The sequence below is a fragment of the Kutzneria buriramensis genome, from assembly GCF_003387475.1.
In the GTDB taxonomy this organism is placed as follows: Bacteria; Actinomycetota; Actinomycetes; order Mycobacteriales; family Pseudonocardiaceae; genus Kutzneria; species Kutzneria buriramensis.
The window spans coordinates 1-54954 of sequence record NZ_QUNO01000005.1 but is presented as its reverse complement, the minus strand read 5'-3'; the positions used below and the strand labels follow the sequence as shown (position 1 = coordinate 54954).

Here is a 54954-nt window from a genome sequence, read left to right as displayed (position 1 = left end):
TCGTCCGCAGCGCGACGGCGGCCTGGCGGCGGGCGAGGTGCGCGCCGAGGCAGAAGTGGATGCCATGGCCGAAGGACAGGTGCGGGTTGGGCGACCGGCGGATGTCGAACGTGTTCGGCTCCGAGAAGACCGCCGGATCACGGTTGGCGGCGGCCATCGAGACGACGACCCGCTCGCCGGCGGCGAACGGCTGGCCGCCGAGCGTGCCGGCGCGGGTGGTGAAGCGGTCGGTGCCGCCGGCGGACGGCCGGAGCCGGAGCACCTCCTCGATCGTGCCGGATATGTGTCCGGCGTCGGTGCGCAGCTCGGCCAGCGCGGCGGGGTGTCCGGCCAGGCACAGCACGGTGTTCACGAGCAGCGTCTTGGTCGTCTCGTGGCCGTTGATCAGCAGCAACGCCGCGAAGTCGACGACCTCGTCGGGGCTCAGGCCGCTCTCCCGCAGACCGGCGATGATGCCGTCGGCGGCCGGCACCGTAAGGAGGTAGTCACGCAGTTCGGCGACGGCGGTGACGAAGTCCGGCCGGGCCTCGGGTTGTCCGAAGAAGGACGTGATCACGTCGGTCCAGCGCACGAAGTCCGCCCGGCGTGCGTCGGAGACACCCAGCAGCGCCGCCAGTGTCGCGATCGGCAGCGGGTGGGCGAACTCGGCGACAAAGTCGGATGCGGGTGTCAGCCGGTCGAGGAGGTCCAGGGCGCAGGCCTCGATGGACGGGGTGAGGTCGTCCACGGTTCGTGGCGTGAAGGCCCGGCCGACCATGCGCCGCAACTCGTGGTGCCGAGGCGGGTCCATCGCGGACATGCTGTGCAGCACGGGGTTGTCACGGTGCGGCACTTCGCTTGCGCTGTAACGGATCTCGTCGGACGAGAACACGTCGTGCGTGGTGAGAACCTCGTCGACGAGGGCGTGGCTGGTGATGAACACGCTCGAAGTCTGGCGGCGGTCACGCCGTGCGGGATTGGAGAAAACGGCCATGCAGCGCCGTCGGCGAACAGCCGGTGGCGGTCCGGAACTCGGCGATCAGGTGCGGCTGGTCGTAGAAGCCGCACTCCTGCGCGATGTCCGCCCAGGACGGTCGGGCAGCGCCTGCGGCTAGACGCAACGCAGTGTGCAGTCTGGTCACTCGCGCGTACGCCTTGGGGCGTAACCCGACGGCGACCGAGAACCGTCGTCGCAGCTGCCGTTCCGACAGGCCGACCGCCGCGGCGAGATCGCCGATCGGTGTACCGGGATCGGCGTGCAACATGCGAATAGCCGAGTCCACGGCGAAGTCGTTGTCACGCACCGAAAACTGGTTCAAGTAGGCCAATGCCGACGAGAGCCGCGAACGGGGTGGGCCGGGGGCGACGTGGCCGAAGGGTATGCCGTCCAACGGAACTTCGTCGGCGCCCAAGCCGAGCGACAGACAGGCGCTGGGTCGTAGCCGCAGGCCGACCAGGCCTCCGGGCGGCAGCGGGCCGGCGCGCACGATCACCTCGGGACCCGCGAGCCGCATCGAGCCGTCGGCGAACACCAGCAGGTCGACGGCCGGGTAGGGTAGCGGCAGAGGTGCTGAATCGATCCAGCTGCCCTTGACCAACGTGGAGGCCGGCACGGCCTCAGCCTAAGATCGCCACTGCTGCCGGGCGAGCCAGTTTCGCCTCGTCCCGGCTCGGGTCGCGGTCGTTAATCGGCGGTGAGGGCGGCGGGCGTCAGGCTCGGATCGCCGCCGCCTGCCGGGCGAACCGGTCTTGCCTTGTCCCGGCTGCCGCCTCTGATCAAGGGGAGGCCGGGACAGTGTCAGGTTGGGGTCGCTACTGCCTGATCAACGGCGGGCCCGGCCTGGCCTCGGCCTAGGATCGCGACTGCCTGTCGGGCGAGCCAGTTTTCCGCGTCGTCCCAGCTCCAGCCGCAGTCCTTGACCAGCGCGCGCCAGGCGTGGAAACCGAAGCAGAACCAGAGGGCATCGGCGGTCCGCTCGACCTCGTCGACGAAACCCTTGTCCCGCAGGTCTTCGGCGATCTGCCGCAACGCGTCGCGGTACTTGCCGGTGGCCAGGTCCCACAGTTGCGCGGCGTTCTCGTGCACCGGCATCGCGGCGAAGAGGATGTCGACCGCCTGTCGCTGGAGCTCGTTGCCCAGCCGGGTCGCCCGGGCCAGCACGCCCAGCGCCGTCGGCAGGTCGGCGGTGAGCCGCACCGCGATCACGGCCGCCTCGCCGCCGGACTCCTCGATCGCCTCGCTCAGCACCTCGCGGAGGATGTCGGACTTGCTGCCGGCGCTGGAGTACACGGTCTGCTGAGCGACGCCGGCCGCCCGCGCGATGTCGGCAACGGTCACGCGGGCGTAACCGTTGGTGGAGAACAACTCCGCCGCCGCGCGCAGGATGTCCCGACGGGTGTCGGCGGCGTCCTGCGCGCGGCGGGGGGAGTGGTAACGACGGGGAGTCGTCACCGCAGCGCCGACCTCAGTTCGGCGGCGACCTCGGCGGGCGTGGGCATGGCGGCGATCTCCTTCGCGACGGAGGCGGCTGCCTCGCGGTAGCGGAATTCGGCGAGCACTGTACGCACCGCCCCCGCGACCGCCTGCGGCGTGGCCTGGTCCGGCAGCAGCGAGATGCCCGCACCGGCCGCGGCGACCTGCCCGGCGTTGAGGAAGTTGTCCGCACCGACCGGCGTCAGGACCAGCGGGATGGCGGAGGCCAGCGTGCCGAGTGTGGTGCCGGCGCCGCCGTGCGTGAGGACGACGTCGACGTCCGCGAGCAGGGTGTTCAGCGCCGTGAACGGCACGAAGGTCACTCTGTCCTGGTCGACGTCGTACTGCTCGGCGGTGCTGGCCAGGCCCAGTGTCACCACGATGTCGACGTCCACTGTGGACAGCTCGCGGAGCAGCGGGGTCATCTTCTCGGGCGCGTTGAAGAAGGTGCCGAAGGTGACCAGCACGCGCGGCCGCGTCGAGGTCTTCGGCGGCGCAGCGGCGTCGCCGTTGTCGCGGTGCGGCTCGGGGCGCAGCGCGTGCCAGGCAGGCGGGCGCTGCCAGCCGTCGACCTGGAGGGCCGGCGGGCAGGTGTCCAGGTACCAGCGGTCGGTCGGCGTCGGCAGGTTCCTGGCCTCGTACTGGGACCGAGCGTCGTTGTCGACGACGTCGATCAGGAACGGCGGGACCGCCGGGCCGAACGTCAGCGTCGCCTGCGGCACGCCGCGGTCGGCCGCCACCAGCGGGCCGAGGTAGTCGAGCCGCTCGCGGATCACCAGGTCGGGCTTGAACGCGCGGCCGCCCACGAGTGCCTCCTCGGCGGCCATGTCGATCCGGACGCCGGCGAAGAAGGAGGCGGCCGCGGTGGGCGTGGGGTGGACGAACGGGTTCTCACCGGTGCGGCGGAACGTCTCCTCGCCGAGCACGTCCGGCATCGGGCCGGCCGGCAGCAGCGGGATGTCCTCCGCCAGCAGTACCGGCAGCATGCCCGCGCCGGTCAGAAAGGCCACCTCGTCGCCCTGCGCGCGCAGGGCTCGGGCCAGCGGCAGCAGCGGAAGCAGGTGGCCGTGCTGGGGAATGCTCGACAGGATCACTCGCATATTGGCTAGAGTAGGCGTCTGATGAATATACGGGGCGTCTGGTGATGTTTCGCCCGGCGGATCCTGCCTGAACGACCAACCCCGGCGAGTCGCGCTCTCGGGCACAGCGAATGTGGGTTTGGGGCAGATCCCGGGTTTCCACGTCGGTCCTAGCATGGGGAGCATGAGGCGGACGTCGTTTGCGAAGTGGCCGTGTTCGGTGGCCAGGACCATGGACCTGTTGGGGGACTGGTGGACGCCGCTGGTGCTGCGCGAGGCGTTCTACGGGATCCGCAGGTTCGACGAGTTCCAGCACGAGTTGGGCATCGCGCGGAACACGTTGGTGGATCGCCTGAAGCGGCTGGTTGAGGAGGGGCTGCTGGAGAAGGTGCCGTACCAGGCGGAGCCGGTTCGGTACGACTACGTGCTCACGGAGAAGGGCCGCGACTTCTGGCAGGTGTTGGCGGCGATGATGACGTGGGGGGACCGCTGGCTGGCGGACGAGGCGGGGCCGCCGATCACGCTGCGTCACGATTCGTGTGGGCATGACACGCATGCCGAGGTGGTGTGCGCGCACTGCAAGGAGCCGCTGCGGGCGGAGGACGTGCGGCATCGGATGGGGCCGGGGTATCCGCCGAAGCTGGCGTCCAGGCCCGATGTCATGCGGCGATTCGCGGGACAAGAGCGGCATTGACATGCTGAGTCTCTCTACGAGACTATCGTGGCATGGAGTGGACCGGAGCCAGGTACGCCGACAAGCCGACGGTGCGGGTGCGGACCTGGATCGAGGGCCCTCCGGAGCGGGTGTGGGACGTGGTCGCGGACGTGACCCTGATGCCGGAGATGAGCCCCGAGCTCCAGAAGGTCACGTGGTGTGACGGCCAGCGCGGGCTCGGGGCGAGGTTCGTGGGGGCCAGCAAGCACGAGGCGTTGGGGGAGTGGGCCACCACCTCGCAGATCGTGGAGTTCGAGCCGCCGAGAGTGTTCGGGTGGGCGGTGCAGGACCCCGACAATCCGACGTCGCTCTGGCGGTTCACGTTGAACGCCAGGGACGGCGGCACGGAACTGACGCAGTGGATGCAGCTGGGGCCGGCGCGGTCGGGCCTGTCGCACGCGATCGACCGCATGCCGGACAAGGAACAGAAGATCGTCTTCGTGCGGCTGCGGGAATTCGAGAACGCCATGGCCGGCACGCTCGCGCAGATCAAGCAGCGGGTGGAGAACGGCTGATGCGCACGGCGACGACGATCGAGGCGTCCGGCGACTGGGCGTCCACCCTGGATTTCGTGCTGGCGGCGGAAAAGCTCGGCCTCGACACGTGCTGGGTGGCCGAGGCGTGGGGCTCGGACGCGCCGTCGGTGCTGGGATTCCTGGCCGCCCGCACGGAAAGCATCCGGCTCGGCTCGGGCATCATCCAGCTCGGCACGCGCAGCCCGGTGGCCATCGCGCAGGCGGCGCTGACCCTGGCCCAGTTGTCCGACAACAGGTTCGCGCTGGGACTGGGCGCGTCCGGGCCGCAGGTGATCGAGGGCCTGCACGGCGTGCCGTTCGACCGACCGCTCAGCCGGATGCGGGAAACCGTGCGGATCGTGCGGGAGGCGTTCGCCGGCGAGAAGATCTCCTTTGCCGGCAAGCACTTCACCATCCCGCGGCCCGGCGACGGCATCCGCCCGATGCGGCTGTCCATGCCGCCGAACCCGGACATCCCGATCTACCTGGCCACGCTCTCGCCGAAGATGCTGGAGCTGACCGGCGAGATCGCCGACGGCTGGCTCGGCACCAGCTTCGTGCCGGAGGGTGCACAGGCGTATTTCACGCACCTGGACGCCGGCTTGGCCAAGGCCGGCCGCACCCGCCAGGACCTCGACGTCTGCCAGGGCGCGGAGGTCTCCTTCGCCCCGGACGAAGACGCGCTGCGCCAGATGGTCGCCGGCCGCAAGAAGGAACTGGCGTTCAGCCTGGGCGGCATGGGATCGGCCAGCACGAACTTCTACAACGACGCCTACAGCCGGCAGGGCTGGGCGGAGGTCGCCGCCGAGGTGCGGGAACGCTGGCAGGCCGGCGACCGCGACGGCGCCACCGCGCTCGTCACCGACGACATGGTGCTGGCCACCACGCTGATCGGCACCGAGCCGATGGTGCGGGAGCGCCTGCGGGTGTGGCGGGACGCGGGCGTCGACATGGTGCGGATGTACCCGGCCGGCGACACGCTGGACGTCAAGCTGGACAACCTCGGCCGGGCTCTGGACATCGTGCGGGAGCTCGGCTGATCCCACGACGTGGTACGGCCTTGGCGGCAGCCGACAGCGGTGTGACCATCTCCGCATGTCCGGCCCCGCCACCGTGCTGCGCGCCGTGCTGCGGCACGGCCCGGTGGCGCGCAGCACGATCGCCCGGCTGACCGGCCTCAGCCCGGCCGGCGTGACCCGGCACTGCGGCAGCCTGGCCGACCGCGGCCTGGTCGCTGAGACCGACGGGCCGGTGTCCCGCAACGGAATGGGCCGCCCGCACGTGCCCGTGGACATCGACACCGCAAGGCACACCGTCTGCGGCGTGCACATCGCGCACGCCCAGTGCACGCTGGCGGTCCTGGACCTGCGTGGCAATGTCCTTGCCCAGCAGCAGATCCCGCACGGCGGTACGCGCCCGGAGGAGGTGCTCGGCACGGTCGTCGAGGCCCTGCCGCGATTCCTGGGGGACCGGAGGCCGTTGGCGATGGGCGTGGCGGCCGGTGGCTGGGTGGACACCGACAACGGCGTGATCGTCGAGCACGCGTCGCTGGGCTGGAAGAACGTTCCTGTCAAGGAAATCCTGAGCACGACCGGGATTCCGGTGCACGCCGACAGCCACGCCCGGGCGCTGGTCCAGGCGGAGCAGCTGTTCGGCCAGGTGCGGGCGAGCGAGTCCGTGCTGCATCTGTTCGTGGGCAATGTGGTGGACGCGGCGATCGTCACCGGCGGGTCCACGCACCGTGGCCCCCGGTCGGCCGCCGGCGATGTCGCCCACCTGCCGCTCGGCGACCCGGACGTCCGGTGCGGGCGCGGGCACCAGGGCTGCTTCGAGGCGACGGTGTCCGACGACGCCTGGGCCCGCCGCACCGCCGGCGTCTCCATGCGAGAACTCCTTGGCGCCAAGCCGGATCCGTTCATCGAGCGGGCGAGGATGGTCGGCCGGGCCGCCGCGCTGCTGTACGACGTGGTCAACCCCGAGGTCCTCGTCGTCACGGAGGCGGGCGTGATCCACTTCCCGGAGTGCCTCCAGGCCCTGAGAGACGAGATCGCGGCACGGTCCCACCTGTGCGCGGCGCCGGAGCACACCGTGCTGTCGAGCAGCTTCGGCGGCGACGAGGTGCTCGCGGTGGCCGGCGGCGCGGTCGCGCTGGGCGTGCTCTACGCGGATCCGCTGTCCCACGCAGTGGGCTGACTTATTTTCAGCCGACGCAATGTTGACCCTCCGGCGAGCCGGTCAACATTATTGGGCCATGTTGCATCTCAACGCATTTCTGATGGGCGTGGGACACCACGAAGCGGCCTGGCGGCATCCGAGAACCGACCCCGAGTTGGTAAACGATGTGCGACATTTCCAGAACCTCGCGAGAATCGCCGAGCGGGGTGCGTTCGACTCGGTGTTCCTGGCCGACGGCGTGCAGATCTGGGGCGACGTCCGGCACACCGCGGCCGGCAAGTTCGAGCCGGTCACGCTGCTCACCGCGATGGCGGCGGTGACCACCCGCGTCGGCCTGATCGCCACGGCGTCGACCAGCTACACCGAGCCGTACAACCTGGCCCGCCTGTTCTCCTCGCTGGACCACATCAGCGGCGGCCGCGCCGGCTGGAACATCGTCACCTCTGCCGGCGACCGCGCCGCGCAGAACTTCAACCGCGACGCCGTCGCCGACCACGCCGAGCGCTACGAGCGCGCGGACGAGTTCCTGGACGTGGTCACCGCGCTGTGGGACAGCTGGGACGACGACGCGCTGGTCGTGGACGTCGAGTCCGGCGTGTTCGCCGACCCGGACAAGGTGCACGAGATCAACCACCGCGGCCGGTTCTACCAGGTCAGAGGACCGCTCAACGCGCTGCGCAGCCCGCAGGGCCGCCCGCTGCTGGTGCAGGCCGGCTCCTCCGAGGACGGCAAGGCGTTCGCCGCCCGGCACGCCGAGGCGGTGTTCACCGCGCAGCAGACCCTCGAGGAGGGGCAGGCGTTCTACGCCGACCTCAAGTCGCGGCTGGCCCAGCACGACCGGCTGCCCGACGAGTTGAAGGTGCTGCCGGGCATCGTGCCGGTGCTGGGTTCCACCGAGGCCGAGGCGCGGCGGCTGTCCGACGAGCTGGACGAGCTGATCGTGCCGGTCCGGGCCGTGCGCCAGCTGTCCGAGCTGATCGGGCTCGACCTGGGCGACCATCCGCTGGACGAGCCGCTGCCGCCGTTCCCGCCGGTGTCCCGGATCAAGGGCGCCAAGAGCCGGTTCGAGCTGGTCCGCGACCTCGCCGTGCGGGACAGGTTGACACTGCGTCAACTCGTCGCGCGGCTCGGCGGCGGCCGCGGGCACCAGGTGGTCGCCGGCACGCCGGAACAGATCGCCGACCACATTCAGCACTGGTACGAGCACGGTGCCGCCGACGGATTCAACGTGATGCCGCCGCTGCTGCCGTCCGGGCTGGAGGAATTCGTCGACCACGTCATTCCGGAACTGCGTCGGCGCGGTTTGTTCCGCACCGGTTACGATGCGGACACATTGCGCGGGCACTACGGCCTCGGCCGCCCGGCGAGCCGTTTCGAGCGGATTCCGTCATGAAGCGGAGAACGTTTCTCGCTGCGGCCGGCGCCACCGTGCTCACCGCCTGCGGCACGGCCAGCGGCAGCGCCACCAAGACGCTGCGGTACCAGGGCAGCGCCGGCGCCGTCACCCTGCCCGAACTGGCCGCCGACCTGGGCTTTCTCGGCGACGTCAAGCTGGACTGGGTGGGCAACACGATCAGCGGCCCGCAGGACATCCAGTCCGCCGCCACCGGCCAGACCGACTTCGGCGGCGCGTTCAACGGCGCGGTGGTCAAGCTGGCCGCCGCCGGCGCGCCGATCAAGGCCGTGATCGGCTACTACGGCTCCGACCAGTACGCCTACAACGGCTTCTACGTGCTGGAGGACAGCCCGATCCGGACGCCCGCCGACCTCGCCGGCAAGAAGGTCGGCATGAACACGCTCGGCGCGCACCTCGAGGCGATGCTCGACATCTACCTCCAGCGCAACAACGTCGACCCGAAGAAGGCCGAGCCGCTGGTGGTGCCGCCGATCAACACCGAGCAGTCGCTGCGGCAGAAGCAGATCGACGTCGCCACGCTCGGCGGCATCCTGCGGGACAAGGCGTTGCAGTCCGGCGGCATCCGCAAGCTGTTCACCGACTACGAGCTGCTCGGACCGTTCACCGCCGGCACCTACGTGTTCACGGAGAAGTTCCTGAAGCAGAACCCGGACACCGTGCGGGCCTTCGTCACCGGCGTCGGCAAGGCCATCGAGTGGAGCCGCGCCACGCCGTCGGCGCAGGTCGTGGACCGGATGACCAGGATCGTGCAGAAGCGGGGCCGCAACGAGGACGGGTCCGCCCTGAAGTTCTGGAAGTCCTGGGGCGTGGCGGAGAAGGGCGGCCGGGTGTCCGAGCGCCAGCTGTCGATGTGGGTGGACTGGCTGGCCGGCCGTGGCGAGCTGGGCAGTCGCAAGCTGGACATCTCCTCCTTGTACACCAATGAGTTCAACGGGGTGCCGGCGTGATCGGCCTGCGCGCCGTGACCAAGGACTTCGGCGACTTCACCGCCCTGGCCGGCGTCGACCTGGACGTGGCGGCCGGCGAGTTCGTGGTGATCGTCGGCCCCAGCGGTTGCGGCAAGTCCACGCTCCTGGACCTCCTCGCCGGCCTGACCGCGCCCACCAGCGGCCAACTTCTGCTGCACGGCAAGCCGATCAACGGCCCCGGGTTGGATCGCGGCATCGTCTTCCAGCAGTACGCCCTGCTGCCGTGGCGAACCGCCCTGGGCAACGTCGAGTTCGGCCTGGAGGCAACCGGCGTTCCGCGTCGCGAACGCACCGAGCGGGCGCGGGAGTTCCTGGACCTGGTCGGGCTCACCGGGTTCGAGCAGCGGCACCCGCACGAGCTGTCCGGCGGCATGCGGCAGCGGGTGGCGATCGCCCGCAGCCTTGCCTACGACCCCGAAGTGCTGCTGATGGACGAGCCGTTCGCCGCCCTGGACGCCCAGACCCGCGAGTCGTTGCAGGACGAGCTGCTCCGGATCTGGGAGCGCACCGGCAAGACCATCGTCTTCATCACCCACGGCATCGACGAGGCCGTCTACCTGGGGCAGAAGGTCGCGGTGCTGACCTCGCGGCCGGGACGGGTCAAACGGACGGTGCAGATCGATCTCGGCAACCGGGCTGAGGTGCGGGATCTGCGCTCCAGCGAGAAGTTCGCGCATTACCGGCACGAGATCTGGGAGTTGCTGCACGACGAGGTCGCCCGCGCGCAACGGCTGGAGGTGGCACGGTGAGCACCATCGAGATCGCACTTCCGCAGGTACGCAAGGCGACCGTGGGCATCAGCCTGCGCAAGATCGTGTACCGGTCGGCCGCCATCGTCGGCCTGCTGGCGGTCTGGGAGCTGGCGCCCCGGCTGGGTCTGGTCGATTCCACCTTCCTGCCGCCGTTCTCCGACGTGATGGTGGCCTGGTGGCAGCTGCTCGCCGACGGCCAGCTGCTGGACAACACCCTGGCCAGCCTCGGCCGTTCGCTGACCGGATTCGGGCTGGCGGTGGTCACGGCCGTCCCGCTCGGGCTGTTGATCGGCTGGTACAAACCGGTCGCCGAGCTGCTCGGCCCGCTGCTGGAGGTGTTCCGCAACACCGCGGCGCTCGCGCTGCTGCCGGTTTTCGTGCTCCTGCTGGGCATCGGCGAGACGTCCAAGATCTCCATCGTGCTGTACGCCTGCGTGTGGCCGATCCTGCTGAACACGATCAGCGCCGTGCGCACGGTCGACCCGACTCTGCTGAAACTGGCCCGCTCCCTGGACCTGCCGCCGATCCGGCTGTTCCAGAAGGTGATCCTGCCGGCGGCCGCGCCGACGGTGTTCACCGGCATCCGGCTGGCCGGCGCGGTGTCCATCCTGGTGCTGGTGGCGGCCGAGATGGTCGGCGCCAAGGCCGGCCTGGGCTACCTGGTCAACGCCGCGCAGTTCAACTTCGCGATCCCGCAGATGTACGCGGGCATCGTGACCATCTCCGTCATCGGGGTGGTGTTCAACCAGCTTCTGGTGGCCCTGGAACGACGGTTCACGTCCTGGCGAAGGGATCAGCTGTCATGACAACAACAACGGGATTCGAGGTGCGCCGGGTCGGCGGCCGGATCGGGGCCGAGATCGTCGGTGTCGACCTCGCCGCCGGCGTCGAGCCGGCGATCGTCACCGAGATCAACGCCGCCCTGGTCGAGCACAAGGTGCTGTTCTTCCGGGAGCAGAACCTCGACGACGACGGCCAGACCCGGTTCGCGTCGCTGTTCGGCGAGCTCACCGGCGCGCACCCGACGGTGCCGTCCGTCGACGGCCAGCCCAACGTGCTCGCCGTGAACGGCGACGAGGGCACCCGGGCCAACCGCTGGCACACCGACGTCACGTTCGTTCGCACGCCGCCGAAGGCCAGCACGCTGCGGGCGCTCGTGGTGCCGCCGTATGGCGGAAACACGTTGGTGGCCAACGCTGTCGCGGCGTACAACGACCTGCCGGCGCCGCTGAGGGCGTTCGCCGACACGCTGTGGGCGGTGCACACCAACGACTACGACTACGCGGACCCGCCGGCCAACGACGTGGCGGCGGAGCGTCGCAGGGTGTTCACGTCCCGCAAGTACCGCACCGCGCACCCGGTGGTGCGGGTGCATCCGGAATCGGGCGAGCGGGGCCTGTTCATCGGCGGTTTCGCGCAGCGGATCGTCGGCCTCGGCGCCACCGAGTCGCACGACATCCTGCGCCTGCTCCAGTCGTACGTGACGCGGCCGGAGAACGTGGCCCGCTGGCGCTGGTCGCCCGGCGACCTGATCTTCTTCGACAACCGCAGCACCCAGCACTACGCGCCGGACGACTACGGCGACCTGCCCCGACTGCTGCACCGTGTCACCCTGGCGGGCGATGTTCCGGTCGGCGTCGACGGGCGGACCAGCTACGTCATCGAAGGTGACGAGGCGGAGCACTACACGCGGACGTAGCATGCCGGTATGTCCGAGATGAGCACGTGGGAGTCGATGCGGACGCGGATCCACGCCCAGCTGGAGCGGCAGACCGGCGCGGGCGTGGCGGAGTGGAACGAGCGCATCGCCGCCGCGGGCCTCGCGGACGAGCCGGCGCTGCGGAGCTGGCTGAGCGAGCACGAGGTGACCGGTTACCCGCAGATGCTCCTCGTGTACGAGGCGTTCGGATATCCCGACTTCCTGCTCGCCACCGCCGACGAACTGGTCGACGGCCAGTACGAGGATCGGCCGCAGCTGCGGCCGATCCTCGACGCGGTGCTGGCGGCGGTCAGCGGTTTCGCCGGTGTTTCGATCCAGGCCCGCAAGACGTACGTGTCGCTGGTGTCGCCGCGGCGGACCTTCGGCGTCGTCAAGGCGACCACGCGCAGCCGAGTCGACCTCGGCCTGCGGCTGCCGGGCTTGTCGCCGCAAGGTTGCCTGGTTGACGCCGGAAGTCTCGGCAACGACAACATCAATCTGCGCATCCCGTTGTCCGCCATGGACAATCTTGACGGGGAAGCGTTGTCCTGGCTGCGCCGTGCGTACGAGGAGAACAGCTGACCGCAGCCGTTCGGCACTCGGCTTCTGCGTCGTTCGGCGGCGTCGGCTCCACTGGGGATGCTCCATGCGTGTGGAGTTGGTCGACGGGCGCGGGAAATTCGGGATCATGACTGGGCCTTGCCGTCACCGCCGATGGAGGCCCTGCCCATGTCCGGTACCATCTCGCGCCGCCAGGTCCTGCGCGGCTCGGGTCTCGCCGTCGCCACCACCCTGCTGAGCCGTTTCCCCGCCGGGGCAAGCAGTCTGCCCGTGCTCGGCGAGTACGACGTCGTGATCGTCGGCGCCGGCGCGTCCGGCATGACCGCCGCCCTGACCGCCGCCAAGCGCGGCCTGAGCTGCGTCGTCGTGGAGAAGGCGCCGACGTTCGGCGGCTCCGCCGCGCGGTCCGGCGCCGGCATCTGGATCCCCAACAACCCGGTGGTGCTGGCCGCCGGCGTACCCGACACGTACGCCAAGGGCGCGCAGTACCTCGCCGCCGTCGTCGGTGACGGCTCGTCGCCGGCGCGGCAGAAGGCGTTCCTGGACAACGGTCCGCAGATGATCGCGTTCGTGATGGCCAACAGCCCGCTGCGGTTCCGGTTCATGGACGGCTACAGCGACTACTACCCGGAGCTGCCCGGCGGCATGCCCAACGGGCGGTCGATCGAGCCGGACATGCTCGACGGCAACCTGCTCGGCAGCGAGTTGGCGCACCTCAACCCCGCGTATCTGCCGGTGCCGTCGGGACTTGTGGTCTTCAGCTCCGAGTACAAGTGGCTGAACCTGGCCGCTGTCAACGCAAAGGGCACCGCCGTGTCCGCCGGCTGCGTGGCTCGCTACCTGGCGGCGACGTCGGCCGGACAGAAGCCGTTGACGATGGGGCAGTCGCTCGCGGCAGGCCTGCGGGCCGGCCTGCTGGGCGCGAATGTGCCGGTGTGGCTGAACACCCCGCTGACCGACCTGAACGTCGAGGGCGATCGCGTCACCGGAGTTGTGGTTAGTAGCAACGGAGTTCTGAGCCTGGTGCGGGCTCGTCGCGGCGTGATCATCGGCTCCGGCGGCTTCGAGCACAACGCCGCCATGCGCGCGCAGTACCAGCGGCAGCCGATCGGTACATCGTGGACGGTCGGCGCGAAGGAGAACACCGGCGACGGCATCCAGGCCGGGCTGCGCGCCGGCGCGGCGCTGAACCTGATGGAGGATTCCTGGTGGGGGCCGGCGATTCCGCTGCCGGACGAGCCGTACTTCTGCCTGGCGGAGCGGACCCTGCCCGGCAGCCTCATCGTGAACCAGGCCGGGTCGCGCTTCGTCAACGAGGCCGCGCCGTACAGCGACGTGGTGCACGTGATGTACGACAAGAACCCGGCCGCGCCGGACATCCCGGCGTGGATGATCACCGACCAGAACTACCGCAACCGGTACCTGTTCCGGGACGTGCTGCCGGCGCTGCCGCTGCCGGACCCGTGGTACCAGTCCGGGGCGGTGGTCAGCGCGTGGAGCATCGAGGACCTCGCCGCCAAGACCGGCCTGCCGCCGGCCACGCTGCGGGCGACCGTGAACCGGTTCAACGGCTTCGCCTTCAGCGGGACCGACGCCGACTTCGCCCGCGGCAAGAGCGCCTACGACCACTACTACACCGATCCAGCGGTGTTCCCGAACTCGTGTCTGGCCCCGCTGTGGGAGGCGCCGTTCTACGCGTACAAGATCGTGCCCGGTGACCTGGGCACCAAGGGCGGCATGGTCACCGACGAGCGGGCCCGGGTGCTGCGGGCGGACGGTTCGGTGATCGCGGGCCTGTGGGCCGCCGGCAACGCCAGCGCCGCCGTCATGGGCCACAGCTACGCCGGCGCCGGCTCCACCATCGGTCCCGCCATGACGTTCGGCTACGTAGCCGCCAACGACATCGCGGCTACGGCGTAACCCCCGCGAGTCGCGCTCTCGGGCGCCTCGGCGAGTTCCGCCCTCGGGCATTTTCCAGCGTGGTTGCGTTGGTGGGTGGGCCCGAGGACGGAACTCTCCAGCCCGAGCGCGCGACCCGCGAGGGTCAGGGGATGTGGAGGCCGGCTTGGCGTAGGGATTCCTCTACGCGGAGGCGTTCTATCTCCTTGTCCATGCCCTCGGGGAGGTCGTCGAGGCGGTGGGGGATGGCCAGGGCGCGGCAGGCCTGGCGGAGGAGGTCGTCGTACGCCTGGCGGGCGGCCAGCCGACGCAGGGCTGGGGTGCCGGGTTCGAAGTCGACGAGCGTGCGGTGCACGCGGCGCAGGTTCCGGGCGACCACCTGGATCGGCGGGCCACTGGCGCTCGGCCGCGGCCGGCGCGCCTGGCGCAGCCAGTCGGCGATCTGCGGCCCCTGGAGCAACAGCCAGCAAGCCGCCGCCGGCACCATCGTCAACGCGAGGTACAGCAGCAGGTTGGCAGCAACCGCCACGCCGGCCACGTCGGCAGCATAGCCCCGGCCGGTAGGGTCGTTCCCGTGAATAACGACCGGGTGATCGACGCGCTGCGGGACTTCGCGGCGGACCGGCCGCCGGCGATGCGGCCGATGGACCTCTTCCGGGACGTCGCCGCGACCGTGCCGGCGTACCGGAAGTTCCTCGCCGAGCGCGGGATCGATCCGGCGGAGGTGACCGACTTCGGCGGCCTCCCGCTGCTGGACAAGAACTCCTACCACCGCCGCTACCCGCTGCCGGAGCTGTGCCGCGACGGCCGGCTGGACGGCTGCGACATGATCGCCGTGTCGTCGGGGTCGAGCGGCGAGCCGACGATCTGGCCCCGCTCGGTCACCGACGAGCTGCACATCGCCCGCCGGTTCGAACAGATCTTCCGCGACGGTTTCGACGCACGGGACAAGACCACCCTGGCGGTGGTCTGCTTCCCGCTCGGCACCTGGGTGGGCGGCCTGTTCACGCTGGCGTGCGTGCGGCACCTGGCGGCCAAGGGCTACCGCATCACCTCGGTCGCCCCCGGCAACAACAAGGCGGAGATCCTGCGCGTGATCCCGGAGCTGGCGCCGCACTTCGACCAGACAGTGCTGCTGGGCTATCCGCCGTTCGTGAAGGACGTGATCGACAGCGGCGAACACTGGGATCGGCACGACGTCAAGCTGGTGCTGGCCGGGGAGGTGTTCAGCGAGGAGTGGCGCGACCTGGTGTCGCGGCGGGCGAGCATCGCGGACCCGGTCAGGCACGTCGCCTCCCTGTACGGCACGGCCGACGCCGGCGTGCTCGGCAACGAGACGGCGCTGTCCGTGAGCATCCGCCGGTTTCTCGCCGGCCGCCCGGACCTCGCGCGGGAGCTGTTCGGCGACTCCCGGCTGCCGACGCTCGTCCAGTACGACCCGGCCAGCCGGTACTTCGAGACGCACGAGGGCACGCTGCTCTTCAGCGGCGACAACGGGATTCCGCTGATCCGCTACCACATAGCCGACGAGGGCGGCGTGATCGGTCACGCCGAGATGCTGGACTTCTGCCGGCGCAACGGTTTCACGCCACCGGCAGGCGACAGCCTGCCGTTCGTCTTCGTGTTCGGGCGGTCGCTGTTCACGGTGTCGTTCTTCGGGGCCAACGTCTATCCGGAGAACGTGACCGTCGGCCTGGAACAGCCCGGCATCAGCGACTTCGTGACGGGCAAGTTCGTGCTGGAGGCCGTCGAGGACGACAACCGCGACCGCCGGCTGCGGGTCACGGTCGAGCTCGCGCCGGGCAAGTCCGGCGACGCGGCGACCGTGGCGGCCTCGATCCGGGACCAGCTGCTCCGGCTCAACAGCGAGTTCGCGCACTACGTCCCGGCGGAGCGCCAGCTGCCCGAGGTCGAACTACGGCCGGCCGGCGACCCCGAGTACTTCCCGGTAGGCGTCAAGCACCGCTACACCCGCCGCTGACCCGCCGCTGATGCAGGGAAGGACGCCTTCACTGCGTTGAACGAGGGTAAGGCGTCCTTCCCTGCATGAACGAGCGCCGTCAGGCGTGCGAGGGTTGGGCGGCTGAGGCGAGGATGAGGTCCAGGCCGAAGCGGAACCGGGTCTCGTACTCGGTGTCGGTGAGGTGCGGCAGCACCAGCGCCAGCGATGGGAACCGCCCGGCGCCGACCACCTCGCCGGCCAGCGCGCCCGGGGTGCCCTGCTCCTCCTGCACCAGCCCCAGCGTGAAGTAGATGATCGTCCAGCACGTCCACGCCGCCGCCGGCGCGGGCAGCCCGCCGTCCAACAGCGCCGACACCAGGGTTTCCGCCGCGGCCAGCGTCGCCGGCTCGGCGCCGAACGTGCCGGCGACCAGCCGCCCGCCGTCCCGGTGCGACAGCAGGGCCCGGCGGTAGCGGTGCGCCAGCGCGCTCACCCGCTCCCGCCAGTCCGCCGGCAGCCCGTCCAGGTCGATCTCGGCCAGCACCGCGTCCGCCATCAGGTCGTGCAGCCGCGCCTTGGTCTTCACGTGCCAGGACACGGTGTTCAGCCGCACCCCGATGCGCGCCGCCACCGCCCGCAGCGTCACGGCGTCGAAACCGGACTCGTCCAGCAGCTCCAGCGCCGTCCGCACGATCACGTCCAGCTGCGACGGGGAGTCCCTGCCGCGCAACGGCGGGCGCGCGTCCACGCGCCGCATCCGGCCCAGCACCGCCGAATCCTGGTCGTCGGACACCCGCGGCGGCGGCAGCGTGCTCGGGCAGTCCCGCGCCACCCGCAGGCCGTCCAGCAGGAAGCCGACGGCCCGCCGGTGCAGGTCGCCCGCGGCCTGCACGGACAGCGCCAGCGGCATCAGGTCCGACGGCTCGAAGTCCGCCCGCAGCTGGCCGGCCTCCTTGGCCCGCCGCACCAGCACGGCGATGTGCTCGCCGATGCGGCGCTGGGCGCCCTCGACCAGCTCGGCCAGGCCCGTCCGGGACACGCCCAGGATCTCGGCGTGGGTGCCGCCGAGCAGCTCGTGCCAGCCCTTGTCGGACGCGATGTCCACGGCGGTGCGCTCGAGGAAGGCGGCGACCCCGGTCCACGGGTCGTCCGCCGCGGCCGCGACGCGCGCGAACTCCTCGGCCTCGGCCAGCCGGGCGGCGTACACCCGGTGCAGCAGGTCGTCCTTGCTGGCGAACCACCGGTACACGGTGGCCACGCCCACGTCGGCCTGCTTGGCGACGTCGGCTAGGGTGGCCGACAGGCCCTGCGTCGCGAACACCTCGGCCGCCACGTCCAGGATGCGGGTCTCGCGCATGGAGTCAGCGTACCGCAGCCGGCTCGCTCCACAGTGGACAACTACTGACCAGCCGAGCGACGCCGGTGGCCCTCCGCGTACGCCCGCTTCCGGTACGCCAGCACGGGATCGTCGGACAGCTCGATGCCGTCGGCCAGCCGGGTCGGGTCGAACACCGCGCCGTCCCAGAACTCCTGGTCCGACACCGGTTTCACGATCTCCAGCCGGCCGGCGTCGATCTCCGGGGTGTCGGCCGGCCAGGCCTGCGTCGGGTCGTCGGTCGGGTCCTCCGGGCCGGCGAACTGCACCTTCAGCGCGAACGAGACCGGGCCGCCGCCCAGGCGGTCGACCAGTTCGTCGTTGAGGTGCCCCGGTCCCCAGCCGACGGTGTCCGCGGCCGTCAGGTGCCGTACGGTCTCCGGTTCCCAGCGGTACCGGACGAACCGGCGCGTGCCGTCCGGCCCGACCCACACGAACGCGTGCTGCGCCCAGAACCGCACCGTCGCGTAGCTTTCCGGGACGGGAATGGCCGCGGCCTCCTGGAAGGCGTGGCCGGACTCGGGGTTCGCGGTGATGAACGCGATCACCGCCGCGGCCCGCTCCGCGCTGTCCTTCGGCTTGTCGGTCAGCGCGCGGGTCATGTCCAGGAACTTCGCCGGCGTCGACGCCATGAACACCGGCACGTTGAGGGACACCAGGTCCGTCTCCGGCGACAGGAACTTCACGGCCATGCCCCGGACCACCGTCGCGCCGCCGTCCGGCTCGGCCGGATCGCCCGCGGTGTTGGAGAAGCGAACGATTGCCGGCGTCGGATCGGACCGCAGGTGCGCGGCCGTGGTGTACGCGGCGGCGGCGCCGGACGGGGTGAACACGGCGTCGAAACAGCGGCCGAGGGCGTGCGCCCGGCGGAATCCGGGGCGCAGCCCGGACATCCGCTCCATCGCGTCGACAACGGTCACGGGGTCGGTCAAGGCAGCGCTCCGAGGATCAGGTCGGCGACCAGCTCGGGCTTCTCGTTGGGCAGGAACCAACTCGTGCCCGGCACGGTCACCACCGTGGTGTGGGGACAGGCGGTCAGGGTGCGGCGCTCGGCCGCGGTGAGTCCGCCGTCGCCACGTTCGGCGTGCACCACCCAGGCCGGCACGCCCGCCGCGCACAGCCGTTCGGCGACGGACCCGTGCACCCGAAGGTAATGCAGGTATGCGCGGAATAGCCGCCGCAACTGTCGCGGATTGTTCTTCCGGACCTCTCTTCCGAGCACGTTTCGCCGTTCCGGCGGCACCCGGGCCGCATTCAGCGCCACATCCGTGAATCCCAGCATCGCCGCGTACGGCAGGTGGCCCAGCACCAGTGCCAACCGGTCGAGCACGCGCAGCGTCAGCATCTCGTCGGGCGTCGAGAAACTGGGGGCCAGCAGGACGATCGGACCGGTGAAGCCCTCGGTGGCGGCCATCTCCAGGGCGACGTTGGCGCCCATGCTGTAGCCGACGACGACATCGCTGCCGTAGTCGGCGGCCAGCTTCGCGGCGGCCCGCGCGCACGCCTCGACGGTGGGATCGTCGGGCGGCGGGGAACCGCCGTGTCCGGGCAGCGTGGCCGCCACCAGCCGGATGTCCGCGAGCGTGGGTTGCGCCGCGACCTCGGCGTAGAACTCGGCGGTGGACAGCCCGCCCGGCAACAGCAGCACCGTGTGCCGTGCGCCGGGCGGCCCGTGCACCGTGATCTCCCAGTCCATGGCGACCCCCCGATGTCCGCCATGGTAGATCAGTCCATCTGGGACTGGTCAGTACTTGTCGTGGTGACGCAGCCAACGGAAGTCGTCGAACTCTGCCCCCAAAGGGGTGAGATCGAGGTAGTTGTCGGCGGTGTGCACGAGGGCCAGCGCCTCGTCATAGGCGGAATAGCTGTGGAAGACCGTGTCCCCTTCCCGAACGAACACGCTGGCGCCGCCCCGCTCGCCCGATTCGTCCAGTGTGGCGCGGAAATCGCGGTTGAAGTCGGTGCCGAACGACGAGTACCAGGGCAGCGTCCAGCCCATTCGTGCCCGGAAGGGCAGGATCTTGCCGATCGGCGCGCGGGACACGATGGCCAGCGTCGTGTCGCGGACGTGCAGGTGCGACATGTGCCCGATGTTGTCGACCAGGTACGAACACCACTTGCAGCCCTGGTCCCAGCTGGGGTCGAACATGAAGTGGTAGACGATGAGCTGCCGGCGGCCCGCGAACAGGTCCAGCAGGGTCTTCTCGCCGTCGTCGAACGTGTAGTCCTTGTTGACACGGACCATCGGCAGCTGCCGGCGGGCGTCGCGGACCGCCGCGTGCGCGGCCGCCAGCTCCTCCTCGCGGACCTGCAACTCCTTGCGTGCGGCCAGCCACTCCTCGGCTCCGACCACCTTGTTCACGGCGTCTCCTCTCGTGCGGGTGCTGCGCAGTGGTCGGAGCCGATCCGCGGTTCTCTACATGGTTCGGCCGGCGGATTTCACCTGTCTTCCCAGCAGCGAGGTCTCGACCTGGAGGACGCCCGGCAGGCTGCCGACCCGGGCCGCCAGGTAGTCGTAGAGGGCGTCGAGGTCCGTGACGACGACGAAGGCGACGATGTTGCTGGCGCCGGTCGTGGCTGCGGCGAAGGCGACCTCCACGTGGCTGGCAAGCGTTTGCGCGACGGTGTTCAGTCCGGCCGGGGCCACCGTCAGCCAGACGACCGCCTGGCAGCCGTAGCCGAACCGGGCCGGGTCGAGGTCGACGTCGAAGAACAGGACGCCCTCGGTTCGCACGTCCGCCAGCCGTCTGCGAACCGTCGACTCCGACCAGCCGGTCACCGCGGCCAGCCGCGGATACGTGGTGCGGCCGTCGACCGCCAGCGCCGTGAACAGGGCCCAGTCGGCGTCGGTCAATTCCCCGACCGGGTTGGATTCGGTTGCTTCCGGCGTGACCGCCGCGATCTGGTTGGACGTCAGCGAGGACACCCGTCCCGGCCAGCCGCCGACCCCGGCCAGGTCGCGGAGCATGCAGTACGCCGTCACTCCGTTGATCCGCGGCGTGCGGGCCAGGCGTTCCAGCAGCAGGTGGTCGTCGCCGGTGCGGACGCGGGTGATGCACGTGATCTCGGTGCCGCCGGACAGGATCGCCACCCAGCTCGTGTCATCGCGGCGCGACAGTGCCTGCGCGATGGCCTTGGCCGCGTCGGGGGCACAGCGGATCCGTACCAGCCAGTCGACGTGGCCGACCTTCTTGGCGTTGACCACCCCCACCACGCGCATTCCCTGCGCGCGCAGGTGGTGGTAGCGGGTCGCGATCGTGCGGTCGGAGCGGTCCAGGGCCTGGGCGATCCGGCTGAACGGCGCGCGGCCGTCGACGGACAGCGCGTGCACCAGCTGCCGGTCGAGTGAATCCACCAGCACAGGCTACTTCGACTTCGGAATCCGTCTCCTGTGGCTCGCTGGATGGCCTGTTCCGTCGCCGGTGGGCATGCTCGTCGGCATGAACCAACTCGACCAGGTCGCCCTCACCGGCCGGCTGACCGCGGCGCTGCGGGCCCGCGAGTCGGAGCGCCCCGACCGCTTGTTCACCGACCCGTACGCCTCGCGGCTCGCCGGCGCCGAGGGTTTTCGGCTGCTCGCCGAGTTCGGCGACAACTCCACCATCGCCGTGCGCACCAAGTTCCTCGACGACAAGCTTTCGGGGCTGGGAGCCCGGCAGCTCGTGATCGTCGCCGCCGGCATGGACTCGCGGGCGTACCGACTGCCGGCGCTGGCCGACACCGTCACGTACGAGCTGGACCGGCCGGAGGTGCTGGGGCTCAAGGAGTCCCTCATCTCCGCCCCGCCGGTCGGCGTGCGGCACTCTGTGGGTGTCGACCTGGCCGGCGAGTGGCGTTCGCCGCTGCTGGCCGCCGGCTTCGACGCGGGGCGGACGACGGCGTGGGTGGTGGAGGGGCTCACCCAGTACCTGCGCGGTGACGACGTCGACCGGCTGTTGGACGGGATCACCGCCCTGTCCGCGCCCGGCAGCCAACTGCTGCTCGACGTCGTCGGACAGTCCCTTCTGGACAGTGCCGCGATGAGGCCCATGCTGGACCGGTTCGCCGCGCTGGACATGACCTGGCGTTGGGGCACCGACGATCCCGAATCCCTGCTCGGCCGCCGGGGCTGGTCGTGCGAGGTGTCCCTGATCGGCTCCGTCGGCACCGCCTACGGCCGCTGGCCCTACCCCGAAGTCCCCCGCAACACCCCCGGCGTGGGCCACGGCTACCTGATCCACGCCCACCGCTGAGCTGCGGTACCTCCGCGAGTCGCGCTCTCAGACACACCGAATGCACAATTACGGATGCGTGCAGAGTGAGACCCGGGGCCCGTTTCTGCCTGAAACCTGCATTCGGTGTGTCCCAGAGCGCGACTCGCGGGGGTGAAGGGGGCCCGCAGCCGGGGCAGGTCCGCCGGGGTGTCGTCGAGCCAGTCGGCGTGCCGTCCCGGATCCGAGAAACGGCTCTGTGTGGCGTAATACTCGAGCATGCGTCCGGTCTACGCCCTCACACGGTGTCAGTGCCAAGCTTGTATACCGGAGGAGTGACCACCAACAGGGACCTGCTCCGGCACGTGTACGCCCAGGTGTCGCGCGGCGACGCCCAGCCACTGCTCGACGCCCTCGCCGACGACGTCGAGTGGACCATCATCGGCACCACCCCGCTGTCCGGCACCTTCGTCGGCAAGCAGCAGGTGATCGACGGCCTGCTGAAGCCGCTGTCCTCCCGGCTCGCCGGCCCCATCCGCTTCACCTTCGACCGTTTCATCGCCGAGGGCGACGACGTGGTGATGCTCGCCCGCGCCGAGGCGACCTCGGTGACCGGCAAGCCGTACAACAACACCTACTGCATCGTCGCCACCTTCGCCGACGGCCGGATCCGCCGCATGACCGACTACGTCGACACCGAGCTGGTCACCTCGGCCCTGTTCTGACGCCTAGCAGGCGACGGTGGGCAGCCGGCCGGCGGCGAACGCGCTCGGCGTGACGTGCATGACCGCCCGGAACTGGGAGATCATGTGCGACTGGTCGTAGAAGCCGACGGAACCGGCGAGGCCGGCCCAGGAGTCGCGGCGCAGCCGGGGAAGGACGGCGCGGACGCGGTTGATGCGGACGAACTGCTGGGGCGGCAGGCCGACGGTTCGGGTGAAGACGTTGCGCAGGTGGCGTTCGCTGACGCCGACCTCGCGGGCGACCTCGGGAACACGCGAGCGACCGAGGGCGATCGAGGCGCGTCGGACCAGATGAGCGGTCGAGCGGTCGCGGCGCGACGTCGCTTCGACGCGAGCGGAAAGTGCGGCGGTCAAACGGCCCACGCGCCGCGGGTCGAGGGGGCCCCACAGCTCGTCGAGGGGAACGACCCGGTCGGTGATCTCGTCGACGGACATGCCGAGGAGCGCGCGGGCGGCGCCGGGTGCGAGCCGGAATCGCACGCACCGAGGGATGTCCTTGGCGTCGTAGTAGGTGGCGTGCGTGCGCGGACCCGCCGCGAGCACGGCGGCATCGCCATCGGCCCGCACGCGCCACACGAGCGTGGTAGCCGGGTCGGGAACGTGGATGATCGGGCACGAGTCGCCGCCCCGGTGGGACGGCAGGTCGATGCCGTCGACCCAGCCGCGCAGGGCGGCGGGGACCGGCAGTTGTCGCCACGCGTTCACAACCCCAGGCTAACCGTGCCGAATCTTCCTATCGAACGACCGCGAGCCGCTGCCAGGCTGGCGACCATGATCTTGGTTACGGGTGCCACCGGCACCATCGGCGGCGAGGTCCTCCGGCTGCTGACACAGCGGGGCGCGAAGCTGCGGGCGATGACCCGCGACCCCGACCGCATCGCAGGATTCGATGCGGTGCAAGGCGATTTCGACGATTCGACGTCGCTGCGCGCGGCGATTGCCGGCGTGGACAGCGTCTTCCTGCTCACGGCGCCGGGGGAGCGGGTGCCGGGGCACGACCTGGCGATGATCGACGCGGCCCGGACCGGAGGGGTGCGCAAGGTGGTGAAGCTCTCGGCTGTTGGCGGCGGGATCGGCCTGCCGTCCGACTGGCACGCCCCCGGCGAGCAAGCGCTTGCCAGCAGCGGCCTGGCCTGGACGGTGCTTCGGGCGTCCTCGTTTGCTTCCAACGCACTCCGCTGGGCCACAGCGATTCGAGCCGGTGCACCGGTGCCGAACATGACGGGGACCGGTGCGCAGGGCGTGGTCGATCCGCGCGACGTGGCGGAGGTCGCGGTCGAGGCACTCCTCGGCGACGGGCACGACGGTGTGGCGTACACACTCACCGGGCCGGGCCTGATCAGCGTGCCGGACCAGGTTGAGCAGCTGGCCGAGCTGCTCGGGCTCCCGATCCGGACGGTGGATGTGCCGTTGGAGGCGGTGCGGGAACAGACGCTGGCGGCCGGGTTCGACGCCTCGGTGGCCGAGGTCGCCGTCCGTGGAGCTCAGCTGGTACGAGACGGTGGCAACGCCGTGGTGACCGACGACGTGCGCCAGGTCCTGGGCCGACCCGCTCGGAGCTTTCGCACCTGGGCACAGGACCACCTGGACGCGTTCGGCGGGTGAGTCACCAGTTCCGCACGGCCTCGACGCCCTCGAACAGGGCATCGCGGGCCCACACGAGGTCCTCGGCATCGCCGACGATGTGGGCGAGGGCGTCGAAGAGTTCCTCGCGTTCCTCGGTCTCGATGAACGGGACGCGGCCGTCGAGCTGGTTGAAGGCCTCGCCGTACTCGCGGCCGAGGTGTTCGAGACGGTCGCGGTCGGCCGCGCCGGCCAGGGCGTCGAGCACAGCGCGGCGGGTGGCCTTGTACAGGGCGACGGACTTCTTGTAGCGGGCGTCGGAGATGTGCTCGCGGCCGTCCCAGTCGCGCAAGGGGTTGTCGCGGTTCTCGGCGACCCATTCCGGTTTGCGGCCGCGGGTGATGTCGACGAGCACGCCGTGGGGGATCTCGGGACGCCACGCGGCGCGCATCGCGGCGGCGTACTCGGTGGGAATGCCGTCGAGGCAAAGGATCTCGAGCTCGGGAACGTGCCGTGGGAGCAGCCGGTCCTCTTTCGACATGCCGAACAGGTCGCTGACGTAGATCCGGCGCAGCGACCGAAGTTCGTTGAGCCGGTGGGCCGAGGTGAGGTCGCCGAGGTCGCCGGTCAGCATGAGCTCGTCCAGGCGGGGAAAGAGTTGCACCACGCGGCCGCAGTCGAGCGACACGATGTCGGTGATCTCGAGAACGGTGACGTCGGTGCGGACGGTGTCGGGGAGCGCGGCGAACTCGTCGGCGGAGTACCTGACGCGCCACGGCTCGAACGGGCCGTTGTCGCCGCGTTCCCGCCGTCGTCGCGTGGCGAGTGCTGTCCCGATGTCCCAGCCGTGGGACCGGGTCCACGAGGGTTCGTCGCGCAGCACCGGGAGGTTGCCGATGATCTTGCGACTGCGCGGCAGCACCCACTCGTAGCTGCGGTGCGCCTGCGCGAGCGGCTCGACGTCGCCGAGGTCGTCGACGGAGTGCGGTTCCGGGCCGGACCAGTCCAGGTCGAGCACGTCGGCCGTCCGCCAGCCCGGGTCGAGGCGGGTGATCTGCGCCGCCGTCCACTCGCCGAGGTGCGGCGAGAAGGCGGCGACGACATCGCCCGGGGCGATGGGTCTCGGCGGCGCGTACTCGCTGGAGGGAGCCATGCCGCCGAGACTATTCACCGGGTCTGACAGTTTCGGGCCGTCACCAGCGGTCGTGCACCTGCGGCCGGATGCGGCGGTCGTACAGGTCGGCGATCGCCTTCAGGGTGTCGGCGTCCAGCTCGGGCACGTCGGCGGCCGCGGAGTTGGCCCGGGCCTGCTCGACGTTGCGGGCGCCGGGGATCACGGTGCTGACGCCCGGCTGCTGGACGATCCAGCGCAGCGCGGCCTGCGCCGGCGTCACCCCGGCCGGCACCAGGGCGGCGAACTCGCGCGCGGCCTCGACCCCGGTGTCGTAGTCGACGCCGGAGAAGGTCTCGCCGACGTCGAACGCCTCGCCGCGGCGGTTGTAGTTGCGGTGGTCGTCGGCGGAGAACACGGACTCGTGCGTGTACCGCCCGGACAGCAGCCCGGACGCGAGCGGCACCCGCGCGATGATGCCGACGCCGGCCGCGGCGGCCGCCGGCAGCACCCGCTCCAGCGGCTTGAGCCGGAACGCGTTCAGGATGATCTGCACGCTGGCGACGTGTTCCCGGGCGATGGCGGTCAGCGCCTCGTCCACGGTCTCCACGCTCACCCCGTACGAGGCGATCCGGCCCTCCTCGACCAGGGTGTCCAGCGCGTCGAACACCGAGTCGGTGGCGTAGGCCGCGGTCGGCGGGCAGTGCAGCTGGACCAGGTCCAGGGTGTCCACGCCCAGGTTGGCCCGCGACCGGTCGTTCCACCGGCGGAAGTTGTCCAGGTTGTAGCGCTGCACCTCCTGCGGCTCGCGCCGGCCCATCTTGGTCGCCACGACCACGCCCGCGTCCGGGCGCTCCCGCAGGAACCGGCCGATCAGCTGCTCGCTGCGCCCGTCGCCGTACACGTCGGCGGTGTCGAAGAAGGTGACCCCGGCCTCGACGGACGCCTCCAGCACGGCCAGCGCGTCGTTCTCGTCGACCGAACCCCAGTCCGCGCCGAGCTGCCACGTGCCCAGCCCGACTACGGAGACCTCGCGGCCGGTGCGTCCCAGTACCCGTTGCTCCATGCGAGTGAGCTTAGGTGCCGGGCGCGTGTATCCATCGGATCACCCCAGGAGTTCAGGTCGTCGCCACGGGAGGCCGCGGACGTGGTGGTCGAGGAAGGCGAGCACCGTCTCGTACAGGACGCGCACGTTGTGCGGTGCGGTCACGAAGTGGTTCTCGTCGGGGAAGTACAGGAACTTGTGCGGGTTGTCCTCCTTGGTCCGCGACGACAGGTCCCACCACAGGCGCATCGCCTCGGAGATGGGCACCCGGTAGTCCTTGTCGCCGTGCGTGATGAGCATCGGCGTGCGGATCGCGTCGGCGAACCGGTGCGGCGAGTTCGCCTCGGCGGCAGCCGCCGTCATCTCGCGCCGGAAGTAGTGCGCAAGATCGCCGGTGGCCGACGAGTCGGGCAGCGACCAGATCGACGCGTGCGACACGATCGCGGCGAACCGCTCGGTGTGCCCGGCGATCCAGTTGGTCATGAAGCCGCCGAACGACCCGCCCAGGGCGGCGGCCCGCTCGCCGTCGATCTCGGGCCGGGCCTGCGCGGCGTCGACCAGCGCCATGATGTCGGTGTACGGCGGCCCGCCCCACTGCCCCCAGCCGCGGCGGATGAAGTCCATGCCGTAGCCGGTGGACAGCGCGAAGTCCGGCAGCAGCACGGCATAGCCGCGCGCCACCCACAGCCACGGGCACCAGCGCCACGACCATGTCTTCGCCGACATCACCGGCCCGCCATGGATCTGCACGGCCAGCGGGGCCGGGCCGTCCGACGCCGGTAACGCGAGCCAGGCGCGGATCTCGGTGCCGTCCTCGGCGGTCGTCGTCACCTCCGTCAGGCGGCCGGGTAACTCCGGCGGCGGCGCCGGGCTCTCCAGGCACGTCGTCGAGCCGTCCACGGCGATCCGCACGGGCAGGTGCGGGCTGTCGATGGCGGCCCGCAGCGCGTACACCGAGCCGTCCGGCGCCACCGCGAAGTCCCGGTACGCCCCGTTGTCCGTGGTGAGCCGCGTGACCTCCTCCGTCTCGACGTCCACCCGCCACAGCGGCTCCCGGCCGTGGTCGTCTGCCGACACGACCACGGCCCGCCCGTCCGGCGTCCAGCACGGCGACATGGGCCAGCGGTCCCAAAGAACGGCGACTGGCCGCAGCGAACCGCCGACCAGGTCCACCACGCCGAGCCAGCGGTCGCCAGGCCCCTCCGGCGTCAGCCGTTCCTGCACGCAGACCACCACGCGCCGGCCGTCGGGCGACACCCGCGGCGACTCGTACTCGTGGTCGACGTCGTCCAGCAGCGTGCGCCGATCCCCAGTGGTCACGTCGATCGCCACCAGCGTGTGCCGCTGCGAGCCGCTGGGCTCGGCCACCGCCCACGTCGCCACCACGGTCCGCCCGTCCGGCGACAGGTCCCACGTCGACTCGTCGTCCAGGGCGCGGCCGACGTGCCCGGTGAGGTCACGGGGTTCGCCGCCGTCGAGCACGAACAGGCGGGTGCGCTCCGGTCCGAGGTCGTGGTCCCAGTACCGGGCCGGGAACTCCTCGTGCAGGATCGCCGTGACCTTCTTGTCCTCCCGTGACTTCGGGTCCTGCCCGGACGGCAGCACCGCTGCCCCGTACACGATCACCTCGCCGGCGGCCACCACGCCGTGCACGCCACCCGGCGGCGACGCCAGCACCCACGCGTCACCGCCGTCCGACGGCTGCCGCCATAACGCCGGCTCCTCCTTGCCGTCCGGCCGCTGCCGCGACGACGTGAACAGCAGGTCCCCGGACGGCGTGAAGCCCGCCAGCGCCTCGCCCTTGGCGCTGGTGGTCAGCCGGCGAGTCGGTTCGAGCTGCCAGATCGCGTTGGTGTAGCGGGACTTGTCGCGGTCGAGGGTGGTCACGCCGACCACCGCGCGGCGGCCGTCGGGGGACAGTCGCAGGCTCGTCAGCCGCGGCAGCCCGATGAAGGAGTCGATGTCGGTCAGCACGATTTCTTCCTACACCGCCCCCCTGACAGTTCTACGTGAGCTGCTTGCGGAACCAGTGGTGCGCGTGCGGCTCCGCGTTGAACGGCGGCACCTCCTCGAAGCCCGAGGACCGGTACAACGCGATCGCCGACGTCAGCGAGCGGTTCGTCTCCAGCCGGATCGACGTCGCACCCCGTTGCCGCGCAAGGGTTTCCAGCTCGACCAGCAGTCGCCGGCCGAGGCCGAGGCCGCGGGCCGAGTCGTGCACCCACATCCGCTTCATCTCGCAGACGCCCGGCTCCGGCTCGTACATCCCGACGCAGCCGATCGGTTCTTCGCCCAATCGGGCAACGAGCACCGTCTCCATGTCCGGCGCGAGAACCACGTCGCCGTCGAAGCCGTCCTCGAACAGCACGGCCAGATCCTTGAAGTACGCCTGCACGCAGTACCGCGCGTCCGGGTGGTCGGGATCGACCGCCTCGACCTCCACCATGCCGACCCGCAGCAGCCGCTCCACGTCGGCCATCGCGGCGACCAGCCGCTCGCGCTGACGCTCGGTCAGCGGCGCGAGGATCATCTCGGCGATGCCGTCGCTGCGGCGGTCCAGCGCGCTCCGCTCGGTCTTGCCGGCGGCCGTCAGCCGGGCCACCCGCACGCGCCGGTCGGCCGGATCGGCCTCCACGGTCACGAGGCCGTCCGCCTCCAGCGAGCGCAGCAGCCGGCTCAGGTAGCCCGAGTCCAGGCCGAGCGTCCCGCGCAGCGACCGGAGGTCGCGGCCGTCGCCGATCTCCCACAGCAGCCGCGACGCGCCGAGCGAGCGATCCCCGCCGAGGTAGTGGTCGTTGAGCGCCCCCACCCGCTGCGTGACCGTGCGGTTGAACCGCCGGACCTCCGCCACCATGTCCGAATCCATTCTCTGACTCTAGTCAGAGAATTGCTGTCGCACCAGTTCCGGCGTCCCAGCGCCGTCCCAGCGACCCGCCATCCCGGCAGGTCAGGGGCCTCGGAACGTCCCCGCCTCCCAACTCGGTGGCAGTGCCCCACGCCGTCCCGACCCCGATGCCAGCCTCGTGCCGCCGGGGCTCCCCGGCCCTTCACCACGGGGGAAGAGATGGTCATCAGGGCCATGGTCCCGCTGCTCGCGGGACTACTGCTCGTAACGGCATGGGCGGGTGCGGCGGAGGGGTCCGCATCGGCTGCCGTCGCCGTCTGCGGGCACAGCAGCGCGCAGCCGACGCTGCGCCAGGGCTCGACGGGCGAGGACACCGTCGAGGCCCAGTGCGAGCTCAACCTCGCCACCAAGGCGAGCCGCTACACCCCGATCGGCGCGGACGGCAGCTTCGGGCCGGCGACGGAGGCCCGCGTGCGGGTGTTCCAGCAGTGCGCGGGCCTGGGCGTGGACGGCGTCGTCGGCCCGAACACGTGGGCAGCGCTGAACACGTGGGCGGCCCACCCGCACAAATGCGCCACCACGGGCACCGCCACGACCGCGCAGGCGGTGGTGTGTGGCCACAGCACGTCACAGCCGACGTTGAAGCAGGGGGCGACCGGCGCCGACGTCAAGGAGGCGCAGTGCCGCCTCGACCTGGCCATGGACGCCACGCACTACCCGCCGCTGACGATCGACGGCAACTTCGGCGGCGGCACGCAGGGCCGCGTCGAGGACTTCCAGCGCTGCGCCAACCTCAACGCCGACGGCGAACTCGGCCCCAACACGTGGGCCAAGCTGGCCGACTGGTCCAGCCGCAACCTGTACTGCGCGCCGCCCAGGCCGGCCGGCTACGCCATCGACGGCATCGACACCGCCAAGTACCAGCACCCCGGCGGCGCCCCGATCAACTGGGCGGCGGTAAAGGCGTCCGGCGTGGAGATCGCCACCATCAAGGCGACGCGCGGCACCAACGTGACGGACGAGTTCCTGGCCACCGACCTGCCGGCGGCGCACAACGCCGGCTTGGACGTCGCGCCGTACCACTACTACACCGGCAGCGCCCCCAACACCGGCGGCGACCAGGCGGACCGCTTCATCGCGGCGGTGCGCGCCACCGGCTACACCGGCAAGCGCCCCGGCGACCTGCCGCCCATCTTCGACTTCGAGCGGATGGACGACGGCACCGGCCGCTGCCCGGTCTACGGCACCGTCGCCGACGTGAAGTCGTGGCTGAACAAGGTGCAGGCGGCGTTCGGCCGCACGCCGATCATCTACACGCAGAAGTCCTTCCTGGACGACTGCTACGGCTCGACCACGGCGTTCGGCGGCTATCCGATGCAGCTCGCGGACTACCGGCGGTCCATCTCTGCCCCGCCGGTGCCCAACGGCTCGTCGACGTGGCTGATGTGGCAGTACACCGACGCCGCCGTCCCCGACGGCCTCCAGGCGCCTTCGACCGCCGACGTCTTCAATGGCACCCAGGCGGACCTGGACCGCCTGGCCAACCGATGAGGGCGCCGGCAGCGCTGGTGGCCACCGCGGCGCTGGTCGCGGCCACCGCGATGGTCGTGCCGGCGCACGCCTCCGCCACCAGCTGCTACGGCGGGGCCGCCACCTTGCACTACGGCGACGGCGCCTTCTTCGGCCCCTACACGGCGTCGAGTCGGTGCACGGACATCAACATGCGGCTGACCGCCGGCACCAGCGCGGAGGTGTACGCGTGCGTGGTGTTCATCGACCACACCCAGGACTGCAACCGGTGGACCACGGTCCCGAAGGGCAGCTGGCGCACCATCGCCACCGACGTGCTCGACGGCACCCGCTTCGAGGTGCTGCTCGGCGTGCCGCTGGAGGGCGACGACGCAACGGTCCAGATCGCTTTCTAGGAACGGAGTTCCCCATGATCCGCAGACTCGTGCCGGCGCTGGTCGCCGCGCTCGCGCTGCTCGGGCTCACCGCGATGCCGGCGTCGGCGCAGCCGGCGACCAGCTGCTACGGCGGCGCGATCTCGCTGACGTACCACTACTCGACCGCGGCCGTGGAGTACGGCACGTACACCACCAGCTCGCGGTGCAAGGACATCAACATGCGGCTGACCACCGACAACGGCGAGTTCCTCGATGCCTGCGTCGTGTTCGTCGACCACACGACGTTGTGCAACAACGACAACGCCTACCAGACCATGGGCCCGCCGTGGCTGACCGTCGCCACCGACGTCAAGGACGGCACCCACTTCAAGCTGCGCGTCCACGCCTACGACACCGACTCGCAGCTGGTCCACTTCCAGCTGGCCTTCTGAAAGGACGACGATGACCCTCTCCATGAGCCGCCGGTCCATGCTGCGTGGCGCGCTGGCGGTCGGCGCGGCCGTGGTGGTCGCCCCGACGCTGCTGGCCGGCACCGCGCAGGCGTACGGCTGGTCGCGCACCCTCAAGCAGGGCATGACCGGCAGTGACGTCACCGAGCTCCAGATCCGCGTCGCCGGCTGGGCCGCCGACCACGCCAGCCAGACCCGGGTCGGCATCGACGGCGACTTCGGCCCCGGCACGGACGCCGCCGTCAGGCGCTTCCAGGCCGCCTACGGCCTCCTGGTGGACGGCGAGGTCGGCGCGAACACGCAGGCCAAGCTGAACGCGCTGGAGCAGTCCGACGGCTCCACCCTGCACTTCAACTGGAGCGACTTCACCGACCGGGTCAGCGGCACCTTCAACGACGGCAAGGTGAGCGCCGCCGCCGCGAAGGAGAACGCGCGCCGCCTCATGTACAAGCTGGAGGCGCTGCGCAAGAAGCTCGGCGACAAGCCGATCACGGTGAACTCCGGCTTCCGCTCCATCCAGCACAACAAGGACATCGGCGGGGCCAGCGACAGCATGCACCTCTACGGCAACGCCGCCGACCTGGACGTGCCCGGCGTGTCCAACAAGACCGTCTACCAGCACGCCGAGACCTGCGGCTTCTCCGGGCTGGAGAAGTGGGAGACCGACCACCAGCACGTGGACTCGCGGGCCGACCTGGGCCGCGCGTGGTGGTGGGAGGACGGCACGATCTGACCTGAACCGGGGGTAGCCGGAAGCCGCGCTGGGGACGGCTTCCGGCTCTGCCCTGTGTCTTTGCTCCGGCTCTTTGCTCTGGGCTCTGCCCTAGGGCGTGGGCGTCGGCGACGAGGTCAGCGCCGCCTGGCAGGACGGCCAGTCGTGGAAGTCGTGGTTCACGGCCCACAGCTTGTGCGCCGTCTCGATGTTCCACGCCGGGTCGAACGCCGTGCGCGGCGTGCCGCCGTACTGGTGCAGGCGCAGGTCGGAGATCTGGAAGACGCCCCAGTTGCGGCTGCCGTTGGTGTTGGGCAGCACGTAGAGCGGGTCGAGGAAGGACGCGCAGCGGGCGATCGCCACCGCCGTGTCCGGGGCCTCCGTGAACACCGCGCGGATCTTCTGCTCCACCTGCTGCTGCGGCCAGGTCGCCATGGACACGTTGCCGGCGTACAGCGCCTCCTTGGTGGGCGGGTCCACCACGCCCTTCGGCGGCAGCCCGGCCAGCACCTGGAACGCCGTCACCTTGCGCAGCGTCTCCGGGCCGAAGTCGCTGTCCACCGACATCGTCGTATGGGCCTTGACCAGCAGCGACTGCACCTCGTTCACGCACTCGTCGTGCTCGCCCATGCTGACCGTGGACTGGCAGCCGGCCGAGAACAGCACCTTGCCGTTATCGGGATTGGGCAGGCCCTCCGCGCTGCTGGCGGCACGGGTCAGCCACACCAGGCCGCCCGCGAGCAGCACCGCCGCCACCGCCGCGACCACGGCGTACCGCGAGGTCAGCCATCTTCGCGCCTTGGGCGGCTCCGGCTCCGGTTCCTGTTCCTGCTGCGGCGGGGGCGGCGGCGAGTCCCGCTCGGTGTCGGCGAGCGCCCACAGCTGGTGCAGCTCCCGCAACTCGTCCGCGCTGGCCCCGCACACCTTGGCGAAGCTGTGCACCACCCGGTAGTCCGTCGGCACGCTCAGGCCCGAGCAGTACCGGTGCAGGCTGGACCCGCTCACGCCGGCCTGCTTGCCCAACCGGTCGAAGCCCCGCCCGCTGCGGTCCTTCAACATCCGGAGATACGCGGCGAACCTGTCCGTCTGCGTCGAGGCGATCACCGGTCCAACCCCCTGCTAGGGCCGCTGCTGACGGACTGCAAGTTAGCACCGCGCGGGCCGGCTGGACGTGACTTCCGGCCCTTGCCCGAATTGGCCGGGTCGCCGACCGTCCCGGCACGTCGGACCATGTGACGTTCCCCCGCGAGTCCCGCTCACCGTCACCCCGAAATCCGGTTTCGGGCAGAGCGACTACCGGTGGCGGTCGGCCGCGGCCTGGATGCCGGCGACGTAGCGCTCCCAGTATCCGGCGTCGCCCATCTCGGTCTGGTCCTTGCCGCCGAGGCCGTCGATCGTCTCCCGGATGATGTCGGCCTGGCCGGCGTGCTGGGCGGTGTCGGTGAGGGTGCGCACCAGCACGGAGCCCAGCGTGGTCTGCCGCTTGTCCTCGGCCCACCAGGACACGGTGGCCGGCGCGTCGAGGCCGAGCTGCTCGATGGACTCGTCGCTGTGCCGCCAGGCGCGTCGGTACAGGTCGAGCAGCTCGTCCCGGGACTCGTCGGCGGTGGCCCACATGTCGGCGCCGTCCCACACGGATCCGTCCTCGTACCAGGGAATCGTGACGGGCGTGGGCCGGCCGACGCTGTCGCCGAGGTAGCCGAACTCGACGCCGGCGAGGTGCTTGACCAGGCCGAGCAGGTTGGTGCCGGTGGGTGTCATGGGCCGCCGGATGTCGTACTCGCTCAGGCCGTCCAGCCGGGACACCACCCGGTCGCGGGATTCCTGGAGGTAGCGGCGAAGGTCTGCGATCATACGTTCGAACCTAGCGGAGCAGCGCCCACACGGCGCTGGAAACGGCGGCATCGGTCGCGCCGATGCCGGTGAGGCGGCGACCGAGCGCCGGTCCCGACGTCGCCGTGGTCGAGGCACTGGTCGTGGTCGTCGGTGACCAGCGAGCCGGCGGCGGCCGTCCGCCAAGCGGTCAGCAAACCGTTGTCGGCGAACAGCTCCGGCGGGAGTTCGCCCTTGCCGGGCCTGTCGGTGCCGATGCCGGTGGCCGACAGCCTTCACTGCGTCGAACACCGTCGACGGGGCACGGCGGCGCGGATCTCGTCGGCGTCGACGATCCTCATCGCCGGGCCAGCCAGCCGGCCCAGCGGTCGAGCGCCTCCTCCGGCCCGGTGCGGCCGACTCCGACCCGGAACCGGTCCGTCGGCGTCGCGGTCAGCTCGGAGCGGTAGATGCTCGACGGCAGCAGGAGAACGCCGACTTCCTTGACGAGATCGGCGCACATCGCCTCGACCCCGTCGGCACCGAGGTAGCGGGGGAAGCACACGCAGCCGCCCTGCGGCCGCTCCCAGTCGAACAGGTCCGGCCGCCGGCCGAAGAACGCCTCGAACAACGGCAGATTGGCCGCCGCGATGTCCCGGTTCCTGGCCAGCAGACGATCCCGGGCGCGCAGCCCGATCAGCGCGAGGACCTCGCTCGGCGCGGAGTTGCAGATCGACGTGTAGTGCTTGGCCCGCTCCAGCCGGTCCAGCAGGCTCCGGTCGCGGCAGGCGATCCAGCCGATCCGCAGCCCCGGCAGCCCGTACGCCTTCGACATGACGTTCAGCGACAACGCGGTGGCGGAGAGGTCCGCCGCCTGTGGCAGCGACGGCCGGTCGAGTTCGAGGCCGCGGTACACCTCGTCGCTGAACAGCGTGATGCCCCGCTCGTCGCACAGTGCGATCAGCCGCGCCCACGATTCGACGTCCGGCACCGCGCCCGTCGGGTTGTTCGGGAAGTTCACCGACACCAGCCGGGTGTTCGGCCGCAGCGCCGCCTCGACGGCGTCCACGTCCAGCGCCCAGCCGTCGTCCTCACGCAGCGGAACGCCCGTGACCTCGCACAGTGCCAACGGGATCGTCTCCGCCGCCTGGTAGTTCGGCGTCAGCACGACGGCGTGGTCGGACGGCGTCAGCAGCACCTGCATCGCCAGGTAGATGGCCTCTTCCGCGCCGGCGAAGCAGAGCACGTCCTCCGGCGCGACCTGCTCGTACGTCGCGGCGATCTCCTCGCGCAGCGCCGGCAGGCCGCGGGTTTCGGTGTAGCCCAGGGAAAGCGACTCCCAGCGCCGCCGGCCGTCGTCGTCGGCCATCGCCAGCAGGTCCGCCAGCGACACCGTCTGCGCGTCCGACGCCGTGAGGTGGTAGCGGGCGGTGAACTCCCAGGTGGAGAAGTAGGTTTCCAGTCGGAAGTCAGGCAGGGTCGGCATCGGCGGGCTCCTTGCGGCTCAGCGCGAGCAGTTGGTAGACCGCCGAGCGGGACAGGCCCATCGCGCGGGCCACCGTCGGCACGGACCGCCGCTGGTCGAACACGCCGGCGGCGTCCAGCTCCGCCACCAGCTCCACCCGGTCCGATTTGGACAGTCCGTCGAGGGTGGCGCCCTTGTCCCGGACGAAATCGGCGACGGTCTCGTTGAGGCGTTCGGTCCAGTCGCCGGCGAACAGCGCCGCCGGCTGGGCGGTCGCCGGTGCGGCGAAGGCCGCCAGGATGCGGGCCGCGGCGTCGAACGCGGAGCGGTCCACGTTCACGCACAGCACCGCCTCCGGGCGGCCTTCCCCGTCGCGGATCACCGCGCTGACACTGGAAAGCCGCCGCCCGTCGGGCAGCGACTTGGGGTACGGACCGTAGACGTCCGTGCCGACCGGCGTGAGCTCGTCGAGCTCGCCGAGCAGGGACGGGTCGCCCACGGTCCGTTTCGACAGCGGGTTCCAGATGGCCAGGACCGAGTCCGTGGCCGGGTCGTGCAGCACCACCTCGGCGTGCGGTGAGAGCAGGCGGGCGATCGCCTCGCACACCGGGGCCAGCCGGTCGGCCATCGGGGACACGCTGTGGACAGTACATCCGCCGTGGACAATTTGTCCACGGCGGATGGGTGTTGCGGGATCAGGCCTCGATGGCCGGGGCGCCCGCGGTCACCGCGATCTTGCGGGACTGGGCCTGCTCCACCACCGGCACGCGCAGGGTGAGCACACCCGCGTCGTAGTTGGCCTGGATGCCGTCGCGGTCCAGCGCCTCGCCGAGGCGCACGCGCCGCGTGAACGTGCCGGTCGGCCGCTCCGCGATCTGCCACCGGGCCTCGTCGTCCTTGACCGCCGGCCGCTGCGCCGTCACGGTCAGCACGTTGCGCTCGACGTTGACGTCGATCGACTCCGGGGTCACGCCCGGCAGGTCGAAGGTGACGACGAACTCGTCGCCCTTGCGGAAGGCGTCCATCGGAATGGCCGCCGAGCCGCTGTCGAAACGGCGCACGCGGGTGGCGCCCGTACCGAACATCAGCCGCTCCAGGTCGCGGAACGGATCCGTGCGCACCAACATGGCGCACCGCCCCTCTCTCGGGTCTCCCGGCGGCCCGTCGCCGCCGACATCCTTGACAACGACGGACTCAAGGTTTTGCTTCCCGACCGACGCAGAAAGTTTTCGCCAGATCTTGTCGGAGTGTCGGCCTGTGGCGGCTGGAGCGCCCGTGCGTCCGTCGGTACATAGGTACGGGCCGGCGGGTTCCTGCCGGCGCGGCAGGTTTCGCGGCGGTTCGGACCACCGGCTTCTCGGCCGTTGAGGCGGACAAAAGAGACGCGCTGTCGACACGCCTGCGACCCACTCCGCTGTGGCACGACATCGCCCTGTTCGCCCACCTGGCCTCGCTCGTCCTCGGCTTCGGCGTGGTCCTGGTCGCGGACTACTTCTTCGTCCTCTGGCGGTTCGGCTGCGTCACCTTCGCCGAGGCGGTGCGCGGCACGTCCAAGCTGCACCTGCTCGTCTGGGCCGGGCTGAGCGTGCTCGTCGCGAGCGGCACCCTGCTTCAGCCCAACCTTCAGTCGGCGGTGACGTTGGTGAAGCTCGGCCTCGTGCTCGGCCTCACCCTCAACGGCGTGCACATCGCCGTCCTCGGCCGGCGGATGGCCGCCGTCGACGGCGCGCCGCCGATGCGCCTGCTCATCCGGGGAGGCCTCGCGACTGTGGTGTTGCAGGCCTGCTGGTGGGGTGCGATCGTCATCGGCTTCCTCAACGCCAACCGCTAGCCCGTCGGCTGGCCGATGCCGGCGTCCTCCACGGTCGAGCGGAGCCGCGCGACCGTGGAGGCCAATCGGTCGAGCGCCGCGGCGGTCAACGGGCCGGCGAGGCGGATCCGGAGTTCGTCCTCGAACGTGGGAGTAGCGGCATCCAGCAGTTGCCGCCCGGCGTCGGTCAGGCCGAGCAGGCAGGAGCGGCGGTTCTCGGGGTTGGGGCGGCGGGCGACCCAGCCGGCGGCCTCCAGGCGGTCGACGCCCTTGCTGGTCGCGCCGACGGCGATGGCGAACTCCCGGGCGAGGTCGTTGACCCGGCAGTCGTCGCGGCCGCCGATGAACCGGAGGAACTCGTACTGTCCGGTGCTCAGCCCGTGCTCGGCCTTGAGCCGCGCGCCGAGCGCGTTGTAGAGCCTCGTCTCGTAGCGCACGAGATCGGAGAACGCCTGCGCGAGATCGGTCACACCCATCCATCTTCCCTTGAAGTATCTTCCGTGGAATATAGTCGACGGTATGACCAAGGAGCAACGAGCGGCCGTCGACGCCCAGTTCCGGCAGGCAGACTTCGACGGCGGCCGCAGTCCGGAGGAGATGCGAGCCGCCTTCGCCGAGCTGATGGCGGGCCCGCCGCCGGCCGGCGTGACCCTCGCCCCGACCAAGCTCGGCGGCCGGCCGGCGCTGGAGTTCGTGCCCGACGAGGGCGCGGGTGACGGCGTCATCCTGTACTTCCACGGCGGCGCCTGGATCATGGGATCGCCGGCCACGGCCCAGAAACTCACCGCGGCGCTGGTTCGTCGCACCGGCGCTCGCGCCGTCTCGCTGGACTACCGCCTCGCCCCCGAACACCCGTTCCCGGCGGCGATCGAGGACGGCGTCGCCGCCTACCGCGAGCTGCTGGACCAGGGCATCCCGGCCGAGCGGATCATCGTGGCCGGCGATTCGGCCGGCGGCGGCCTCACCATCACGACGCTGCTCGCCGCCCGTGACGCGGGGCTCCCGCTGCCGGCCGGGGCGGTGGCGTTCTCGCCGGGCCTGGACGTGACCCGAAGCGGCGAGAGCATGACCACCAAGGCGGGCGTGGACCCGTTGTTCACCAAGGAATCGCTGCAGCGTCTGAGCGAATTCCACATGGCGGGCCAGGATCCGTACCAGCCGCTGGCGAGTCCGGCCGTCTACGCGGACCTCGCCGGCCTGCCGCCGCTGCTGCTCCAGGTCGGCACGAACGAGGTGTTGCTGGACGACTCGACCCGGCTGGCGACCCGTGCGGCCACCGCGGGCGTGGACGTCATCCTCGACGTCACCGGCGATGTGCCGCACGTGTTCCAGGCGTACGAAGGCGTGCTCGACGAGGCCGACGCCGCCCTGGACCGGGCCGGCCGCTTCATCCGGGATCGCCTTACCTCGTAAGTAATTGCTCCACTGGGGAGGGTGGAAAGCATGTGGATCTACCGGTTCGAGGACGACTTCTCGATGGCGTCGCTGCGCCGTGTGCGGCGACCGGATCCGGAGCCCGGCCCGCACGACGTGGTGCTGCGGATGCGGGCGGCGGCGCTGAACTTCCGCGACCTCGCGATCATGCGCGGCGAGTACCACGTCAAGGTCGGGCTGCCGCTGGTGCCGCTGTCCGACGGCGCCGGCGAGGTGCTCCAGGTCGGCAGCAAGGTGACTCGGCTGCGGATCGGAGACCTCGCCTGCCCGGTCTACCTGCCGAACTGGATCGACGGCCCACTCCGCCCGCAGCACGGCGCGCGGCGGCTCGGCGGTCCCAACGACGGGGTGCTCTCCGAGCTGATGTGCCTGCCCGAGGACGAAGTCGTACCGATGCCCGGCTTTCTGGACCCGGTCGAGGCGGCGACGCTGCCCGTCGCGGGCGTCACGGCCTGGCATTCACTGTTCGAACTGGACCGTTTGCGTCCGGACGACGCGGTTCTCGTGCAGGGCAGCGGTGGCGTGTCGACGATCGCGATCCAGCTGGCCGCGGCGGCCGGCGCCCGGGTGATCGCGGTGACCAGGGGCCGACACGCCGATCGGCTGCGCGAACTCGGTGCAGGAGAAGTCCTTTCCCGCTTCGACGACGTCCAAGCCGACGTGGCGCTCAACGTCGCCGGCGGCGAAACGCTCACGCCGATGATCGCCGCGACCCGGCTGGGCGGCCGCGTCCACGTGGTCGGGTACGCCGCCGACCGGATCGCCGAACTGGACATCTTCACCGCCATTCAGCACGCCGTGACGATCCGCGTGGCCACCGGCGGCAGCCGCGCCGATTTCGAGGCGCTGGCGACGACGATCGAGCGGCAGGGCATCCGCCCGGTCGTCGATCGGGTGTTCCCGCTCGACGACCTCGCGGACGCCGTCGAGCACCTTGAACGCGGCGGCCACCTCGGCAAGGTCGTCGTGGCGTGGTGACCTAGCGCCGGCAGGCGTCGAGCTTCTGCTGAGCGGCGGTCAGGTCCTTGGCCGCCTGCTCGGCCTCGGCCTTCGCCTTGGTCTCGTCGGCCTGCACGGCCGTGAGGGCGGCGTCCGCGGCGGCGGCCTTCGCGGTGGCGGCGGCCACGTCGGCGTCGGCCTTGGCGATCCGGGCGTCGGTGTCGGCCTCCGAGGCGCCGTTCAACTGGGCCATCTTGGCGTCGGCGATCTCGCTGGTCGCCCTGGTCACGGCGAGGTGCAGCGGCAGGTCGTCGCCCTGCGCGGACAACACCTTGGCGGTCGCGTCCAGCGAGTTGGAATCGGCCAGAGCCTTGGCCGCCCGCGCGCCGCTGAGCGAGCTCAGTTCCCGGTCACAGGACTTCATGAACGGAAGGGCCGTGCATGCCGATGCCGTCACGGCGGCGCCGAGCACGACAGCAAGCAGCGTCAACCGCATCAGGTCTCCCCCCTGAGTGCGCAAACCACGTCAAAGGGACACTGTACAGAGGGGTGTAGCTACCTCCACCGGGACCGGGCAGCCAAGTGCATACCGGCGGCCGCCTCGGCGAAATAGCGTTGTCGCCATGACAACAACGACGCAGACCAGGACCGGGGCCGACCCCCGGCTGGCGATCATCGTCAACCTCCTGGTCAACGTGGCCGCGCCGCTCGGCCTCTTCTACGGCCTGCGCGCGGCCGGCGTCGACCAGTGGCTGGCCCTGGTGCTCGGCGCGATACCGCCGACCGCCCACGCCATCTACACGGTGGTCGTCCGTCGCAAGATCGACGCGCTGGCGCTGTTCACGCTGACGATCCTCTGCCTGAGCGTGGCCACGTCGTTCATCGTGGGCAGCCCGCGGTTCCTGCTGGCCAAGGACGGCTGGATGACCGCCGTCGCCGGCCTGTGGATCCTGGCCACCCTGCGCAGGACGCCGTTCCTGCTGCAGGCCGTGCTGTCGCTGACGAAGGGCGAGGTGCACGAGCGGGCCCAGGCCAACTGGACGGCGTCGCCGACGTTCCGGCGCGTGATGCGGGTGGCGACGGTGTGGTGGGGCGCGGTGCTCGTGGGCGACGCGCTGGTCCGGGTGGTGCTCGCGTACACGCTGCCCGTCGACCAGGTGCCGCTGATCAGCACCTTGCAGTACATCGTCGTGTACCTGGCGCTGGAAATCGGTACGCGGGTGTACATGCTGCGTAGGAAGATCGGCGACCGGGTGCTCGCAGAAGGGGGTCTGCCGCTGACGAGGAGGAAGCAGAAGTGAGCGAAGTCGTTCTGGTGACGGGTGGCGCGAGCGGTATCGGCGCCGCGGTGGCGCGACGATTCGCCCAGGCCGGTGCGAAGGTGGTGATCGCGGACGTGAATCCGGCGGGGGCGGACGTGGCGGGGGAGATCGGCGGCCTGTTCGTCCCGACCGATGTGGCGTCCGCGCAGGACAACGAGGCGATGGTCGCGGCCGCTGTGGACGCTTTCGGGCGACTGGACGTCGTCCATCTGAATGCCGGTACGGGCAACGGTGGCGTCGAGTTCGACCTGGAGTCCTACCGGCGGATCATGGCCGTCAACGCCGACGGCACGATGTACGGCATGCGCGCCGCGGTCAGGGGCGGCGCTCGGGCGATCGTGGTGACGTCCAGTCTGGCCGGGATCGCGCCGGCGAGTTTCGACCCGGCGTATTCGGCGAGCAAGCACGCGGTGATCGGGTTGGTGCGGTCCTTCGCCGCCGCGCTGCCGGACGTGACGGTGAATGCGGTGTGCCCGGGATTCGTGGACACGCCGATGGTCGCGGCGTTCCGGGAGCGGCTGGTGGAGCACGGGTTGGCGGTGGCCGCGCCGGACGAGGTGGCGGCCGCGGTCGAGGCGATCGTGCGCGGCGGGGAGACCGGTGGGGTGTGGGCGGTGCAGGGCGGTCAGGCGCCTGAGCTGGTGACTTTCCCAGCGGTGGAGCTGGCTCGGTAGCTTGGGGCCCATGGGGGACGACTAGCACTGCTCATCGCACTCGGCGTCGACAACTTCGGTTCCGGCCTGTTCCTGCCGCTGTCGCTGTTGTACGGAATGCAGGTCGTCGGCCTGCCGGTCGCCGTCGCCGGCTCGGTGGTCACCGTCGGCAAGCTGCTCGGCCTCGCCGCACCGGCCCTGGCGGGACGGTTCGTGGACCGGTTCGGCCCACGGCAGGTGGTGATCGCCTCGCAGGTCCTCCAGGCCGTCGGCACCTTCGTCTATCTGGTCGCGGGCGACGCCGTGACAGTGCTCGTCGCGTCGGCGCTGCTGGCGGCGGGGCAGCAGGCCTTCTACAGCTCGGTGTTCGCGATGATCGCCGACACGGTTCAACCCGGCGACTCGACGGACTCGGCGTTCGCCGTGGTGGGTGCGGTGCGCGGGTCCTGCTTCGGCCTCGGCGGCCTGGTCGGGGGTGCCCTGACCGCCGCGGGACCGGCGGCGCTGCGAGTCGCGGTCGCCGTCGACGGGGTCACCTTCCTGGCTGCCGCGGCGGTGCTGCTGCTGTTCCTGCACGTGTCGCACGTCCGCCACGACCGGGAGCAGGCGGTGAGCGTGCTGCGCAACCGGCCGTACCTGGTGCTGATCATCGTGACGGCCCTCGGCAGCCTGGCGTCCGACGTGTTCCTCGAAGGCATCTCCGTGTACGTGATCGAGGTGCTGCGCGGCCCGTCGTGGGTGGCCGGCACCATGGTCACGGTGCTGACGATCAGCGGCATCGCCTTCGGGGCGATCGTGGTGCGGTGGACGCGGAGCTGGTGGCGCACCACCGGCATCCGGATCGGGTACGTCATCACCGCTGTCTGGGCGGTGGTCAGCCTGGGGGCCGTGCTGGTGCCGCCGCCGGTGTTGCCGCCGTATCTGCTGGGCACCTCGGTGTTGCTGGCGGCGGCCCTGATCATCGGCAACCGGGTCAACGCCCTGGCGGAGGCTGCCGCGCCTCGGGCCACACGCGGCCGGTATATGGCGGCGTTCCAGTACGCCTTCACCGCCGCCGGCATCGCCGCGCCCGGCGTGGTGGCGTTGTTCGCGGTGGGACCGTGGCTGCCCTGGCTGGTGAGCGCCGTGGCAGCCACGGTGGCCGCCGCCGCAGTTCCTTACCTGACGAAGAATCTGCCCGAGGACGCCGTGCGGGGACGTCAGGGCACGATGGCGTCCACGTAGCCTCCGTCCACGCGCAGCGCGCCGCCGGTGGTGGCCGATGCCAACGGGGAAGCCAGGTACACCACCATGTTGGCGATCTCCTCCGGCTCGATCAGACGCTGTAGCAGCGATTGCGGTCGGTGCTTGAGCATGAACTCGTGCTGGGCCTGCTCCCACGGCAGGTTCCTGTCCACGAGCTGGTACACGAATTCCTCGACGCCGCCGGTGTGCGTGGGGCCGGCGATCACCGAGTTCACCGTCACGCCGGTGCCGGCGGCCGCCTTGGCGAAGCCGCGGGCGACGGCCAGCAGCGAGGTCTTGGACATGCCGTAGTGGATCATCTCCGTCGGCGTGACGATCGCCGAGTCGCTGGCGATGTACTGGATCCGGCCCCAGCCGCGGTCGGTCATGGCTGGCAGGTACGCGCGGGTCAGCCGGACCGCCGACAGCACGTTGACCTCGAAGTAGCGGCGCCACTCGTCGTCGGTGATCTCCAGCGGCTCCTGCGCGCCGAAGATGCCGAGGTTGTTCACCAGCACGTCAACGCGCGGCACGGCCGCCAGCACCTCGGCGGTGCCGTCGTCCGTTGACACATCGCCGGGGGCGGCGATGAACTCGCCGTGCTCGCGCAGGGTGTCGATGGCGGCGGCGACGCCGTCGGGCTTGCGCCCGTTGACGGCGACGGTGGCGCCGGCCCGGGCCAGTCCGGCCGCGATGGCCCGGCCGATGCCCTGGGTGGAGCCGGTGACCAGGGCGACCTTGCCGGTGAGGTCGAGTCGCATCTGAGGGGATCTCCTGTTCTCGGGGTACTGCCAGCCTGGCCCGGTCAGCCAGCCAGCGCGAGCGCAGCGGCCGCCGCCGTGGCCACCGCGTGGTCCTGGGCCGGGGCGCCGCCGCCGACACCGATCGCGCCGACCAGCACGCCGTCGCGGCGCAGCGGCACGCCGCCGGCGATGAACAGCAGCGGCCGGTCCAGGGCCGTCGGCAGGCTGTGGAAGGGACCGTCCGGCTTGACCGCGTCCACCACGTCGGCGGTCGCCGCGTCCAGTTGGACGGACGTGTAGGCCTTGCGGGTGCTGGTCTCGCCGGAGATCAGCAGCGCGTCCTGGTCCCGTACGAAACCCAGCAGGTGGCCGCCGCGATCGAGCACCGTGACGCTGACCTTGATGCCCGTGGCGGCCGCCTCCTTCCGGGCGGTTGCCAGCAGGTCTCGCAGCTCGTCATTGCTGAGGTCGGCGGGGTGGTGGGCCATGACTCTCCTTACGCTTGCTCGGTACGGAAGCCAGCGTACACAATAGTTGCAGACGCCTTCTAATGGCGTCAGCAATCTACTTGTCGTGAGCCGTGTCACGGGTACCTTGGAGCGGCGTGGGGGAATCGCTGCACCAGGACCTGCTCGACGCCGGCGGCCTTGGGGCCGCGCTCGAGGCACGTTGTCCCGACGCCGAGATCGAGATGTACCCGGGCGCCGGCCTGTTCGACGGATTCGGCGCGAAGGTGCGTCAGGGCGACCGCGGTGTGCGCATCCAGCCGCTCCGCGGCGAGGATCGCTGCTCGATCAGCTACTCGTTGCGCGGCCACTCGATGCATCACGTGTACCGGACCGTGTTCGCGGAGATCATCGACTCGGCCGCCACCTGGCTCGGCGGCGCGACGCCGGAGGAGTTCGCACAGGCTTGGCCGTTCGCCGGTTTCGTCGACGTCGCCGCGGCGTTCGAGAGTGGTGACCGGATCGAGCTTGCGTGGCAGCACTTTCGTCTGAGCGGCCCGTTCGAGCTCGGCGCGTTCGTCGAGGCCGCGATGCGGGAACCCCGGCTGCGCCGGATGTGCCCGTTCACGTCGATGTGGTGGATGTCGTTCCGGCCCACGGCCGACGAGTACCTGGTGCCCGGGCCGTGGGTGCGGTCGGCGCACAACGGGCGGTACACGGTTGTCGTGAATCGGCGGGAGGAACCGACCATCGACCACGACGCCGAGACGGCCGTTCGCCTGGTTCTTGCGGAGATGGACCGCATCGGAGTGCCCGGTCCCGACGAGATCGACTCCTACCACGTGGCGCCGGCGTACCGGGCGACGGAGCAGCGCCGAAAACTGGATGGTGGCGACCGGTCTGCCACCTGTTACCCCGACCGCCGTGCACTCGGCTATGCGGTGGAATTCCGTTGGCGCGACGAGAGAATCGCCTATGGTTGGGCTCCGGATCCGGCCGGGGCAACCGGTGCCGCCGAGGACTGGGTCGGCGGCGTGTCACCACGCGAGTTGGCGCGGACCTGGCCGTTCGCCGACTTCGTGGCGGCCGGCGAGGCGTTCGAGCGGGGCGACCTGCTCGAGTACGAGTGGTTGCAGGCCAGGGCCCACGCACGCTACGGCGTTCGGGAGCTGGTCGAGGCGGCGATGCGTGAGCCCCGGTTGCGTCGGTGGTATCCCGTGGTCGGGATCAATGCCCTCCGGTTCTGGGCGGACTGGCATGTCGTTCGGAAGGGCCCGATCGTGACTTCGGTCGGCGACGGCCGGTACAAGATCCACGGCGAGCACGGGGACGAGCTCGGCCAGGGCGACGTGGACCATGTGCTCCGGGTCTGCCTCGCCGAGGTCAGTCCTGAGGAGCCCCCGTCTCCGTAAGGACGCCGTCGGCGAGCCGGAGCCAGCGGGTCACGCCGATCTCCGCCAGGAACCGGTTGTCGTGGCTCACTACGACGAACGCCCCCTGGTACGCGTTCAACGCGCTGGTCAGCTGCTCGACGCTGGCGAGGTCGAGGTTGTTGGTGGGCTCGTCGAGCAGCAGCAGGTGCGGGGCGGGTTCGGCGCACAGCACGCACAGCAGGGTGGCCCGCAGGCGCTCGCCGCCGGACAGCACCCGCACCGGCAGCTGGGACCGTTCGCCACGGAACAGGAAGCGGGCCAACAGGTTCATCGAGTCGGACGTGGGCAGACTGGGCGCGAAGGCCCGGAGGTTGTCGGCGGTGGAGCGGTCGAGGTCGAGCAGGTCCAGGCGCTGCGAAAGGTAGGCCACGCGGCCCTCGGCGCCACTGAGTCCGCCTTCACGCGGCTCCAGCAGCCCGGCCAGGATGCGGAGCAGGGTCGACTTGCCGACGCCGTTCGCGCCGAGCAGCGCGATGCGCTCGGGACCGCGGATGTCCAGAGTGACGCCGTCGCCGGCGAACAGGTCACGCACCTTGATGCCCGCGCCGTGGAACACCGTGCGGCCGGCGGGAACCGTGGTGTCCGGAAGGGACAGTGAGATCGTCTTGTCGTCCCGCAGCGCCCGCTCCGCCTCGTCGAGCCGGGCCCGCGCGCCCTCGACCCGTTGGGAATGCATGTCATTCGCCTTGCCGGCGGCCGACTGCGCCTTCTGCTTGATCAGGCCAAGCGCGATCCGGGGGATGTCGCTGCCGTTGCGGGCCCCGGAACTGGCCCGCCGAGCCGCCTTCTCCCGCGCCTGCTGGAGCTCCCGCTTCTCCCGCTTGAGCTCCTGCTCGGCATTGCGGATGTTCTTCTCCGCCACCTCGCGCGCCGCCCGCACGGCGGCCTCGTACTCGGTGAAGTTGCCGCCGTGCAGGGTGATCTCGCCGCGGTCCAGCTCGGCGACGCGGTCGACGAGGTCCAGCAGCTCCCGGTCGTGGCTGACCAGCAGCAGGCAGCCCTTCCAGTCGCCGAGCACGCCGTACAGCCGTTCCCGGGCCTCGCGGTCGAGGTTGTTGGTCGGCTCGTCCAGCAGCAGCACGTCCGGCCGCTTGAGCAGCTGCGCCGCCAGGCCCAGCGAGACGATCTGGCCGCCGCTGAGCGTGCCGGTCCGGCGGTCCAGCGCGACGTCGCCGAGGCCGAGCCGGTCCAGCTCGGCGCGGGCGCGTTCCTCGACGTCCCAGTCGGATCCGACCGCGGCGAAGTTCTCCTCGCTGGCGTCGCCGGCCTCGATCGCTTGCAGCGCCTGGACGATTGGCGCGATCTCCAGCACGTCGGCGACGGTCGCGTCGGCGGCCAGCGGCAGCGTCTGCGGCAGGTAGCCGAGCACGCCGTCGACCGTGACGGAGCCGGCGGTCGGCGTAAGGTCGCCGGCGACGAGGCGGAGCAGCGTGCTCTTGCCGGCGCCGTTGGGGGCGACCAGGCCGGTGCGGCCGGCGCCGACCGCGAACGACAGGTCGTCGAACACCGGCACGCCGCTCGGCCACGAGAACGACAGACTCGTACAAATGATCTTCGGCATGATTGCTCCACCGCGAACCGGGCGCGCGTCAGCCGCCCGGGAGAACGAACAGGTGCAAGGGCACGACCGAGCACGACGTCAGAGCGACGCCGTCGTCGTGGGGCCGGTATCAGCCCTCGATGTCGTCCTCGACCAGCATGCGCCGGTTACTCCCTGTGTCGCGGTGTGCTGCTCATCGCAGCGTAGCAGCCGTCCACCCGAGGGCCGGACCGAGTTTCGTCGCCATGTCGGTGAGGATCTGCACGTAGTCCTCGTGCCGGAAGGTGAACGGCAGCGCGAACGCCACCTCCTCGACCTCGCGGAACGCGGGGTTGTCGTGCAGCTGCTCGGCGATCTGCGCCGACGTGCCGACGATGTCCCGCGCGAACAGCAACCGGCGCGGGCCGAACGGCGTGCCGAACCTGGTCGCCCGCTTCGCCGCGTACTCCTCGTAGCGGGCGCGCTGGTCGGCGGTGGCGCCGTCGGTCGGGATCACCACGAAACCGTGCGAGACGCGGCCTTCCGCGTTGTGCTTGCGGTACGTCCGGATCAGGTCGAGCTGGATCTCGTCGAAGTCGGTGCTCGCGTCGGTGGCCGCCACCACGTTGCTGGTGAGGAAGTTCATGCCGTTCTCGCCGGCCCACTGCGCGGAACGGGCGCTGCCGCCGCCGTACCACATGCGGCCAGTCAGACCCGGCGAGTGCGGCTGCACCCGGGGCGAGAACTCCTCGATTCCCTCCGTGCCGCCGAACGTCGACACCGGCTCGCCGCGCACCGCGTCCAGCAGGCGGCGCACCCGCTGGTAGCTGAAGTCCTCCACGTCCTGGGTGTCCGGGTAGAGCGCGTCCTTGACGTCGTCGTAGTGCATCGGCGGGCCGACGCTGACGCCCGGGTTGAGGCGGCCGCCGGACAGCACGTCCACCGTGGCCAGATCCTCGGCCAGCCGCAGCGGGTTCTCCCAGCCCAGCGGGATGACCGCCGTGCCGAGCTGGATCCGGCTGGTGCGCTGGGTGGCCGCCGCGAGCACCGCGACGGGGGAGGAGATGCCGAACTGGAGGTGGCGGTGGCGGACCCAGGCGCTGTCGAAGCCGAGCTGCTCGCCCAGCTGGATGATCTCCAGCGTGGACTCGTGGCCCCGCCGCGGGTCGGCCTCGTCGAACAGTCCAATCGTCAGGAATCCGAGCTTGCGCAGCGGCACGGTGGTCCTCCCGGGGTAGTCCGTTCCCCACCCATTGTGCCCCTGATAGTTGACCGTTCAGCCATCTCCCACGATGCGGGCATGCAGGTGCATGTCGTGCCACCCGTCCGCGTGCTTGGCCTCGCTGCGCTTCGTGCCTTCGAGTTCGTAGCCGGCGGCGGTCGCCACCCGGCAGGAGGCCTCGTTCCGTGTGGAGTGCAACACCTCGATCCGGTGCAGGCCGAGCTGCCCGAACGACCAGTCCGTCAGCGCCGCGAGCGCCCGACTCGCCGTCCGTCGGCCCCGAGCCTCGGGCAGCACCCAGTGCGACACCTCCGCCAGGCCCTCCTGGAGGTCGATCGTGCGGAGGCTGATCTGGCCCGCGACCTTGCCGCCGTCCGTGACCGCCCAGCCTGCGCCGTGCTCCTCGAGCCAGCGCCGCTCCCAGCGCTCGATGTACTCCCGGGCCTCGTCCTCGGTCATCGTCCGGGCATGCCAGCGCTGGATCGCCGGATCCCCGTACGCCGCGACGACGGTGGCCTGGTCCGTCGACCGCCACGGCCGGAGCACCAGGTCGTTCGAGTGGATCTCCGGCTGCGGCTGGGACGCGATGGTGCCCGGCGGCAACGCCGGTGCGGCAAGTGACGGCACGAGCCCGAATCTAACGGCGATATTCGGTGGAGCACGACCGGATTGTCGCCGACCATCGCCCCCATGACGCTGATAGTGCCCGCCGACCCGCTGCGCCCGCGCCGTGCCGACGAGCACTTCGCCGCCGAGGCCGCCGCAGCCCGCGCGGCCGGCGTCGAGGTCGTGTTGGTCGATCATGATCGCCTGGCCCGCGGCGAGGCCGTGCCGCTGCCGCCGCTCTCCGACGCGGTGTATCGCGGCTGGATGCTGCGCAGCTCGGACTACGCGTTGCTGAGCGGCATGCGTGCCAGCGCGTCGCTGTACCGTCAGGCACACGAATTCCCCGGCTGGTACTCGGCTTTGGCCGCGGTGACGCCTCATTCCGTGTGGACGAGCGATTTCTCCCGTGCCGCCTTCGGCCGCGCCCGCTCGGAGTCGGGTTCCGGTCCGGCCGTTCTCCGCGACTACACCAAGTCGATGAAGCACTACTGGTCCGAGGCGGCGTTCATTCCCGACCTGGCCGACGCCGACGCCGCATGGGCCGTCGCCTCGCGTTTCGTCGAGCTCCGCGACGAGTCCCTGACCGGCGGCTTCGTGCTGCGCCGGTTCGAGGATTTCGTCGCGCCCGAGCTGCGTACGTGGTGGGTGGACGGTGAGTGCCGCATTGTCGGCCCGCACCCGGACCTGCCCGCGGACACCGTCGTGCCGCAACCGGATCTGACAGCGATCGAGCCCCTGGTCGCGGCGCTGGGCCTGCCGTTCGTGACGGTCGACGTCGTGCAACGCGCGGATGGCGTGTGGCGGGTCGTCGAGCTCGGCGACGGTCAGGTCAGCGACCGGCCCGCCGCCGTCTCCCCGGAGTCCCTGATCGGGATGCTGTTCAGCCAGGGGTGAGCCGATGAACGGCATTGATATTCGCGGCGAGCAGGTCGTCGTGGGTGATGGCGAAGTCGCCGTTCGGCAGCCGGCCCCGCTGTCGGGCACCGAGGGCGAAGGAGGGGAGCAACGCCCGGAGCTTGTGACGCATGCCGGGGGAGTAGCTGATCGGGCGACCCCAGCCGGGCGGCGCGGCGTCGGTGCCGAAGACGACCCGGTGGTCTACGAGGACATCGGCGGAGAGGACGGGCGGGGCGCCGGTGTGGCAGTCGAGGGCTGGGGCGACCAGGAGGTCCGGCTCGTGCGGTTCGTACCACAGCAGCAACGGCTTGGCCCGCTGCGCGTCGGCGTTGTCGAAGCAGCACAACAACATCGCGTGATGCGGGTAGTGGTCGGCGTAGAACGCCAGCAGCTCCCGGTCGAGGGTCGGCCGCTTGCGCGGGTCCACACGATGCAGCGCGGCCGGCAGCATGGTGGCGTCGGGGGCGAGCACCATGGTGTAGATGTCGTGTTCGAAGACCTGCACGGCGCTGTCGGCGGACATCAAGGCCGCCGACAGGCTACGGCCGATCGGGATGGCGCCGACGGCGATGCGGTCCAGGAAGTCGTCGTCACGCCCGACATCGACCAGGTTGCCGGGCGTCATTCCGGCCGCCGGCAGGTGCAGCAGCATGGAATTGGGCCCGTCAGCCAGGTTGACGGCGGTGTTCTGGTAGCCGAGCACATGGATCAGCCCATGCTCGGCGTGGGTCTGGCGGCCCAGGTAGAGCGTCGTGCCGGTGAATTCGGCCAGGGCGGAGGAGACGCACATGGGCTCAGACCGTAGTGGCCAGAGCATCCTCGATGTCGGCGATCAGGACCTCCGCCTCCTCGATGCCGCAGGAGAGCCGGATCATGCCGTCGTCGATACGGGCGGCAGCTCGCTCCTCGGGGGTCAGCGAGAAGTGGGAGGAGTTGAACGGGGTGCTGACGAGGGTCTCGACGCCGCCGAGGCTGGTGGCCTCGGACGCCACGGTCAGCCGCCGCATGACAGCCAACGCACGGGCGTCGCCGCCACGCACGGTGAATGCGACCATGGCGCCGCCGGTACGCATCAGCCGGCCGGCGATCTCGGCGCGGGAGTAGTCGGCACGGCCGGGGTAGCGCACCGACACGACCTCGGGGTTGGCGGCGAGGCGGTCGGCGAGCGCGGCGGCGGTGGCGCAGGAGCGGTCGAGTCGCAGGGAGAACGTCTGGATCCCGCGCCACACCAGGAAAGCGGCGTGCGGGTCGAGGCAGCCGCCGAAGGTGATCACGCGTTTCTGGATCTCGGTGACGGTCGCGGCGTCGGCGAGCACGACGCCGGCGATGACGTCGGAGTGGCCGCTGAGGAACTTGGTCGCGGAATGCACGACGACATCGGCCCCGTGGCGCAACGGGTTCACGGTGTACGGGGTGGCGAAGGTGTTGTCCACCACCAGCTTCGCGCCGGCTGCGTGGGCGAGGTCTGCCAGTGCCGCGAGATCGGTGAGGTCGAGCTGGGGGTTGGACAGCGTCTCGGCGTAGACGACGGCGGTCGGCGCGGCGGCGATGGCGGCGGCCCACTCGTCGAGGTCGGTGGCATCGACCATGGCGACGTCGAACCCGAGCGCGGGCAGGTCCCGGACGAGCAGGTCCCGCGTGTCGCCGTACACCTGCCGGGCGGCGACGATCCGGCCCGGCAGGAGGGTGAGCAGGGTGGTGGCGATGGCGGCCATGCCCGACGACGTCATGAACGCGGCCTCGGCGCCCTCCAGCGCGGCGATCTCGGCGGCCGCGGCGTCCACGGTCGGGTTGGCGAACCGGCTGTACCAGTGCTCGCGCAGCCCACCCTCCTGAATGTCCTTGTACGCCAGGTCGTCCAGGTAGAACGTGGCCGACTGGTAGATCGGCGGCACGACGGGGCGGGTGCGGGCGACGTAGGCGGCGGACTTGGCGGGCCGGGAGCTCATGTGCTTGACATTACGTGCCACAAAGGCGGGATTGGTGGCGTCTTCAGGACCATGGAACCGACAAGGCCGTGGATAATCCGGTCATGGACGCGATCGACCGGATTATCCTCGGCGAGCTGGTCAGGGACGGCCGGCTGAGCTTCCGCGACCTGGCCGAGCGGGTCCGGCTGAGCCCCACGGCCACCGCGGAGCGCGTCCGGCGGCTGACCGAGGCGGGGGTGATCAGCGGCTTCCACGCCGAGATCAACCTGGCCGCGCTGGGCCGCCCGCTGCGCGCCTACATCGACGTCCGGCTGCGGCCCGGCCAGGATCACGCCGAGTTGGAGCGGGACCTGCTCGAACTGCCGGCGGTGCTCGCCGGCGCACACGTCACCGGCCGCTGGGACTACACGCTCACGGTCGCCTGCCGGGACGTCGCCGAGCTGGACGAGCTGGTGATGGCGCTGCCGCGCAGCTACGGGGTGGTGGAGACCAACACCCGCCTCCAGCTCCGCGAGCTCCGCGGCTCCGGTGTCGACGCCCTGTGCGCGCTGGTGAAACCGAAATGACAGCGACGCTAGCGTGGACCGGTGACCGTCACGATTGTGGACTACGACCCGCGGTGGCCGGATGTGTTTGCGGCGCAGCGGGACGCGATCCTCGAGCTGGCCGGCGACCTGATCCTCGCCTTCGAGCACGGCGGCAGCACCGCCGTGCCCGGACTGGCGGCGAAGCCGGTGATCGACATGCTGACCGCGGTCCGCTCGGTCGAGGACGAGGGCAAGGCGCTCGTCGACGTCGTGCGGTCGCTGGGGTACCAGGAGATCGACACCGGCATGTCTGGACGGTCGATGTGCGCCCGCGACGAGAACGGCGTCCGCGCCCAGCACCTGCACATCCTGCCGATCGAGCGCTGGGAACTGCTCAACGAGCGCCTGCTGCGCGACTGGCTGCTGACCCACCCTGCCGACCGCGACCGGTACGCCGCGATCAAGAGGGAATTCGCGGCCCAGCACGACAGCGCGGCCTACACCCGGGCGAAAACGCCCTTCGTGCAGGAGATCGTGGACGCGGCGCGGGCCGCCCGCGGGCTGCCGAGCGTCCCGGTCTGGGAGGACTGACCGCGAACCTCGGAAAGGCCACGCCGTCGCAGCGGCATGGCCTTCCCGGTGGTGCACGTGGTCAGTCGGTGCCGGACTCCATGGCCGCCAGGTCGAGCAGCTCGGCCTCCTCCGGCACGGAGATCGGCGCCTCGTCGCCGCGCGCCGCGATGGCCTGCGCGCCGCCCTCGGGCATGGCCCCGATCAGGCCGGTCGCCGCCGCCTGGGCCGCGCCGACCAGCACCGGCTGGGCGTTGCCGACCATGCCCAGGCCCGCGTACTGCTCCAGCTTGGCGCGGGAGTCGGCGATGTCCAGGTTGCGCATGGTGAGCTGGCCGATCCGGTCCACCGGCCCGAACGCGGCGTCCTCGGTGCGCTCCATGGACAGCTTGTCCGGGTGGTAGCTGAACGCCGGCCCGGTGGTGTCCAGGATCGAGTAGTCCTCGCCCCGCCGCAGCCGCAGCGTGACCTCGCCGGTGACGGCCATGCCGACCCAGCGCTGGAGCGACTCGCGCAGCATCAGCGCCTGCGGGTCCAGCCAGCGGCCCTCGTACATCAGCCGGCCCAGCTTGCGGCCCTCGTTGTGGTAGCTGGCCAGCGTGTCCTCGTTGTGGATGGCGTTGACCAGCCGCTCGTACGCGGCGTGCAGCAGCGCCATGCCCGGGGCCTCGTAGATGCCGCGGCTCTTGGCCTCGATGATCCGGTTCTCGATCTGGTCGGACATGCCCATGCCGTGCCGGCCGCCGATGGCGTTGGCCTCCAGCACCAGGTCGACCGCGCTGCCGAACTCCTTGCCGTTGATCGTCACCGGCCGGCCCCGCTCGAAGCCGACGGTGACGTCCTCGGCCGCGATGGCCACGTCGGCGTCCCAGAACCGCACGCCCATGATCGGGTCGACGATCTCGATGCCGGTGTCCAGGTGCTCCAGCGACTTGGCCTCGTGGGTGGCGCCCCAGATGTTGGCGTCGGTGGAGTAGGCCTTCTCGGTGCTGTCCCGGTAGGGCAGGTCGTGCGCGACCAGCCACTCGGACATCTCCTTGCGGCCGCCCAGCTCCGTGACGAAGTCGGCGTCCAGCCACGGCTTGTAGATCCGCAGCGACGGGTTGGCCAGCAGGCCGTAGCGGTAGAACCGCTCGATGTCGTTGCCCTTGAAGGTGGAGCCGTCGCCCCAGATCTGCACGTCGTCCTCGAGCATCGCGCGCACCAGCAGGGTGCCGGTGACGGCCCGGCCCAGCGGCGTGGTGTTGAAGTACGTGCGGCCGCCGGTGCGGATGTGGAACGCGCCGCAGGCCAGCGCGGCCAGCCCCTCCTCGACCAGGGCGGCCTTGCAGTCGACCAGGCGGGCGATCTCGGCGCCGTACTGGTGGGCGCGGCTGGGCACCGACGAGATGTCGGGCTCGTCGTACTGGCCGATGTCAGCGGTGTAGGTGCACGGCACGGCACCCTTCTCGCGCATCCACGCGACCGCTACCGAGGTGTCGAGGCCGCCGGAGAAGGCGATCCCGACACGTTCGCCGACAGGGAGGGAAGTGAGCACCTTGGACACGGGAGAAAATATACATGGCTATGCATGATCATGCAAACGTGACCGTGGCCTAGCATCGGGGCATGGCGTCGAGCAGGGCCGAGCAGGCCGAGCGCACGAGGGCGGCGGTGCTGGACACCGCCCGCCGGCTGTTCGCCGAGCGGGGCTTCGACGCGACCTCGCTGCAGCTGATCGCCGACACCATGGGCGTGCAGAAGGCCAACGTCTACTACTACTTCCGCACCAAGATGGCGATCCTGGAGGCGCTGCTGGCCGCCAACATCGCGGCCTTCGACGTCATGCTGGACGAGGCCGCCCGGCTCTCCGGCCCGGCCCGGCGGGACCTGTTGGTCACGGTGTTCGTGGACCAGGTGGTGGCCAGCCGGTCGCTCTCGCCGCTCAGCCGCACCGACCCCGGCCTGCGCCGCGACGGCCGGCTCACCGAGGCCCTGGAGGCGCAGGCGGCGCGCGGCCTGGCGCTGCTCTACGGCGACGAGCCCACCGACGAGCAGCGCGCCGCCTTCCTGATGGCCACCGACGTCGGCCCGGTGGTGCCGCGGATGAAGCACCTGGGCGACGACGAGCTGCGGACGCTGCTGCGCGACCTGTGCCTGCGGATCCTCGACATCTAGACCCAATGCCGTTCAGTTAAGGCGCGGGCAGCGGCTGTCAAGCCGGCCGAGACGGACAACGGAGCTCCTGCTAGAACAGCGTCGACCAAGATCGATGAACAGCAGGAACTCCGTTGCCCACACAGTCTGT

Annotated in this window: 60 protein-coding genes (1 of these 60 only partly in view); 30 read left to right on the top strand and 30 right to left on the bottom strand. The window is 70.8% G+C overall.

Annotated features, from left to right (window positions below):
• The 4 genes from BCF44_RS15545 to BCF44_RS15530 all read right to left on the bottom strand — a co-directional run.
• Window positions 1-922 carry the 5' portion of a cytochrome P450 gene (locus tag BCF44_RS15545; protein ID WP_170217547.1) on the bottom strand. The gene continues 104 nt to the left of window position 1, outside the view, so 922 of the gene's 1026 nt are visible here — the first part of the coding sequence; it begins with the start codon at window positions 920-922; its stop codon lies beyond the left edge, outside the window.
• A 19-nt stretch (window positions 923-941) separates the two neighbouring features.
• Window positions 942-1592 (bottom strand): helix-turn-helix transcriptional regulator, encoded by a 651-nt coding sequence (locus BCF44_RS15540; RefSeq protein ID WP_116175011.1) that lies wholly within the window; start codon window positions 1590-1592, stop codon window positions 942-944.
• A gap of 185 nt (window positions 1593-1777) precedes the next feature.
• A complete protein-coding gene (locus BCF44_RS15535) occupies window positions 1778-2431 on the bottom strand; it encodes a TetR/AcrR family transcriptional regulator (protein ID WP_116175010.1) in 654 nt (217 codons plus the stop codon).
• Window positions 2428-3552 carry a glycosyltransferase gene (locus BCF44_RS15530; protein ID WP_116175009.1) on the bottom strand — a complete coding sequence of 375 codons (1125 nt, stop codon included), beginning with the start codon at window positions 3550-3552 and terminating at the stop codon, window positions 2428-2430. Before BCF44_RS15530 ends, BCF44_RS15535 begins: the two co-directional genes overlap by 4 nt.
• Window positions 3553-3715: 163 nt before the next feature.
• Between BCF44_RS15530 and BCF44_RS15525 the strand changes: the two genes are divergently transcribed.
• The 11 genes from BCF44_RS15525 to kstD all read left to right on the top strand — a co-directional run bounded on the left by BCF44_RS15525 (window position 3716) and on the right by kstD (window position 14253).
• The gene (locus tag BCF44_RS15525) at window positions 3716-4225 is read left to right on the top strand and encodes a winged helix-turn-helix transcriptional regulator (protein WP_116175456.1); all 510 of its coding nucleotides are present in this window, start codon (window positions 3716-3718) and stop codon (window positions 4223-4225) included.
• A 32-nt stretch (window positions 4226-4257) separates the two neighbouring features.
• Entirely contained in the window at window positions 4258-4761 is a 504-nt protein-coding gene (locus tag BCF44_RS15520; protein ID WP_116175008.1) for an SRPBCC family protein, read from the top strand.
• Window positions 4761-5801, top strand: coding sequence for an LLM class flavin-dependent oxidoreductase (locus BCF44_RS15515; protein ID WP_116175007.1), 1041 nt, complete (start codon window positions 4761-4763; stop codon window positions 5799-5801). Before BCF44_RS15520 ends, BCF44_RS15515 begins: the two co-directional genes overlap by 1 nt.
• Window positions 5802-5856: 55 nt before the next feature.
• Complete coding sequence (locus BCF44_RS15510; protein ID WP_116175006.1) at window positions 5857-6954, top strand: ROK family transcriptional regulator; 1098 nt, start codon at window positions 5857-5859, stop codon at window positions 6952-6954.
• 58 nt (window positions 6955-7012) lie between these two features.
• Window positions 7013-8329, top strand: a complete 1317-nt coding sequence (locus tag BCF44_RS15505; RefSeq protein ID WP_116175005.1) for an LLM class flavin-dependent oxidoreductase — start codon at window positions 7013-7015, stop codon at window positions 8327-8329.
• Window positions 8326-9300 carry an ABC transporter substrate-binding protein gene (locus tag BCF44_RS15500; RefSeq protein ID WP_116175004.1) on the top strand — a complete coding sequence of 325 codons (975 nt, stop codon included), beginning with the start codon at window positions 8326-8328 and terminating at the stop codon, window positions 9298-9300. Before BCF44_RS15505 ends, BCF44_RS15500 begins: the two co-directional genes overlap by 4 nt.
• Entirely contained in the window at window positions 9297-10070 is a 774-nt protein-coding gene (locus tag BCF44_RS15495) for an ABC transporter ATP-binding protein (protein ID WP_116175003.1), read from the top strand. The genes BCF44_RS15500 and BCF44_RS15495 overlap by 4 nt, the downstream gene beginning before the upstream one ends.
• 5 nt (window positions 10071-10075) lie before the next feature.
• Complete coding sequence (locus BCF44_RS15490) at window positions 10076-10879, top strand: ABC transporter permease (protein WP_246015206.1); 804 nt, start codon at window positions 10076-10078, stop codon at window positions 10877-10879.
• Entirely contained in the window at window positions 10876-11772 is an 897-nt protein-coding gene (locus BCF44_RS15485; RefSeq protein WP_116175001.1) for a TauD/TfdA dioxygenase family protein, read from the top strand. The genes BCF44_RS15490 and BCF44_RS15485 overlap by 4 nt, the downstream gene beginning before the upstream one ends.
• A gap of 9 nt (window positions 11773-11781) precedes the next feature.
• A complete protein-coding gene (locus BCF44_RS15480; protein ID WP_116175000.1) occupies window positions 11782-12354 on the top strand; it encodes a DUF5655 domain-containing protein in 573 nt (190 codons plus the stop codon).
• 147 nt (window positions 12355-12501) lie between these two features.
• Entirely contained in the window at window positions 12502-14253 is a 1752-nt protein-coding gene (gene kstD / locus BCF44_RS15475) for a 3-oxosteroid 1-dehydrogenase (RefSeq protein ID WP_116175455.1), read from the top strand.
• Between the two features lie 124 nt (window positions 14254-14377).
• On the opposite strand, the gene BCF44_RS15470 is transcribed toward kstD, so the two are convergent.
• A complete protein-coding gene (locus BCF44_RS15470) occupies window positions 14378-14770 on the bottom strand; it encodes a hypothetical protein (protein ID WP_246015118.1) in 393 nt (130 codons plus the stop codon).
• Between the two features lie 36 nt (window positions 14771-14806).
• Between BCF44_RS15470 and BCF44_RS15465 the strand changes: the two genes are divergently transcribed.
• Window positions 14807-16213, top strand: coding sequence for a phenylacetate--CoA ligase family protein (locus tag BCF44_RS15465; RefSeq protein WP_170217546.1), 1407 nt, complete (start codon window positions 14807-14809; stop codon window positions 16211-16213).
• Window positions 16214-16292: 79 nt separating this feature from the next.
• On the opposite strand, the gene BCF44_RS15460 is transcribed toward BCF44_RS15465, so the two are convergent.
• From BCF44_RS15460 to BCF44_RS15440, 5 genes are read right to left on the bottom strand one after another with little or no spacing between them, the layout of a single operon-like run.
• Window positions 16293-17531 (bottom strand): TetR/AcrR family transcriptional regulator, encoded by a 1239-nt coding sequence (locus tag BCF44_RS15460; protein WP_116174999.1) that lies wholly within the window; start codon window positions 17529-17531, stop codon window positions 16293-16295.
• A 41-nt stretch (window positions 17532-17572) separates the two neighbouring features.
• Window positions 17573-18481 (bottom strand): catalase, encoded by a 909-nt coding sequence (locus BCF44_RS15455; RefSeq protein ID WP_147328497.1) that lies wholly within the window; start codon window positions 18479-18481, stop codon window positions 17573-17575.
• Window positions 18478-19245 (bottom strand): alpha/beta fold hydrolase, encoded by a 768-nt coding sequence (locus BCF44_RS15450; protein ID WP_116174997.1) that lies wholly within the window; start codon window positions 19243-19245, stop codon window positions 18478-18480. The genes BCF44_RS15455 and BCF44_RS15450 overlap by 4 nt, the downstream gene beginning before the upstream one ends.
• 48 nt (window positions 19246-19293) lie before the next feature.
• Window positions 19294-19911 (bottom strand): DUF899 domain-containing protein, encoded by a 618-nt coding sequence (locus BCF44_RS15445; protein ID WP_116174996.1) that lies wholly within the window; start codon window positions 19909-19911, stop codon window positions 19294-19296.
• A 54-nt stretch (window positions 19912-19965) separates the two neighbouring features.
• Window positions 19966-20904, bottom strand: a complete 939-nt coding sequence (locus tag BCF44_RS15440) for an Lrp/AsnC family transcriptional regulator (protein WP_211353037.1) — start codon at window positions 20902-20904, stop codon at window positions 19966-19968.
• An 85-nt stretch (window positions 20905-20989) separates the two neighbouring features.
• On the opposite strand from BCF44_RS15440, the gene BCF44_RS15435 reads away from it, so the two are divergent.
• Together BCF44_RS15435 and BCF44_RS15430 are read left to right on the top strand one after the other, a co-directional pair.
• On the top strand, window positions 20990-21781 hold the full coding sequence (locus BCF44_RS15435; protein ID WP_246015116.1) for an SAM-dependent methyltransferase: 792 nt from the start codon (window positions 20990-20992) through the stop codon (window positions 21779-21781).
• A 293-nt stretch (window positions 21782-22074) separates the two neighbouring features.
• On the top strand, window positions 22075-22464 hold the full coding sequence (locus BCF44_RS15430) for a nuclear transport factor 2 family protein (protein ID WP_170217545.1): 390 nt from the start codon (window positions 22075-22077) through the stop codon (window positions 22462-22464).
• A 3-nt stretch (window positions 22465-22467) separates the two neighbouring features.
• On the opposite strand, the gene BCF44_RS15425 is transcribed toward BCF44_RS15430, so the two are convergent.
• Window positions 22468-23187: a helix-turn-helix domain-containing protein gene (locus BCF44_RS15425; RefSeq protein WP_116174993.1), complete on the bottom strand. Its 720-nt coding sequence runs from the start codon at window positions 23185-23187 to the stop codon at window positions 22468-22470.
• Window positions 23188-23253: 66 nt separating this feature from the next.
• On the opposite strand from BCF44_RS15425, the gene BCF44_RS15420 reads away from it, so the two are divergent.
• A complete protein-coding gene (locus tag BCF44_RS15420; RefSeq protein WP_116174992.1) occupies window positions 23254-24087 on the top strand; it encodes an NAD(P)H-binding protein in 834 nt (277 codons plus the stop codon).
• 1 nt (window position 24088) lies between these two features.
• On the opposite strand, the gene BCF44_RS15415 is transcribed toward BCF44_RS15420, so the two are convergent.
• From BCF44_RS15415 to BCF44_RS15400, 4 genes are read right to left on the bottom strand one after another with little or no spacing between them, the layout of a single operon-like run.
• Entirely contained in the window at window positions 24089-25198 is a 1110-nt protein-coding gene (locus BCF44_RS15415; protein WP_116174991.1) for a hypothetical protein, read from the bottom strand.
• Between the two features lie 40 nt (window positions 25199-25238).
• Complete coding sequence (locus BCF44_RS15410) at window positions 25239-26222, bottom strand: aldo/keto reductase (RefSeq protein WP_116174990.1); 984 nt, start codon at window positions 26220-26222, stop codon at window positions 25239-25241.
• Window positions 26223-26261: 39 nt separating this feature from the next.
• Window positions 26262-28175, bottom strand: a complete 1914-nt coding sequence (locus tag BCF44_RS15405; RefSeq protein ID WP_246015114.1) for a S9 family peptidase — start codon at window positions 28173-28175, stop codon at window positions 26262-26264.
• Between the two features lie 31 nt (window positions 28176-28206).
• Window positions 28207-29067, bottom strand: coding sequence for a bifunctional helix-turn-helix transcriptional regulator/GNAT family N-acetyltransferase (locus BCF44_RS15400; RefSeq protein ID WP_116174988.1), 861 nt, complete (start codon window positions 29065-29067; stop codon window positions 28207-28209).
• A gap of 198 nt (window positions 29068-29265) precedes the next feature.
• Here BCF44_RS15400 and BCF44_RS15395 point away from each other — a divergent pair, with 198 nt between their 5' ends.
• The 4 genes from BCF44_RS15395 to BCF44_RS15380 are packed head-to-tail and all read left to right on the top strand — an operon-like array spanning window position 29266 to window position 32135.
• The gene (locus BCF44_RS15395) at window positions 29266-30597 is read left to right on the top strand and encodes a GH25 family lysozyme (protein WP_246015112.1); all 1332 of its coding nucleotides are present in this window, start codon (window positions 29266-29268) and stop codon (window positions 30595-30597) included.
• Complete coding sequence (locus tag BCF44_RS15390; RefSeq protein WP_116174987.1) at window positions 30594-30971, top strand: hypothetical protein; 378 nt, start codon at window positions 30594-30596, stop codon at window positions 30969-30971. Before BCF44_RS15395 ends, BCF44_RS15390 begins: the two co-directional genes overlap by 4 nt.
• Before the next feature lie 14 nt (window positions 30972-30985).
• On the top strand, window positions 30986-31384 hold the full coding sequence (locus tag BCF44_RS15385) for a hypothetical protein (RefSeq protein ID WP_116174986.1): 399 nt from the start codon (window positions 30986-30988) through the stop codon (window positions 31382-31384).
• Between the two features lie 10 nt (window positions 31385-31394).
• Window positions 31395-32135: a D-Ala-D-Ala carboxypeptidase family metallohydrolase gene (locus BCF44_RS15380; protein WP_246015109.1), complete on the top strand. Its 741-nt coding sequence runs from the start codon at window positions 31395-31397 to the stop codon at window positions 32133-32135.
• Window positions 32136-32225: 90 nt separating this feature from the next.
• Here the strand turns inward: BCF44_RS15380 and BCF44_RS15375 are convergent, their stop codons facing one another.
• From BCF44_RS15375 to BCF44_RS15355, 5 genes are all read right to left on the bottom strand, one after another.
• Window positions 32226-33218, bottom strand: coding sequence for a helix-turn-helix domain-containing protein (locus tag BCF44_RS15375; protein WP_116174984.1), 993 nt, complete (start codon window positions 33216-33218; stop codon window positions 32226-32228).
• Window positions 33219-33407: 189 nt separating this feature from the next.
• Window positions 33408-33968, bottom strand: a complete 561-nt coding sequence (locus BCF44_RS15370) for a DinB family protein (protein WP_116174983.1) — start codon at window positions 33966-33968, stop codon at window positions 33408-33410.
• A gap of 316 nt (window positions 33969-34284) precedes the next feature.
• Window positions 34285-35412, bottom strand: coding sequence for an aminotransferase class I/II-fold pyridoxal phosphate-dependent enzyme (locus BCF44_RS15365; RefSeq protein ID WP_116174982.1), 1128 nt, complete (start codon window positions 35410-35412; stop codon window positions 34285-34287).
• Entirely contained in the window at window positions 35396-36019 is a 624-nt protein-coding gene (locus BCF44_RS15360) for a helix-turn-helix transcriptional regulator (RefSeq protein ID WP_116174981.1), read from the bottom strand. Before BCF44_RS15360 ends, BCF44_RS15365 begins: the two co-directional genes overlap by 17 nt.
• A 67-nt stretch (window positions 36020-36086) precedes the next feature.
• Window positions 36087-36518, bottom strand: coding sequence for an Hsp20/alpha crystallin family protein (locus BCF44_RS15355; protein WP_116174980.1), 432 nt, complete (start codon window positions 36516-36518; stop codon window positions 36087-36089).
• 344 nt (window positions 36519-36862) lie between these two features.
• On the opposite strand from BCF44_RS15355, the gene BCF44_RS15350 reads away from it, so the two are divergent.
• On the top strand, window positions 36863-37222 hold the full coding sequence (locus BCF44_RS15350; protein ID WP_211353036.1) for a hypothetical protein: 360 nt from the start codon (window positions 36863-36865) through the stop codon (window positions 37220-37222).
• Here BCF44_RS15350 and BCF44_RS15345 read toward each other — a convergent pair.
• Entirely contained in the window at window positions 37219-37677 is a 459-nt protein-coding gene (locus BCF44_RS15345) for a MarR family winged helix-turn-helix transcriptional regulator (RefSeq protein WP_116174978.1), read from the bottom strand. The genes BCF44_RS15350 and BCF44_RS15345 overlap by 4 nt on opposite strands.
• A 43-nt stretch (window positions 37678-37720) precedes the next feature.
• Here BCF44_RS15345 and BCF44_RS15340 point away from each other — a divergent pair, with 43 nt between their 5' ends.
• Both BCF44_RS15340 and BCF44_RS15335 read left to right on the top strand, forming a co-directional pair.
• Window positions 37721-38614, top strand: a complete 894-nt coding sequence (locus BCF44_RS15340) for an alpha/beta hydrolase (protein ID WP_116174977.1) — start codon at window positions 37721-37723, stop codon at window positions 38612-38614.
• A 30-nt stretch (window positions 38615-38644) separates the two neighbouring features.
• The gene (locus BCF44_RS15335) at window positions 38645-39613 is read left to right on the top strand and encodes a zinc-dependent alcohol dehydrogenase family protein (RefSeq protein WP_116174976.1); all 969 of its coding nucleotides are present in this window, start codon (window positions 38645-38647) and stop codon (window positions 39611-39613) included.
• A gap of 1 nt (window position 39614) precedes the next feature.
• Here BCF44_RS15335 and BCF44_RS55465 read toward each other — a convergent pair whose 3' ends face one another.
• Window positions 39615-40070, bottom strand: coding sequence for a hypothetical protein (locus BCF44_RS55465; protein ID WP_170217544.1), 456 nt, complete (start codon window positions 40068-40070; stop codon window positions 39615-39617).
• A 127-nt stretch (window positions 40071-40197) separates the two neighbouring features.
• Here BCF44_RS55465 and BCF44_RS15325 point away from each other — a divergent pair, with 127 nt between their 5' ends.
• The 3 genes from BCF44_RS15325 to BCF44_RS15315 are packed head-to-tail and all read left to right on the top strand — an operon-like array spanning window position 40198 to window position 42773.
• Window positions 40198-40875, top strand: coding sequence for a VC0807 family protein (locus BCF44_RS15325; RefSeq protein ID WP_116174975.1), 678 nt, complete (start codon window positions 40198-40200; stop codon window positions 40873-40875).
• Window positions 40872-41570 carry an SDR family NAD(P)-dependent oxidoreductase gene (locus tag BCF44_RS15320; protein ID WP_116174974.1) on the top strand — a complete coding sequence of 233 codons (699 nt, stop codon included), beginning with the start codon at window positions 40872-40874 and terminating at the stop codon, window positions 41568-41570. The genes BCF44_RS15325 and BCF44_RS15320 overlap by 4 nt, the downstream gene beginning before the upstream one ends.
• Before the next feature lie 27 nt (window positions 41571-41597).
• Window positions 41598-42773 (top strand): MFS transporter, encoded by a 1176-nt coding sequence (locus tag BCF44_RS15315; protein WP_116174973.1) that lies wholly within the window; start codon window positions 41598-41600, stop codon window positions 42771-42773.
• Here BCF44_RS15315 and BCF44_RS15310 read toward each other — a convergent pair.
• Window positions 42749-43534, bottom strand: coding sequence for an SDR family NAD(P)-dependent oxidoreductase (locus BCF44_RS15310; RefSeq protein WP_116174972.1), 786 nt, complete (start codon window positions 43532-43534; stop codon window positions 42749-42751). The genes BCF44_RS15315 and BCF44_RS15310 overlap by 25 nt on opposite strands.
• A 44-nt stretch (window positions 43535-43578) precedes the next feature.
• A complete protein-coding gene (locus BCF44_RS15305) occupies window positions 43579-44004 on the bottom strand; it encodes a GlcG/HbpS family heme-binding protein (protein WP_116174971.1) in 426 nt (141 codons plus the stop codon).
• 116 nt (window positions 44005-44120) lie between these two features.
• On the opposite strand from BCF44_RS15305, the gene BCF44_RS15300 reads away from it, so the two are divergent.
• Complete coding sequence (locus BCF44_RS15300) at window positions 44121-45374, top strand: DUF6193 family natural product biosynthesis protein (protein ID WP_116174970.1); 1254 nt, start codon at window positions 44121-44123, stop codon at window positions 45372-45374.
• Here BCF44_RS15300 and BCF44_RS15295 read toward each other — a convergent pair.
• From BCF44_RS15295 to BCF44_RS15285, 3 genes are all read right to left on the bottom strand, one after another.
• Complete coding sequence (locus BCF44_RS15295; protein WP_116174969.1) at window positions 45346-46956, bottom strand: ABC-F family ATP-binding cassette domain-containing protein; 1611 nt, start codon at window positions 46954-46956, stop codon at window positions 45346-45348. The two genes, BCF44_RS15300 and BCF44_RS15295, sit on opposite strands and share 29 nt — an antisense overlap.
• 172 nt (window positions 46957-47128) lie before the next feature.
• Window positions 47129-48133 carry an LLM class flavin-dependent oxidoreductase gene (locus tag BCF44_RS15290; protein ID WP_211353035.1) on the bottom strand — a complete coding sequence of 335 codons (1005 nt, stop codon included), beginning with the start codon at window positions 48131-48133 and terminating at the stop codon, window positions 47129-47131.
• Between the two features lie 57 nt (window positions 48134-48190).
• Window positions 48191-48763: a GNAT family N-acetyltransferase gene (locus tag BCF44_RS15285; protein WP_116174968.1), complete on the bottom strand. Its 573-nt coding sequence runs from the start codon at window positions 48761-48763 to the stop codon at window positions 48191-48193.
• A 63-nt stretch (window positions 48764-48826) separates the two neighbouring features.
• Here BCF44_RS15285 and BCF44_RS15280 point away from each other — a divergent pair, with 63 nt between their 5' ends.
• On the top strand, window positions 48827-49636 hold the full coding sequence (locus BCF44_RS15280; RefSeq protein WP_116174967.1) for an ATP-grasp domain-containing protein: 810 nt from the start codon (window positions 48827-48829) through the stop codon (window positions 49634-49636).
• Here BCF44_RS15280 and BCF44_RS15275 read toward each other — a convergent pair.
• Together BCF44_RS15275 and BCF44_RS15270 are read right to left on the bottom strand one after the other, a co-directional pair.
• The gene (locus BCF44_RS15275; protein ID WP_116174966.1) at window positions 49623-50429 is read right to left on the bottom strand and encodes a hypothetical protein; all 807 of its coding nucleotides are present in this window, start codon (window positions 50427-50429) and stop codon (window positions 49623-49625) included. The two genes, BCF44_RS15280 and BCF44_RS15275, sit on opposite strands and share 14 nt — an antisense overlap.
• A gap of 4 nt (window positions 50430-50433) precedes the next feature.
• Complete coding sequence (locus tag BCF44_RS15270; RefSeq protein WP_116174965.1) at window positions 50434-51588, bottom strand: trans-sulfuration enzyme family protein; 1155 nt, start codon at window positions 51586-51588, stop codon at window positions 50434-50436.
• A gap of 83 nt (window positions 51589-51671) precedes the next feature.
• On the opposite strand from BCF44_RS15270, the gene BCF44_RS15265 reads away from it, so the two are divergent.
• Together BCF44_RS15265 and BCF44_RS15260 are read left to right on the top strand one after the other, a co-directional pair.
• The gene (locus BCF44_RS15265; RefSeq protein ID WP_116174964.1) at window positions 51672-52136 is read left to right on the top strand and encodes an Lrp/AsnC family transcriptional regulator; all 465 of its coding nucleotides are present in this window, start codon (window positions 51672-51674) and stop codon (window positions 52134-52136) included.
• A 21-nt stretch (window positions 52137-52157) separates the two neighbouring features.
• Complete coding sequence (locus BCF44_RS15260; RefSeq protein ID WP_116174963.1) at window positions 52158-52688, top strand: GrpB family protein; 531 nt, start codon at window positions 52158-52160, stop codon at window positions 52686-52688.
• Between the two features lie 61 nt (window positions 52689-52749).
• Here BCF44_RS15260 and argG read toward each other — a convergent pair whose 3' ends face one another.
• Window positions 52750-54213 (bottom strand): argininosuccinate synthase, encoded by a 1464-nt coding sequence (gene argG, locus BCF44_RS15255; protein ID WP_116174962.1) that lies wholly within the window; start codon window positions 54211-54213, stop codon window positions 52750-52752.
• A 62-nt stretch (window positions 54214-54275) separates the two neighbouring features.
• Here argG and BCF44_RS15250 point away from each other — a divergent pair, with 62 nt between their 5' ends.
• A complete protein-coding gene (locus BCF44_RS15250) occupies window positions 54276-54824 on the top strand; it encodes a TetR/AcrR family transcriptional regulator (RefSeq protein ID WP_116174961.1) in 549 nt (182 codons plus the stop codon).
• Window positions 54825-54954 lie beyond the last annotated feature (130 nt).

What these genes read in the sequence shown, in the direction of transcription:
- BCF44_RS15410 (WP_116174990.1), bottom strand. Translation starts at nt 26,222, where the DNA reads ATGGAGCAACGGGTACTGGGACGCACCGGCCGCGAGGTCTCCGTAGTC.
- BCF44_RS15370 (WP_116174983.1), bottom strand. Translation starts at nt 33,968, where the DNA reads ATGATCGCAGACCTTCGCCGCTACCTCCAGGAATCCCGCGACCGGGTG.
- BCF44_RS15515 (WP_116175007.1), top strand. Translation starts at nt 4,761, where the DNA reads ATGCGCACGGCGACGACGATCGAGGCGTCCGGCGACTGGGCGTCCACC.
- BCF44_RS15250 (WP_116174961.1), top strand. Translation starts at nt 54,276, where the DNA reads ATGGCGTCGAGCAGGGCCGAGCAGGCCGAGCGCACGAGGGCGGCGGTG.
- BCF44_RS15500 (WP_116175004.1), top strand. Translation starts at nt 8,326, where the DNA reads ATGAAGCGGAGAACGTTTCTCGCTGCGGCCGGCGCCACCGTGCTCACC.
- BCF44_RS15390 (WP_116174987.1), top strand. Translation starts at nt 30,594, where the DNA reads ATGAGGGCGCCGGCAGCGCTGGTGGCCACCGCGGCGCTGGTCGCGGCC.
- BCF44_RS15345 (WP_116174978.1), bottom strand. Translation starts at nt 37,677, where the DNA reads ATGGGTGTGACCGATCTCGCGCAGGCGTTCTCCGATCTCGTGCGCTAC.
- BCF44_RS15305 (WP_116174971.1), bottom strand. Translation starts at nt 44,004, where the DNA reads ATGGCCCACCACCCCGCCGACCTCAGCAATGACGAGCTGCGAGACCTG.
- BCF44_RS15510 (WP_116175006.1), top strand. Translation starts at nt 5,857, where the DNA reads ATGTCCGGCCCCGCCACCGTGCTGCGCGCCGTGCTGCGGCACGGCCCG.
- BCF44_RS55465 (WP_170217544.1), bottom strand. Translation starts at nt 40,070, where the DNA reads ATGCGGTTGACGCTGCTTGCTGTCGTGCTCGGCGCCGCCGTGACGGCA.
- BCF44_RS15380 (WP_246015109.1), top strand. Translation starts at nt 31,395, where the DNA reads ATGACCCTCTCCATGAGCCGCCGGTCCATGCTGCGTGGCGCGCTGGCG.
- BCF44_RS15420 (WP_116174992.1), top strand. Translation starts at nt 23,254, where the DNA reads ATGATCTTGGTTACGGGTGCCACCGGCACCATCGGCGGCGAGGTCCTC.
- BCF44_RS15265 (WP_116174964.1), top strand. Translation starts at nt 51,672, where the DNA reads ATGGACGCGATCGACCGGATTATCCTCGGCGAGCTGGTCAGGGACGGC.
- BCF44_RS15525 (WP_116175456.1), top strand. Translation starts at nt 3,716, where the DNA reads ATGAGGCGGACGTCGTTTGCGAAGTGGCCGTGTTCGGTGGCCAGGACC.
- BCF44_RS15385 (WP_116174986.1), top strand. Translation starts at nt 30,986, where the DNA reads ATGATCCGCAGACTCGTGCCGGCGCTGGTCGCCGCGCTCGCGCTGCTC.
- BCF44_RS15310 (WP_116174972.1), bottom strand. Translation starts at nt 43,534, where the DNA reads ATGCGACTCGACCTCACCGGCAAGGTCGCCCTGGTCACCGGCTCCACC.
- BCF44_RS15450 (WP_116174997.1), bottom strand. Translation starts at nt 19,245, where the DNA reads ATGGACTGGGAGATCACGGTGCACGGGCCGCCCGGCGCACGGCACACG.
- BCF44_RS15400 (WP_116174988.1), bottom strand. Translation starts at nt 29,067, where the DNA reads ATGGATTCGGACATGGTGGCGGAGGTCCGGCGGTTCAACCGCACGGTC.
- BCF44_RS15480 (WP_116175000.1), top strand. Translation starts at nt 11,782, where the DNA reads ATGTCCGAGATGAGCACGTGGGAGTCGATGCGGACGCGGATCCACGCC.
- BCF44_RS15435 (WP_246015116.1), top strand. Translation starts at nt 20,990, where the DNA reads ATGAACCAACTCGACCAGGTCGCCCTCACCGGCCGGCTGACCGCGGCG.
- BCF44_RS15355 (WP_116174980.1), bottom strand. Translation starts at nt 36,518, where the DNA reads ATGTTGGTGCGCACGGATCCGTTCCGCGACCTGGAGCGGCTGATGTTC.
- BCF44_RS15295 (WP_116174969.1), bottom strand. Translation starts at nt 46,956, where the DNA reads ATGCCGAAGATCATTTGTACGAGTCTGTCGTTCTCGTGGCCGAGCGGC.
- BCF44_RS15280 (WP_116174967.1), top strand. Translation starts at nt 48,827, where the DNA reads ATGACGCTGATAGTGCCCGCCGACCCGCTGCGCCCGCGCCGTGCCGAC.
- BCF44_RS15335 (WP_116174976.1), top strand. Translation starts at nt 38,645, where the DNA reads ATGTGGATCTACCGGTTCGAGGACGACTTCTCGATGGCGTCGCTGCGC.
- BCF44_RS15275 (WP_116174966.1), bottom strand. Translation starts at nt 50,429, where the DNA reads ATGTGCGTCTCCTCCGCCCTGGCCGAATTCACCGGCACGACGCTCTAC.
- BCF44_RS15485 (WP_116175001.1), top strand. Translation starts at nt 10,876, where the DNA reads ATGACAACAACAACGGGATTCGAGGTGCGCCGGGTCGGCGGCCGGATC.
- BCF44_RS15365 (WP_116174982.1), bottom strand. Translation starts at nt 35,412, where the DNA reads ATGCCGACCCTGCCTGACTTCCGACTGGAAACCTACTTCTCCACCTGG.
- BCF44_RS15325 (WP_116174975.1), top strand. Translation starts at nt 40,198, where the DNA reads ATGACAACAACGACGCAGACCAGGACCGGGGCCGACCCCCGGCTGGCG.
- BCF44_RS15395 (WP_246015112.1), top strand. Translation starts at nt 29,266, where the DNA reads ATGGTCATCAGGGCCATGGTCCCGCTGCTCGCGGGACTACTGCTCGTA.
- BCF44_RS15360 (WP_116174981.1), bottom strand. Translation starts at nt 36,019, where the DNA reads ATGGCCGACCGGCTGGCCCCGGTGTGCGAGGCGATCGCCCGCCTGCTC.
- BCF44_RS15340 (WP_116174977.1), top strand. Translation starts at nt 37,721, where the DNA reads ATGACCAAGGAGCAACGAGCGGCCGTCGACGCCCAGTTCCGGCAGGCA.
- BCF44_RS15415 (WP_116174991.1), bottom strand. Translation starts at nt 25,198, where the DNA reads ATGGCTCCCTCCAGCGAGTACGCGCCGCCGAGACCCATCGCCCCGGGC.
- BCF44_RS15270 (WP_116174965.1), bottom strand. Translation starts at nt 51,588, where the DNA reads ATGAGCTCCCGGCCCGCCAAGTCCGCCGCCTACGTCGCCCGCACCCGC.
- BCF44_RS15530 (WP_116175009.1), bottom strand. Translation starts at nt 3,552, where the DNA reads ATGCGAGTGATCCTGTCGAGCATTCCCCAGCACGGCCACCTGCTTCCG.
- BCF44_RS15520 (WP_116175008.1), top strand. Translation starts at nt 4,258, where the DNA reads ATGGAGTGGACCGGAGCCAGGTACGCCGACAAGCCGACGGTGCGGGTG.
- BCF44_RS15505 (WP_116175005.1), top strand. Translation starts at nt 7,013, where the DNA reads ATGTTGCATCTCAACGCATTTCTGATGGGCGTGGGACACCACGAAGCG.
- kstD (WP_116175455.1), top strand. Translation starts at nt 12,502, where the DNA reads ATGTCCGGTACCATCTCGCGCCGCCAGGTCCTGCGCGGCTCGGGTCTC.
- BCF44_RS15460 (WP_116174999.1), bottom strand. Translation starts at nt 17,531, where the DNA reads ATGCGCGAGACCCGCATCCTGGACGTGGCGGCCGAGGTGTTCGCGACG.